General features: G+C 66.6%; 55 protein-coding genes, 1 tRNA gene and 1 other RNA gene (1 of these 57 cut by a window edge). 37 read left to right on the top strand and 20 right to left on the bottom strand.

Going from position 1 to position 56,722, the window contains the following annotated elements; genetic code table 11:
- From UU9_RS07940 to UU9_RS07890, 11 genes are all read left to right on the top strand, one after another.
- On the top strand, positions 1-228 hold the final stretch of the coding sequence (locus UU9_RS07940; protein WP_007081223.1) for a dipeptide epimerase. 870 nt of this gene lie to the left of the window's left edge; 228 of the gene's 1,098 nt are visible here — the last part of the coding sequence; the start codon falls outside the window, past its left edge; it ends in the stop codon at positions 226-228.
- Positions 228-1,085, top strand: coding sequence for a MurR/RpiR family transcriptional regulator (locus UU9_RS07935; RefSeq protein ID WP_007081222.1), 858 nt, complete (start codon positions 228-230; stop codon positions 1,083-1,085). The genes UU9_RS07940 and UU9_RS07935 overlap by 1 nt, the downstream gene beginning before the upstream one ends.
- Before the next feature lie 169 nt (positions 1,086-1,254).
- A complete protein-coding gene (locus tag UU9_RS07930) occupies positions 1,255-2,022 on the top strand; it encodes a L,D-transpeptidase family protein (protein WP_007081221.1) in 768 nt (255 codons plus the stop codon).
- Positions 2,019-3,275 (top strand): dicarboxylate/amino acid:cation symporter, encoded by a 1,257-nt coding sequence (locus UU9_RS07925; RefSeq protein WP_007081220.1) that lies wholly within the window; start codon positions 2,019-2,021, stop codon positions 3,273-3,275. Before UU9_RS07930 ends, UU9_RS07925 begins: the two co-directional genes overlap by 4 nt.
- A 272-nt stretch (positions 3,276-3,547) precedes the next feature.
- Positions 3,548-4,822: a M20 family metallopeptidase gene (locus tag UU9_RS07920; RefSeq protein WP_007081219.1), complete on the top strand. Its 1,275-nt coding sequence runs from the start codon at positions 3,548-3,550 to the stop codon at positions 4,820-4,822.
- Between the two features lie 36 nt (positions 4,823-4,858).
- Positions 4,859-5,515, top strand: coding sequence for a trimeric intracellular cation channel family protein (locus UU9_RS07915; RefSeq protein ID WP_202799813.1), 657 nt, complete (start codon positions 4,859-4,861; stop codon positions 5,513-5,515).
- 188 nt (positions 5,516-5,703) lie between these two features.
- The gene (locus tag UU9_RS07910) at positions 5,704-7,113 is read left to right on the top strand and encodes a mercuric reductase (protein WP_007081217.1); all 1,410 of its coding nucleotides are present in this window, start codon (positions 5,704-5,706) and stop codon (positions 7,111-7,113) included.
- A gap of 177 nt (positions 7,114-7,290) precedes the next feature.
- The gene (locus tag UU9_RS07905; protein WP_007081216.1) at positions 7,291-7,887 is read left to right on the top strand and encodes an anthranilate synthase component II; all 597 of its coding nucleotides are present in this window, start codon (positions 7,291-7,293) and stop codon (positions 7,885-7,887) included.
- A gap of 17 nt (positions 7,888-7,904) precedes the next feature.
- Complete coding sequence (trpD, locus tag UU9_RS07900; RefSeq protein WP_007081215.1) at positions 7,905-8,948, top strand: anthranilate phosphoribosyltransferase; 1,044 nt, start codon at positions 7,905-7,907, stop codon at positions 8,946-8,948.
- A gap of 193 nt (positions 8,949-9,141) precedes the next feature.
- On the top strand, positions 9,142-9,936 hold the full coding sequence (trpC, locus tag UU9_RS07895) for an indole-3-glycerol phosphate synthase TrpC (protein ID WP_007081214.1): 795 nt from the start codon (positions 9,142-9,144) through the stop codon (positions 9,934-9,936).
- 5 nt (positions 9,937-9,941) lie between these two features.
- The gene (locus UU9_RS07890; RefSeq protein ID WP_040670548.1) at positions 9,942-10,637 is read left to right on the top strand and encodes an HAD family hydrolase; all 696 of its coding nucleotides are present in this window, start codon (positions 9,942-9,944) and stop codon (positions 10,635-10,637) included.
- A gap of 78 nt (positions 10,638-10,715) precedes the next feature.
- Here UU9_RS07890 and crp read toward each other — a convergent pair whose 3' ends face one another.
- On the bottom strand, positions 10,716-11,411 hold the full coding sequence (crp, locus tag UU9_RS07885; RefSeq protein ID WP_007081212.1) for a cAMP-activated global transcriptional regulator CRP: 696 nt from the start codon (positions 11,409-11,411) through the stop codon (positions 10,716-10,718).
- A 248-nt stretch (positions 11,412-11,659) separates the two neighbouring features.
- Between crp and speD the strand changes: the two genes are divergently transcribed.
- Positions 11,660-12,475, top strand: coding sequence for an adenosylmethionine decarboxylase (gene speD, locus UU9_RS07880; RefSeq protein ID WP_050982416.1), 816 nt, complete (start codon positions 11,660-11,662; stop codon positions 12,473-12,475).
- Positions 12,476-12,537: 62 nt separating this feature from the next.
- On the opposite strand, the gene UU9_RS07875 is transcribed toward speD, so the two are convergent.
- Positions 12,538-14,265 carry an IlvD/Edd family dehydratase gene (locus UU9_RS07875; RefSeq protein WP_007081210.1) on the bottom strand — a complete coding sequence of 576 codons (1,728 nt, stop codon included), beginning with the start codon at positions 14,263-14,265 and terminating at the stop codon, positions 12,538-12,540.
- A gap of 167 nt (positions 14,266-14,432) precedes the next feature.
- Between UU9_RS07875 and UU9_RS07870 the strand changes: the two genes are divergently transcribed.
- Positions 14,433-15,242: an SDR family NAD(P)-dependent oxidoreductase gene (locus UU9_RS07870; protein ID WP_007081209.1), complete on the top strand. Its 810-nt coding sequence runs from the start codon at positions 14,433-14,435 to the stop codon at positions 15,240-15,242.
- Between the two features lie 12 nt (positions 15,243-15,254).
- On the opposite strand, the gene UU9_RS07865 is transcribed toward UU9_RS07870, so the two are convergent.
- Positions 15,255-16,211, bottom strand: coding sequence for a LysR family transcriptional regulator (locus UU9_RS07865; protein WP_007081208.1), 957 nt, complete (start codon positions 16,209-16,211; stop codon positions 15,255-15,257).
- 175 nt (positions 16,212-16,386) lie between these two features.
- On the opposite strand from UU9_RS07865, the gene araD1 reads away from it, so the two are divergent.
- The 3 genes from araD1 (at position 16,387) to UU9_RS07850 (ending at position 20,268) form a co-directional block, all read left to right on the top strand.
- On the top strand, positions 16,387-17,394 hold the full coding sequence (araD1, locus tag UU9_RS07860; protein WP_007081207.1) for an AraD1 family protein: 1,008 nt from the start codon (positions 16,387-16,389) through the stop codon (positions 17,392-17,394).
- Positions 17,395-17,643: 249 nt separating this feature from the next.
- The gene (locus tag UU9_RS07855) at positions 17,644-19,044 is read left to right on the top strand and encodes a sugar porter family MFS transporter (protein ID WP_040670565.1); all 1,401 of its coding nucleotides are present in this window, start codon (positions 17,644-17,646) and stop codon (positions 19,042-19,044) included.
- A gap of 75 nt (positions 19,045-19,119) precedes the next feature.
- On the top strand, positions 19,120-20,268 hold the full coding sequence (locus tag UU9_RS07850) for an aldose epimerase family protein (RefSeq protein WP_007081205.1): 1,149 nt from the start codon (positions 19,120-19,122) through the stop codon (positions 20,266-20,268).
- Between the two features lie 54 nt (positions 20,269-20,322).
- Here the strand turns inward: UU9_RS07850 and UU9_RS07845 are convergent, their stop codons facing one another.
- On the bottom strand, positions 20,323-21,201 hold the full coding sequence (locus UU9_RS07845) for a LysR family transcriptional regulator (RefSeq protein ID WP_202799812.1): 879 nt from the start codon (positions 21,199-21,201) through the stop codon (positions 20,323-20,325).
- 139 nt (positions 21,202-21,340) lie between these two features.
- On the opposite strand from UU9_RS07845, the gene UU9_RS07840 reads away from it, so the two are divergent.
- Both UU9_RS07840 and UU9_RS07835 read left to right on the top strand, forming a co-directional pair.
- Entirely contained in the window at positions 21,341-22,213 is an 873-nt protein-coding gene (locus tag UU9_RS07840) for an aldo/keto reductase family oxidoreductase (RefSeq protein ID WP_007081203.1), read from the top strand.
- A gap of 54 nt (positions 22,214-22,267) precedes the next feature.
- Positions 22,268-22,981, top strand: coding sequence for an extensin-like domain-containing protein (locus tag UU9_RS07835; RefSeq protein ID WP_007081202.1), 714 nt, complete (start codon positions 22,268-22,270; stop codon positions 22,979-22,981).
- On the opposite strand, the gene coq7 is transcribed toward UU9_RS07835, so the two are convergent.
- On the bottom strand, positions 22,969-23,622 hold the full coding sequence (gene coq7, locus UU9_RS07830) for a 2-polyprenyl-3-methyl-6-methoxy-1,4-benzoquinone monooxygenase (RefSeq protein ID WP_425476839.1): 654 nt from the start codon (positions 23,620-23,622) through the stop codon (positions 22,969-22,971). The genes UU9_RS07835 and coq7 overlap by 13 nt on opposite strands.
- Positions 23,570-24,844, bottom strand: coding sequence for a (Fe-S)-binding protein (locus UU9_RS07825; protein ID WP_237710246.1), 1,275 nt, complete (start codon positions 24,842-24,844; stop codon positions 23,570-23,572). Before UU9_RS07825 ends, coq7 begins: the two co-directional genes overlap by 53 nt.
- 139 nt (positions 24,845-24,983) lie before the next feature.
- Between UU9_RS07825 and rplM the strand changes: the two genes are divergently transcribed.
- The 4 genes from rplM (at position 24,984) to UU9_RS07805 (ending at position 28,473) form a co-directional block, all read left to right on the top strand.
- Entirely contained in the window at positions 24,984-25,412 is a 429-nt protein-coding gene (gene rplM / locus UU9_RS07820) for a 50S ribosomal protein L13 (protein ID WP_007081199.1), read from the top strand.
- A gap of 9 nt (positions 25,413-25,421) precedes the next feature.
- A complete protein-coding gene (rpsI, locus tag UU9_RS07815; RefSeq protein ID WP_007081198.1) occupies positions 25,422-25,814 on the top strand; it encodes a 30S ribosomal protein S9 in 393 nt (130 codons plus the stop codon).
- Between the two features lie 63 nt (positions 25,815-25,877).
- A tRNA-Gln gene (locus UU9_RS07810) sits at positions 25,878-25,951 on the top strand.
- Positions 25,952-26,547: 596 nt separating this feature from the next.
- Entirely contained in the window at positions 26,548-28,473 is a 1,926-nt protein-coding gene (locus UU9_RS07805; RefSeq protein ID WP_007081197.1) for a chloride channel protein, read from the top strand.
- A 53-nt stretch (positions 28,474-28,526) separates the two neighbouring features.
- Here UU9_RS07805 and rpiA read toward each other — a convergent pair whose 3' ends face one another.
- The 6 genes from rpiA to UU9_RS07780 form a co-directional block, all read right to left on the bottom strand.
- Positions 28,527-29,168 carry a ribose-5-phosphate isomerase RpiA gene (gene rpiA, locus UU9_RS07800; RefSeq protein WP_007081196.1) on the bottom strand — a complete coding sequence of 214 codons (642 nt, stop codon included), beginning with the start codon at positions 29,166-29,168 and terminating at the stop codon, positions 28,527-28,529.
- A gap of 78 nt (positions 29,169-29,246) precedes the next feature.
- Positions 29,247-29,699, bottom strand: a complete 453-nt coding sequence (locus tag UU9_RS07795; RefSeq protein ID WP_007081195.1) for an EVE domain-containing protein — start codon at positions 29,697-29,699, stop codon at positions 29,247-29,249.
- The gene (locus UU9_RS07790) at positions 29,696-30,313 is read right to left on the bottom strand and encodes a 5-formyltetrahydrofolate cyclo-ligase (protein WP_007081194.1); all 618 of its coding nucleotides are present in this window, start codon (positions 30,311-30,313) and stop codon (positions 29,696-29,698) included. The genes UU9_RS07795 and UU9_RS07790 overlap by 4 nt, the downstream gene beginning before the upstream one ends.
- A gap of 66 nt (positions 30,314-30,379) precedes the next feature.
- Positions 30,380-30,565, bottom strand: a non-coding RNA gene (gene ssrS / locus UU9_RS17515) — 6S RNA.
- Between the two features lie 58 nt (positions 30,566-30,623).
- The gene (locus UU9_RS07785) at positions 30,624-30,938 is read right to left on the bottom strand and encodes a cell division protein ZapA (RefSeq protein ID WP_007081193.1); all 315 of its coding nucleotides are present in this window, start codon (positions 30,936-30,938) and stop codon (positions 30,624-30,626) included.
- Positions 30,938-31,162 (bottom strand): TIGR02449 family protein, encoded by a 225-nt coding sequence (locus UU9_RS07780; RefSeq protein ID WP_007081192.1) that lies wholly within the window; start codon positions 31,160-31,162, stop codon positions 30,938-30,940. Before UU9_RS07780 ends, UU9_RS07785 begins: the two co-directional genes overlap by 1 nt.
- A 109-nt stretch (positions 31,163-31,271) precedes the next feature.
- On the opposite strand from UU9_RS07780, the gene UU9_RS07775 reads away from it, so the two are divergent.
- The 4 genes from UU9_RS07775 to cydB all read left to right on the top strand — a co-directional run bounded on the left by UU9_RS07775 (position 31,272) and on the right by cydB (position 35,851).
- Positions 31,272-31,835: a UPF0149 family protein gene (locus tag UU9_RS07775; RefSeq protein ID WP_007081191.1), complete on the top strand. Its 564-nt coding sequence runs from the start codon at positions 31,272-31,274 to the stop codon at positions 31,833-31,835.
- Positions 31,836-31,852: 17 nt separating this feature from the next.
- Entirely contained in the window at positions 31,853-33,190 is a 1,338-nt protein-coding gene (locus UU9_RS07770) for an aminopeptidase P N-terminal domain-containing protein (protein ID WP_040670560.1), read from the top strand.
- Between the two features lie 268 nt (positions 33,191-33,458).
- A complete protein-coding gene (locus tag UU9_RS07765) occupies positions 33,459-34,838 on the top strand; it encodes a cytochrome ubiquinol oxidase subunit I (RefSeq protein WP_007081189.1) in 1,380 nt (459 codons plus the stop codon).
- A 2-nt stretch (positions 34,839-34,840) separates the two neighbouring features.
- Positions 34,841-35,851 carry a cytochrome d ubiquinol oxidase subunit II gene (cydB, locus tag UU9_RS07760; protein ID WP_007081188.1) on the top strand — a complete coding sequence of 337 codons (1,011 nt, stop codon included), beginning with the start codon at positions 34,841-34,843 and terminating at the stop codon, positions 35,849-35,851.
- A 93-nt stretch (positions 35,852-35,944) separates the two neighbouring features.
- Here cydB and pepQ read toward each other — a convergent pair whose 3' ends face one another.
- The 7 genes from pepQ to rph form a co-directional block, all read right to left on the bottom strand.
- Positions 35,945-37,255, bottom strand: coding sequence for a Xaa-Pro dipeptidase (pepQ, locus tag UU9_RS07755; RefSeq protein ID WP_007081187.1), 1,311 nt, complete (start codon positions 37,253-37,255; stop codon positions 35,945-35,947).
- 133 nt (positions 37,256-37,388) lie between these two features.
- Positions 37,389-37,745: a PilZ domain-containing protein gene (locus UU9_RS07750; RefSeq protein ID WP_007081186.1), complete on the bottom strand. Its 357-nt coding sequence runs from the start codon at positions 37,743-37,745 to the stop codon at positions 37,389-37,391.
- Positions 37,742-39,940, bottom strand: coding sequence for a DUF1631 family protein (locus UU9_RS07745; RefSeq protein ID WP_040670559.1), 2,199 nt, complete (start codon positions 39,938-39,940; stop codon positions 37,742-37,744). Before UU9_RS07745 ends, UU9_RS07750 begins: the two co-directional genes overlap by 4 nt.
- Positions 39,941-40,083: 143 nt before the next feature.
- The gene (locus tag UU9_RS07740) at positions 40,084-42,228 is read right to left on the bottom strand and encodes a DUF1631 family protein (RefSeq protein WP_007081184.1); all 2,145 of its coding nucleotides are present in this window, start codon (positions 42,226-42,228) and stop codon (positions 40,084-40,086) included.
- Positions 42,229-42,305: 77 nt separating this feature from the next.
- Positions 42,306-43,472, bottom strand: coding sequence for a radical SAM family heme chaperone HemW (gene hemW / locus UU9_RS07735; protein WP_007081183.1), 1,167 nt, complete (start codon positions 43,470-43,472; stop codon positions 42,306-42,308).
- Entirely contained in the window at positions 43,469-44,065 is a 597-nt protein-coding gene (rdgB, locus tag UU9_RS07730) for an RdgB/HAM1 family non-canonical purine NTP pyrophosphatase (RefSeq protein ID WP_007081182.1), read from the bottom strand. Before rdgB ends, hemW begins: the two co-directional genes overlap by 4 nt.
- 170 nt (positions 44,066-44,235) lie before the next feature.
- Entirely contained in the window at positions 44,236-44,982 is a 747-nt protein-coding gene (gene rph, locus UU9_RS07725; protein ID WP_007081181.1) for a ribonuclease PH, read from the bottom strand.
- 90 nt (positions 44,983-45,072) lie between these two features.
- On the opposite strand from rph, the gene UU9_RS07720 reads away from it, so the two are divergent.
- The 7 genes from UU9_RS07720 to UU9_RS07690 all read left to right on the top strand — a co-directional run bounded on the left by UU9_RS07720 (position 45,073) and on the right by UU9_RS07690 (position 50,275).
- Complete coding sequence (locus UU9_RS07720) at positions 45,073-45,936, top strand: YicC/YloC family endoribonuclease (RefSeq protein ID WP_007081180.1); 864 nt, start codon at positions 45,073-45,075, stop codon at positions 45,934-45,936.
- A 116-nt stretch (positions 45,937-46,052) separates the two neighbouring features.
- Complete coding sequence (gene gmk, locus UU9_RS07715; RefSeq protein WP_007081179.1) at positions 46,053-46,676, top strand: guanylate kinase; 624 nt, start codon at positions 46,053-46,055, stop codon at positions 46,674-46,676.
- 95 nt (positions 46,677-46,771) lie between these two features.
- Positions 46,772-47,608: an ABC transporter ATP-binding protein gene (locus tag UU9_RS07710; RefSeq protein ID WP_040670546.1), complete on the top strand. Its 837-nt coding sequence runs from the start codon at positions 46,772-46,774 to the stop codon at positions 47,606-47,608.
- Positions 47,605-48,381: a lipid asymmetry maintenance ABC transporter permease subunit MlaE gene (mlaE, locus tag UU9_RS07705; RefSeq protein ID WP_007081177.1), complete on the top strand. Its 777-nt coding sequence runs from the start codon at positions 47,605-47,607 to the stop codon at positions 48,379-48,381. The genes UU9_RS07710 and mlaE overlap by 4 nt, the downstream gene beginning before the upstream one ends.
- 34 nt (positions 48,382-48,415) lie before the next feature.
- Positions 48,416-49,258 carry an outer membrane lipid asymmetry maintenance protein MlaD gene (gene mlaD, locus UU9_RS07700; protein WP_007081176.1) on the top strand — a complete coding sequence of 281 codons (843 nt, stop codon included), beginning with the start codon at positions 48,416-48,418 and terminating at the stop codon, positions 49,256-49,258.
- Between the two features lie 49 nt (positions 49,259-49,307).
- Positions 49,308-49,979 (top strand): MlaC/ttg2D family ABC transporter substrate-binding protein, encoded by a 672-nt coding sequence (locus UU9_RS07695; RefSeq protein WP_007081175.1) that lies wholly within the window; start codon positions 49,308-49,310, stop codon positions 49,977-49,979.
- The gene (locus UU9_RS07690) at positions 49,976-50,275 is read left to right on the top strand and encodes an STAS domain-containing protein (protein ID WP_007081174.1); all 300 of its coding nucleotides are present in this window, start codon (positions 49,976-49,978) and stop codon (positions 50,273-50,275) included. Before UU9_RS07695 ends, UU9_RS07690 begins: the two co-directional genes overlap by 4 nt.
- A gap of 70 nt (positions 50,276-50,345) precedes the next feature.
- Here the strand turns inward: UU9_RS07690 and UU9_RS07685 are convergent, their stop codons facing one another.
- Positions 50,346-51,173 carry an MlaA family lipoprotein gene (locus tag UU9_RS07685; protein ID WP_040670545.1) on the bottom strand — a complete coding sequence of 276 codons (828 nt, stop codon included), beginning with the start codon at positions 51,171-51,173 and terminating at the stop codon, positions 50,346-50,348.
- 205 nt (positions 51,174-51,378) lie between these two features.
- Between UU9_RS07685 and rpoZ the strand changes: the two genes are divergently transcribed.
- From rpoZ to recG, 4 genes are all read left to right on the top strand, one after another.
- Positions 51,379-51,669 carry a DNA-directed RNA polymerase subunit omega gene (gene rpoZ, locus UU9_RS07680; protein WP_007081172.1) on the top strand — a complete coding sequence of 97 codons (291 nt, stop codon included), beginning with the start codon at positions 51,379-51,381 and terminating at the stop codon, positions 51,667-51,669.
- A gap of 135 nt (positions 51,670-51,804) precedes the next feature.
- On the top strand, positions 51,805-53,973 hold the full coding sequence (locus UU9_RS07675; protein ID WP_007081171.1) for a RelA/SpoT family protein: 2,169 nt from the start codon (positions 51,805-51,807) through the stop codon (positions 53,971-53,973).
- Positions 53,974-54,074: 101 nt separating this feature from the next.
- On the top strand, positions 54,075-54,455 hold the full coding sequence (locus UU9_RS07670) for a RidA family protein (RefSeq protein WP_007081170.1): 381 nt from the start codon (positions 54,075-54,077) through the stop codon (positions 54,453-54,455).
- A gap of 80 nt (positions 54,456-54,535) precedes the next feature.
- Positions 54,536-56,656, top strand: a complete 2,121-nt coding sequence (gene recG / locus UU9_RS07665; RefSeq protein WP_040670542.1) for an ATP-dependent DNA helicase RecG — start codon at positions 54,536-54,538, stop codon at positions 56,654-56,656.
- Positions 56,657-56,722 lie beyond the last annotated feature (66 nt).

Below are 56,722 nucleotides of genomic sequence, written 5' to 3'. Positions count from 1 at the left end.
TGCATGATCGGCTGCATGCTGGAAAGCAGCATCAGCGTGGCCGCCGCCGTGCACGTGGCGGTAGCCAAGTCCAGCGTGATCACCAAGATCGACCTGGACGGGCCATCGCTGTCGCAGTTCAACCCGGTCGACGGTGGGGTAATCTTCAACGAATCGGAGATCTCGGTGACGGACGCGCCCGGCCTGGGTATCCGCGAGATCAGGGGATTGGAGGAGATCGAAGCCTGATGTCGCCGCTGGTGAAAATCCGCTCCGAACGCGACCGGATGTCGGCGGTGGAGCGGCGCATTGCCGACTTCATCCTGGAGAACGCGCAGCTGCTGCGCGATTACTCCTCGCAGCAACTGGCCAATGCCCTGGGCATCAGCCAGTCCAGCGTGGTGAAGTTCACCCAGAAGCTGGGCTTCAAGGGCTATCCCGACCTGAAGTATTCCGTGGGCGAGGCCAACGCCCGCGCCGACAATGGCGATGCACCGGAACATGCTGCATCGCCCGATGGCGGGTCGCCCGGCGCCTTCGCCGGCAACCTGTGGCGGCGCAAGTCGGAAGCCGAGGAGGCCACCCGGCTGATCAATCCGGCCGAGACCATCGAGGCCGTCGCCGCCGCCATCGGCCAGGCCGGCCAGAGCGGCAAGGTGTTCATCATCGGTCTGGGCGAGGACGACATCTACGCGCGCGGCTTCGCGCTGAAATTGTCGCTGCTGGGCATCCTCACCGTGCACAACTTCGACACCGCGCGTATGACCGCCAACATTTCGGCTGCCACCGCGGGCGACGTGCTGCTGGTGTTCTCCGAGCACGGCAACCATCCGGCACTGTGCAAGATCGCGCGCTACTTCCGTGAGCGCCGCGGTCAGGTAATCACGGTGACGCGGCACACCGCCAACCCGCTGCGCACGCTGGCCGACATCGCGCTGGTGGTGTCGGCGCATGACGAGCTGCCGTACATCCAGCCGCTGCTGTACCAGTCGGCGCTGCAGCATCTGCTCGATGGCTTGTTCGTCTTGCTGTGCGAAGGCCACGATGACCGCCACGCGCAATTGCTGGCCAACCTGGATCGCATCCAGTTGATGCTGGAGCCTTGATTTGGCCGTCCATATATCCCCGCGAACCCTCCGCTTGAGCCCCTCTCCCTCCGGGAGAGGGGTTGGGGAGAGGGTTCGGGCGGAGCCGAATGCGCGGAATCACCGAACCCTCACCCCTGCCCCTCTCCCAGAGGGAGAGGGGTTCCTTCGTGCGAGGTCCCCGTAGCCCATGCGCCACTTTTCCCTGCCGGTCGTTCTTGCGTTCGCCCTCATCGGTGCGGGTCATGCCGACACGTCGCGCGTTCCCTGGCATGACGCCCGCCAGATGATCGTGGTGACCACCGCCGACTGGAACGCCGACCACGGCACGCTGCGCACCTTCGAACGCAAGGGCAGCCAGTGGCAACCGGTGAATACCGGCGTACCGGTGACCATCGGCAAGGCTGGCGCGGGCTGGGGCATCGGCCTGCATCCGGAACAAACAGCCGGCCCATCCAAGCGCGAGGGCGACAACCGCAGCCCGGCCGGTGTGTTCCGCATCGGAGAGGTCTTCGGCTACACGGCCCACGCCGACACCGCCATGCCGTACCGCGCGCTGACCGCCAGCGATTGGTGCGTCGATGTCAGCAGTTCGCCCCAATACAACCGCATCGTCGACGCGAAGGTGGTGGGCGTCGCGGCGGTGAAAGGCGCCAGCGAACCGATGCGCCGCGACCTCCATTTCAAGGGCGACCAGCGCTACCGCCTCGGCTTCGTGATTGAACACAACCCCGATGCCATACCGCAGGCCGGCAGCTGCATCTTCGCCCACCTGTGGAAATCGCCCACGTCGTCCACCGCCGGCTGCACCGCGATGACGCCGGCGGTAATGCAATCGTTGCTGGCCTGGTTGAAGCCGCGCGACATGCCGGTCTTCGTGTTGCTGCCACAGGCCGAGTATCAGCGTCTGCGTTCAAGCTGGCGCTTGCCGGCGCTTGCCGCCGGGGAGGCGCGGTGAATGCCACTGCCCGCGTGCTGACCGGCCTCGCCGCCGGCGCGGTGATCGGCCTGGGGCTGGCGGCTTGGCATCCTGCATTGGCCATCCAGGTGGCCCATGTGGTGCAGCCGATCGGCAAGCTGTGGTTGAACGCATTGCAGATGACGGTGGTGCCGCTGGTGCTGGCGCTGGTGGTGCTGGGCGTCAACACCGCCAGCGATGCGGCGGCATCAGGCCGCATCGCGCGACGCGCCATCGTGGTGTTCATCGTGGTGCTGACCGGCGGCGCGCTGTTCGCCGCGTTCGCCGCGCCGTTCGTGTTCTCGCTGTTTGCGCACGATCCGGCCTTGACCGCCGCGCTGGGCCACGCCGCGTTGCCCGCGGCGGCGCAAGCCGCGCCGGTCGACTGGGTGGATGCGCTCACCGCCATCGTTCCGCACAACGCGATCATGGCCGCGGCGCAAAGCGCGATGCTGCCGCTGGTGGTGTTCGCGTTGTTCCTGGGTTTTGCGCTCACCCATCTGCCGGTGGAGCGCCGCGCGCTGTTGCTGGATTTCTTCCAGGCGATCGCCGACGCGATGATCGTGATCGTGCGCTGGGTGTTGTGGGCGGCGCCGCTGGGTGTGTTCGCGCTGATTCTGTCGGTGTGCGCGCGGTCGGGCCTGGGCATGCTCAGCGCGCTGGGCGTGTACGTGCTGGTCGAGTGCCTACTGTACCTGTCGGTTACCGTGATGATGCTGCCGCTGGCGGTGGGTTTTGGTGGCGAGCGCTGGCGCCGTTTCGCGCTGGCGCTGGTACCCGCGCAGGTGGTGGCGATCAGCACGCAGTCGTCGCTGGCCTCGCTGCCGGCGATGCTGGAAAGCGCCGATCGCCGGCTGGGGTATCCGAAGGCGGTAGCCGGCCTGGTGCTGCCGATGGCAGTCACCTTGTTCCGCCTCACCAGCCCGGTGCAATACATGACCTCCGCCGCGTTCATCGCCTGGGCCTACGGCGTGGATCTGTCCACCGCCCAACTTATCGCTGGTGCGCTGCTGGCGGTGGTGGTGAGCCTGGGTTCGGTGGGCCTGCCGGGCCAGGTCACGTTCATCGCCACCAACCTTCCGGTGGCGCAGGCAATGGGCCTGCCACTGAGTCCGCTGGGCCTGATGCTGGCCGTCGACACCATCCCCGATGCGCTGGCCACGCTGGGCAACGTCACCGGCGACCTCACCGCCACCAGCGTGGTGGCACGGCAGTCGCGCAACGACACCGCGCCAGCGCCCGATCTGTTGTAGGGCGTTTCAGCGGCGGCGCATTCGTCGACGATGGATGGCGATCCGCGATCCGCGGCCCCCGGCGCTTGCAAACGCGTACCGCCTGCCCAGCGGCGCGAAGGCGGATGTTCACCCATCCGAAACGCGGGCTGGGCGCATCATCCGGAAGGCGTCCATGCCAGGTTTATGTGCTGGGCTACTCGCCCACCGATCATCACCACTATCGGCAGGCGCCGCGCCGTCGCCCGCCGCATGATGCTTCTTCACGTTTTCGAGCCTGGAATGCCCATCGCATGAATGACAAACCCACCCCTTCCGACGAAACGCTGCAAGACCACCTCCGCGCGCTGCTGCCGCGGCTGGAGGCGCTGTACACCGACATCCACGCGCATCCGGAACTGTCGATGCAGGAAACCCGCACCGCGGGCCTGGCCGCCGAGCACCTGCGCGCGGCCGGCTATGAAGTCAGCACCGGCGTCGGCAAGACCGGCGTGGTTGGCCTGTTGCGCAATGGCGACGGGCCGGTGGTGATGCTGCGCGCGGACATGGATGCACTGCCGGTGCAGGAAGCGACGGGCGCGGCGTATGCCAGCAAGGTCACGGCGGTCGACCACGAAGGCAACACCGTGCCGGTGATGCACGCCTGCGGCCACGACATGCATGTTGCCTGGCTGGTCGGCGCCACCACGCTGATGGCGCAGCATCGGGACAGCTGGAAGGGCACGCTGATGGCGGTGTTCCAGCCGGCGGAGGAAACCGCGCAAGGCGCGCAGGCAATGATCGACGACGGCCTGTTCCAGCGCTTTCCGAAACCCGACGTGGTACTGGGCCAGCACGTGATGGTGGGCCCGGCCGGCGCCATCGGCGGGCGCAAGGGCGTGATCACCTCCGCCGCCGACAGCCTGCAGATTCGGTTGTTCGGGCGCGGCGCGCACGGCTCGATGCCGCAGGCCAGCATCGACCCGGTGGTGATGGCGGCGTCGACGGTGCTGCGGCTGCAGACCATCGTCTCCCGCGAGCTGGCGCCGACCGAGGCGGCCGTGCTCACCATCGGTTCGCTGCAGGCCGGTACCAAGGAGAACGTGATCCCCGACGAGGCCGTCATCAAGCTCAACGTGCGCACCTTCGACGAGGGCGTGCGCAAGCGCGTACTGGCCGCCATCACCCGCATCGTCAACGCCGAGGCCGCGGCCTCGGGTGCGACGAAACCGCCGGAAATCACGCCGCTGGACAACTATTCGCTGGTGACCAACGACGACGACGCCACCACCAGGGTGGTCGATGCGTTCCGCAAGCACTTCCCTGCCGGGCGCATCCGCGAGACCGGGCCCACCTCGGCCAGCGAGGATTTCGGCTCGTTCGGCGCCGAGTGGAAGGTGCCGTCGGTATTCTGGTTCGTCGGCGGCACCGACCCGGACGCCTACGCGAAGGCGAAGGTCGAGAACCGGCTCAATGAAATCCCGACCAACCACAACCCGCGTTTCCTGCCGGTACTTCACCCCACCCTGGAGGTCGGCGTGGAAACGCTGATGGTGGCCGCGCGGGCGTGGCTGTCGGCAGCACGCTGAACGATGGCGCACGCGACCTTCGCCACCCAGGCCATGCTGCCGATCCTGCTGCAGGTGTTGGATCTGGGCGGCACCTTCGTCTTCGCCATCAGCGGTGCGATGGTCGCGGTCAGGCACCGGCTCGACATCTTCGGCGTGCTGGTGCTGGCGTTCGCGGCGGGCAATGCGGGCGGCATCACGCGCGACCTGATGATCGGCGCGGTGCCGCCGGCGGCGATTGCCGGCCTGACGTATGCGGGCGTGTCCGCGCTGGCCGGGTTGATCACCTTCCTCTGGTACCCGATGACCAACCGCCTGCGCAATGACGTGCGGTGGCTGGATGCGGTCGGGCTGGCGTTCTTTGCCGTAGCCGGCGCGCAGAAGGCGCTGGCCCACGGCATCGATCCGGTGATGGCGGCCCTGCTGGGCATGGTGACAGGTATCGGCGGCGGCATGCTGCGCGACGTGCTGGTATCCGACATCCCCACCGTGCTGCGCGCCGACCTGTACGCGCTGGCGGCGCTGGCCGGTGCCGGTGTGGTGGTGAGCGCACACCTGCTGCACCTCTCGCCGATGCTGGCTGCCGTGGCCGGCGGCGGCGTCTGCTTCGCGCTGCGTTTCATGGCGATCCGGCATGGCTGGCATTTGCCGACCTCACGGTCGATGCCTGCATCGGATGCGCCGCACCGCCGGCACCGCGACGAGGGGCGCTGAAGGTTGTGGTGCGCCTCGGCTTGCGCCTTCGCGCTACCTCCGTGTGCATGAAATACGAAATCCGCCAGCGGCGGATGCGACGTCTTCGACCGACCCGCTGCAGCGTCCTTCTGCCCGTGCAAACTGACGTTCAGTGAACACCGTATGGCGCAAGCTCTTTCGAATGTGATCCCGCCGGGAGCGACACCGTGTCCAAGCCGCAGCACTACGATTTCCTCATCCTCGGCAGCGGCGAATCCGGCAAGTATCTGGCATGGACCATGGCCAAGGCCGGCCATCGTGTGGCGGTGGTCGAGCGCCGCTGGGTCGGCGGCTCCTGCCCGAACATCGCCTGCCTGCCGAGCAAGAACGTCATCTACAGTGGGCACGTGGCGTCGCTGTTTCGTCGCGGCCAGGAGTTTGGCCTTGCCGCGGGGCCGGTCAGTGTCGACATGGCGGCGGTCCGCGCGCGCAAGCGCAAGATGGTCGACGAGCTGATCGCGGTCCACCGCAAGAACTACGCCGACAGCGGTGCGGAGCTGATCATGGGCGAGGGCCGCTTTGTCGCCCCGCGGACGATCGAGGTGCAACTGCAGCAAGGCGGCACCCGCCTGCTGAGCGGGGAGCGCGTGTATCTGAATCTCGGTACGCGGGCGGCGATCCCTGATGTACCCGGCCTGCGCCAGTCCTCCCCGCTCACGCATGTCGAAGCACTCGAACTCGATCACGTGCCGGAGCACCTCATCGTGCTGGGCGGCGGTTATGTCGGCCTCGAGTTCGCCCAACCGATGCGGCGCTTCGGCAGTCGCGTCACGGTGGTGGAACACGGCCCGCAACTGGCCGGCCGCGAGGACCCCGATGTGGCCCGGTTGCTGCTGCGACGCTTTGCCGACGAGGGCATTGATGTCGTGCTGAATGCCAGGCCGGTCAAGGTCGAGGGGCGCTCGGGTGACAGCGTCCGCTTTCAGGTGCATACCGCAACGGGCGAGCGGATCATCGAGGGCAGCGACATCCTGGTGGCGGCCGGACGCACACCAAATACGCAGGCGATCGGCCTCGACGCGGCAGGTGTGAACCTGGATGAGCGGGGCTACGTGCAGGTCAACGAACGGCTGGAGACGAGTGCGCCCGGAGTGTGGGCGATGGGCGACTGCGCAGGCAGCCCGCAGTTCACCCACGTTGCGTTCGACGATTTCCGGGTGGTCAGGGACAACCTCGCCGGTGGCGATCGCACGACACGGGACCGACTGGTGCCGTATGGCATGTTCACCGACCCGGAACTCGGACGGGTCGGTCTGAACGAGGTGGCGGCGCAGCGTGCCGGCATCGCCTATCGGGTCGCCCGAACGCCGATGGCGGCGGTGCTGCGCACCCGCACATTGTCCGAGACGGGCGGATTTCTCAAGGCGCTGGTGGCCGTCGACAGCGATCGCCTGCTCGGCTTCACCGCGCTGGGGGCGTCCGGCGGTGAAGTGATCGCGGTGGTGCAGACCGCGATGCTGGCCGGTCTCCCTTATACCGCGTTGCGCGACACCATCTTCGCGCATCCGACGATCGCCGAAGGTCTCACGGTGCTGTTTGCAAACGCCCCCGTCGCACCCACAGCGGCGGTGCAGTGAAACCAGGCACCGCTGCCGCGCGGTTCGGCGGCGGCAGATGCCTGCAAGGCCGATGCATGCGAAAATGGCCGCCTTGCACGGATTTGGCAATCAGCAGGCGTGCCGGCCCCGGCTGGATCGGCGGCTGAGGCGAGACCGTGGTAAAGATAAACCGGCAATCACTGGGACGCGCGCGAAATGCTGCTGATGATCGACAACTACGACAGCTTTACCTACAACCTCGTGCAGTACCTGGGCGAGCTGGGGCAGGAGGTGAAGGTGGTGCGCAACGATGCGCTGGACGTGGCCGGCATCCGGGCGTTGCGGCCCGAGCACATCATGATCTCGCCGGGGCCCGGCACGCCGGACGATGCCGGGGTGACGCTGGATCTGCTGCGCGGTCTGGCCGGCGAGATTCCGGTGTTCGGCGTATGCCTGGGGCATCAGGCGATCGGGCAGGCGTTCGGCGGCAAGGTGATTCGCGCCAAGCAGATCATGCACGGCAAGATTTCGCCGGTGCGCCATCGCGGGCAGGGTGTGTTCGCGGGCTTGCCTGATCCGTTCGAAGCCACGCGCTACCACTCGCTGGTGGTGGAGCAGTCGTCGTTGCCCGATTGCCTGGACGTCACCGCGTGGACGGAAAATGCGGACGGCTCGATCGACGAGATCATGGGCCTGCGCCACAAGGCGCTGCCGATCGAAGGCGTGCAGTTCCACCCCGAGTCGATCCTGACCCAGCACGGTCACGACCTGTTGCGCAATTTCCTCGGCCTGCCGCTGAAGCTGGCGGCATGAGCATGCCGGCCGAGGACATGGCGATCACGCCACGCGAAGCGCTGCAACGCACGATCGAACACCGCGAGATTTTCCACGACGAGATGATCTCGCTGATGCGCCAGATCATGCGCGGCGAGGTGAGCGACCTGATGACGGCGGCGATCATCACCGGCCTGCGGGTGAAAAAGGAAACCATCGGCGAGATCACCGGCGCGGCGCGGGTGATGCGCGAACTGTCGCTGAAAGTGCCGCTGGCGGGCACGAATGATCGCCACCTGCTGGACATCGTGGGCACCGGCGGCGACGGCGCGTCCAGCTTCAACATCTCCACCGCTTCGATGTTCGTGGCCGCGGCGGCCGGCGCTCGCGTGGCCAAGCACGGCGGACGCAGCGTGTCGTCGAAATCCGGCAGCGCCGATGTGCTGGAGGCGCTGGGTGCGGTGATCGACCTGAATCCCGCGCAGGTTGCCCAGTGCATGGCCGAGACCGGCATCGGCTTCATGTTCGCGCCCAACCATCATCCGGCCATGAAAATCGTGGCGCCGGTGCGCAAGGAAATGGGTGTGCGCACGCTGTTCAACATCCTGGGCCCGCTGACCAACCCGGCCGGCGCGCCCAACATCCTGATGGGCGTGTTCCATCCCGACCTGGTCGGTATCCAGATTCGCGTGCTGCAGGCGCTGGGCGCGCAGCGGGCGCTGGTGGTGTGGGGCCGCGACGGCATGGACGAGATCTCGCTGGGCGCCTGCACGCTGGTGGGCGAACTGCGCGATGGCGTGGTGCGCGAGTACGAAGTGGAGCCGGAGGATTTCGGCCTGGCCATGGCCTCCAGCCGCAACCTCAAGGTGGAGGACGCGCGGGAATCGAAGGCGATGCTGTTGCAGGCGCTCACCGGCGAGCCGGGCGTGCCGCACGACATCGTCTGCCTCAATGCCGGTGCGGCGCTGTACGCCGCCGGTGTGACCGACGGCATCGACGCCGGCATCGAACGGGCCAGGGCCGCGATTGCCAGCGGCGCCGCCCATGCGAAAATGGACGCGTTCATCGCCACGACCCGCCGCCTTGCCGGTTTGTCCTAGGAGTCTGTCGGACTTTGGTTGGCCGGTCTGCGAATCCGTCTGTGTGGTCCATATTCCCGCCGATCCTTGGTCCATAGCACCACTATGGACCGGCGAATCGGCGAAAATCTGTCCTCACACAGCCGAATTCTCGACGTGACCACCAAAGCCCGACAGACTCCTAGCTACGCCTTACCCCAATAGCGAGCACGCCATGACCGACATCCTCAACCGGATCCTTGCCCGCAAGCAGGAGGAAATCGCCGAGCGCAGCGCCCAGCTGTCGGTGGCGGAGTTGACGGCGCGCATCGCGGACCTGCCTGCCACCCGCGGTTTCGCCGCGGCGATGGAGGCCAAGATCGACGCCGGACTGCCGGCGGTGATCGCCGAGGTGAAAAAGGCCAGCCCCAGCAAGGGCGTGATCCGCGCCAACTTCGATCCGGCTGCCATCGCGCGCAGCTATGAAGCCGCCGGCGCCGCCTGCCTGTCCGTGCTGACCGACAAGGATTTCTTCCAGGGCAGCGAGGCCTTCCTGCAGCAGGCGCGCGCCAACTGTTCGCTGCCGCTGCTGCGCAAGGATTTCATCATCGATCCGTACCAGGTGCACGAAGCCCGCGCGATCGGCGCCGACTGCATCCTGCTGATCGTGTCCGCGCTGGATGACGACGTGTTGCTGGAGCTTTCCCTGCTGGCGTCCGAACTGGATTTGGACGTGTTGTGCGAAGTGCACGACGAGGACGAGCTGGAGCGCGCGCTGGCCTTGCCGGTGCCGCTGATCGGCGTCAACAACCGCAACCTGCGCACCTTCGAGACCTCGCTGGAAACCACGCTGTCGCTGCAGGCGTTGATGGAGTACGACCGCATCATGGTGGCCGAGTCGGGCATCCACACGCCGGAGGACGTGGCGCGTTTGCGCGAGGGCGGCGTGCAGGCCTTCCTGGTCGGCGAGGCGTTCATGCGGGCGGAAAACCCCGGCAACGAACTGCAGCGGCTGTTCGCCACCGCCTGATCGCCATGTCTCCCGATGAAACCTCATCTCCGGTGACGCCGCCGGACGCCGCCCTCGCGCGCGTGGTGCTGTTCGATTTCGACGGCGTATTGATGCATGGCGATGCCTTCGCCCTGTTTGCCCGCGAGCGCTATGCGCGTTCGCTGGGCTGCAAGCTGATGGCGCTGCTGTGCGCGCCGGGACTGATCCTGCTGCTGCCGTTTTCGCGGAACTGGCCGTTGCGCCTGCTGGCGCGCATTGCATTGCTGGGCATGAGCGAGCGCACCTACCAGCGCAAGGCGGAGGCGTTCGCCAGCGTGCTGGTGCGTCGCCCGCGCCAGTTCTGCCGCGACGGCGTGCGTGCGTTGCGGCAGCACCAGGCGGCCGGCGATCGGGTGATCGTGGTCACCGGCTGCGAGCACCATCTGGTCAGCAGCATGCTCTCGCAACTGGGTTTGACCGGTATCGAAATCGTGGCCTCGCAGTTGCGCCCCAGCGCGATCGGCATGCGCCTGCTGCGCCACAACGTGGGCGCGCGCAAGGTGAAGTCGCTGGCGCAATACGGGGTCAGCGAATGGCAGCTGGCCTACAGCGATTCGCTGCAGGATGCGCCGATGCTGAAGCCCGCCGCCGAAGCCGTGCTGGTCAATGGCACGCCGCGGCTGTGCAAGAAAATGGAGAAGGCGCTGGGCCGGGCGGTGACGCGGGTGGCCTGGTATTGAGTGGGGGCGGCTGAAGCCGCTCCCACAAAAGTGCTGCTGCCGACGAGGCGCTTCGGTGAGCCATTGCGCCTGGCACGCTCAGCGCGTGCCGCGCACCACGATGGTCTTGCCGGACACGTCGATCATCCGCTGCTCTTCCAGCTGCTTCAGCACGCGCCCGACCATCTCGCGCGAACAACCCACGATGCGGCTCACTTCCTGGCGCGAAATGCGGATCTGGGTGCCGTCGGGGTGGGTCATCGCATCGGGCTCCTGGCACAGGTCCAGCAGCGTGCGCGAGATGCGGTTGTTGACGTCCATGAATGCCATGCGGCTGACCTGGCGCGAGGTGCGCAGCAGCCGGTGGGTGAGCTGCGAGCCGATCGCGCAGAGGATCTTGGGGCATTCCTCGCGCAGCGGCCCTTCCATCAACTGGTACAGCCGCTCGTAGCTGACCTCGGCCATCTCGCAGGGCGTGCGTGTTCGCACCACCGATTCCCGTGCCGCCTGCGCCACGAACAACCCCATCTCGCCGATGAACTGGCCACGGTTGATGTAGGCCAGGATCAGTTCGCGCCCCTGCTCATCCTCGGTGCAGACGGCTAGCGAACCCTCGATCACGTAATACAGCGTGTTGGCCGGGTCGCCGGGGCGGATGATCGCGGTCTTGCCCGGGTAGCGGCGGCGATGGCACAGCGCCAGGAAGCGCTCCATCGAGGCCGGATCGGGTGCGAAACCTAGTGGCGCCTGCGAGCTTTCGAAAGCTTGCTGAAGTTGATATTTGAGCTGGGCCAATTCAGTTTTCCCCTACTGGTAAATTCACGCGTCTGTCGCGGTGCCGTTTCCGTCCCCTGCCGCCAGCTAAACATTATGGCAAACAAGAACGTCTTGCGGAGGTTCTGTTTTACCGCCTTTTGCCCCATACTTCGCGGTCTTTCGGCGGCGCCGAGCCTGCGCCTGCCGATTGCGAGGGTCGCGTCAGGTTTCAGCCTGCGCTTCAATACGATTCAGCGGGGACCCTTGTCGCTAACCCGCCTCTACAGCTGACCGAGCCTTTCGGTCATGGAGAGCCGCTTGTGAAACCACTTCCCCGCCTACGCCTGCAGGGTTTCAACAACCTGACCAAGGCGTTGAGCTTCAACATCTACGACATCTGCTACGCGGTGTCCGAGGATCAGCGCCGTCGCTACATCGAGTACATCGATGAGCAGTACGACGCCGACCGCCTGACCCAGATACTCACCGACGTGGCCGAGATCATCGGCGCCAACATCCTCAATATCGCACGCCAGGATTACGATCCGCAGGGCGCTTCGGTGACGATGCTGATTTCCGAAGAGCCGGTGGTGGAGAAGCTGGGCCGCGACTCGATCGCGGGCGCCGTGGTGGCGCACATGGACAAGAGCCACATCACCGTCCACACCTATCCGGAAACGCACCCGCACAACGGTATCGCCACCTTCCGCGCCGATATCGACGTGGCCACCTGCGGCGTGATCTCGCCGCTGAAGGCGTTGAACTACCTGATCGACAGCTTCGAGTCGGACATCGTGGTGTGCGACTACCGCGTGCGTGGCTTCACCCGCGACGTGAAGGGCAAGAAGCACTTCATCGACCACAAGATCAACTCGGTGCAGGACTATCTGGCCAAGCACATCCGCCAGAAGTACGAGATGTTCGACGTCAACGTGTACCAGGAAAACATGTTCCACACGAAGATGCACATCAAGGACTTCGACCTGGACACCTACCTGTTCGAGTCGCATGCCGACGACCTCTCGTTCAAGGAGCGCCAGCGGATTGAATCGCTGGTCAGTCGCGAGATCGAGGAACTGTTCCACGGCCGCAACCTGATGTGACAAAAAACCCGCCGAAAGGCGGGTTTTTTTTGCGGCGTGGTCGCGCTCGGCGTCAGGCCGGCTCAGTGCGAATCGCGCGGCACCTCGCTGCCGCTGCCGCCGACCAGGATGTCCAGGTCCGCACCGAGGTTGGCCTGCTGCACGTGGTCCACGTAGAGCTTGTACCAGCCGCGCTTGGGAACCTCGGGCGCCTTCCACAGCGCGCGCCGCCGTGCCAGTTCCTCGTCGGTGACATCCAGATGGATGCGTCGGCCGGCCACGTCGAGTTCGATCATGTCGCCGTTCTGCACCAGTGCCAGCGGTCCGCCGGCAGCCGCTTCGGGCGAGGTGTGCAGCACCACGGTGCCGTAGGCGGTGCCGCTCATGCGGCCATCGGAGATGCGCACCATGTCGGTGATGCCGCGCTTGAGCAGCTTGGGCGGCAGCGGCATGTTGCCCACTTCGGCCATGCCCGGATAACCGCGCGGGCCGCAGTTCTTCAGCACCATCACGCAATGCTCGTCGATGTCCAGCGCGTCGTCGTCGATGCGCGCATTCAGGTCCTCGATGTTCTCGAACACCACGGCACGGCCGCGATGCTGCAGCAGGTGCGTGGACGCCGCCGACGGCTTGATCACCGCGCCATCCGGCGCCAGGTTGCCGCGCAGCACGGCGATGCCGGCTTCGGGCTTGAACGGTTCGCTGGTGGTCATGATGACGTCGCGATTCCAGCACGGCGCCGAGGCTACGTTTTCACCCAGCGTCTTGCCGTTCACGGTCAGCGCGCCCAGGTGCAGGTGCGCGGAAATTTCGCGCAGCACCGCGGGCAGGCCGCCAGCGTAGTAGTAGTCCTCCATCAGGTGCTCGCCGGACGGTTGCAGGTTGACCAGGCAGGGGAGTTTGGAGCCCAGGTCGTCCCAGTCCTGCAGCGTCAGCGGCACGCCCAGGCGACCGGCCATGGCCAGCAGGTGGATGACCGCGTTGGTCGAACCGCCGATGGCGGCATTGGCGCAGATGGCATTCTCGAAGGCGTTGCGCGTCATGATCTTCGACATGCGCAGATCCTCGTGCACCATCTGCACGATGCGCCGTCCGCTCAGTTGCGCCAGCCGGTAGCGGCGCGAATCCACGGCGGGGATGGCGGCGTTCTCGGGCAGCGACATGCCCAGCGCCTCGACCATGTTGGCCATGGTGGAGGCGGTGCCCATGGTCATGCAGCTGCCGCCCTTGGAGCGGTGCATGCACGACTCGGCCTCGACGAAATCGTCCTGGCTCATTTCCCCGGCGCGGACCATTTCCGACATCTTCCACACGCCGGTACCCGAGCCGATCTTCTGCCCGCGCCAGCGGCCGGTGAGCATCGGGCCGCCGGACACGCCGATGGTGGGCAGGTCGCAGCTGGCCGCGCCCATCATCAGTGACGGTGTGGTCTTGTCGCAGCCCATCAACAGCACCACGCCATCGATCGGATTGGCGCGGATGGATTCCTCGACATCCATGCTGGCGAGGTTGCGGAACAGCATGGCGGTGGGGCGCATCTGGGTCTCGCCCAGCGACATCACCGGAAACTCCAGCGGAAAGCCGCCCGCTTCGTAGATGCCGCGCTTCACGTATTCGGCCAGCTCGCGGAAATGCCCGTTGCACGGCGTCAGTTCCGACCAGGTATTGCAGATGCCGATCACCGGCCGACCATCGAAAAGGTCGCTGGGATAGCCCTGGTTTTTCAGCCAGCTTCGGTAGAGGAAGCCGCTCTTGCCTTCGTGGCCGAACCAGGATTGGCTGCGTCTTTTCGTGTCTTTGGGAGAAGTCATGGGGTTAGCGATGTCCTTTGCTGGGGGATCCGTGGATCCGCTGGCGCGCCTGTGAAAACCGGCTTTACAGGCGGCAGACTACAGGGCATATTGATACAAATAAAATAATATTTATAGCGTTATCGATACATATAAATGTATCGAAAGAACGGTGGAGATCGTTACCCATGCAGGCATCATCCGCTCGGCAGCAGGGCAGTGGCGCGACCCTTGGCGACACGCTTTATCCGGACCTGCGCTCGCGGCGGGTGTTCATCACCGGCGGCGGCAGCGGCATCGGTGAAGCATTGGTGGAAGCGTTCGTGCGCCAGGGTGCGCAGGTGGCGTTTGTCGATATCAATGCCACGGTGAGCGAGGCCCTGGTCGAGCGGCTGCGCGCGCAGGGTCTTGGCCCCGCGCCATGGTGGCGGCGCTGCGACGTGACCGATGTGCCGTCGTTGCAGCAGGCGATCGCCGACGCGGCGCAGGCGTTGGGCACGTTCGACGTGCTGGTGAACAACGTGGGCAGCGACGATCGCCATGCGCTTGAGGACGTCACGCCGGACTATTGGGACCAGCGCATCGGCGTCAACCAGCGCGCGGCGTTTTTTGCGATCCAGTCGGTGGTGCCGGGCATGCGCGAGCAGGGGCGCGGCTCCATCATCAACCTGGGTTCGACCGGATGGCAGACCAAGAACGCGGGCTACCCCTGCTATGCCACCGCCAAATCGTCGATGAACGGCATGATGCGCGGCATGGCCAAGGCGCTGGGCGAGCATCGCATCCGCATCAACGTGCTCAGCCCCGGCTGGGTGATGACGGAGCGCCAGATCACGCAGTGGCTGGATGCCGAGAGCGAGCAGGAGCTGATGAAGAACCAGTGCCTTCCCGACAAGGTGATGCCCGAGGACATCGCGTCGATGGCGCTGTTTCTCGCCTCGGACGCCTCGCGCGCCTGCACCGCGCAGGAATTCGTGGTCGACGCGGGCTGGACCTGACCGCCGCGTTGATCAATCGAGCCGCGGCAACCCGTAGACGTCGCTGGCGGCCTGCTTCAGCGCCGTCAGCATGCATCGGGCCGCCGGTGACAGCAGCCAGTCCTTGCGCGTGATGATGCCGAAATCGTCCATCTTGCAGGCCAGTTCCACCGGCACCTGCGCTATGACGCCGTGCGCCACGTAGTACTCGGCCGCATCGGTGGGGATCACGCTGATGTAATCCGTGCGCCGCAACATGTTGAGCACGAACACCAGCGCCGTCGATTCGATCAGCCGCTCGGGCAAGGCCAGCCCGGTATTGTGGAACAGCAGCTCGAACCGGTGCCGCAGCACGCTGCCGGGTGGCGGCACGATCCAGCCGTATCGCGCCATGTCGGCCAGGGAGGGTTTCTTCAGGGCCAGGATCGGGTGGTCGGGGCTGACGATGGCGCAGATCTTTTCCTCGGCCAGCGCCTGGTAGTGCAGCTGGCTCTTGTCGTGGCGGGCAAAGAGCCGGGCAACGAGGATGTCCAGCTTGCGTTGCGCCAGGCGTTCCATCAGCACGTCGCTGCTCTCCACCAGCATCGAGACGCGCAGCAGGGGGCGCTCCTGCAAGGCGCGCTTGATGGCTTCGGGAATCAGCGTGACCGCCGGCCCCTGGATGGCGCCCACGCGCACAGTGCCGGCGTAGCCTTCCTTCAGCGATTCGATCTCGTCGCCGGCTTCCCCGAGGCTGGCCAGCGCGATGCGCGCATGGCGGATCATCACCTCGCCGTACAAGGTGGCGCGCATGCCGCGCGGCATGCGTTCGAACAGCGGCACCTCCATCAGGTCTTCGAGGTCCTTGAGCAGTTTCGATGCCGCCGGTTGCGACACGTCCAGCGACTCCGCCGCCCGGTGGATATTGCCCTGCTCATCGATGGCGACCAGCAGCAGCAACTGCCGCGTCTTCAGTCGCGCGCGCAGAAACCACGGTTTTTCCTGGGACACAACGGACACTCCTGCACGAAAAACAACATACGCGTTTAGGTATCACTTGACCTAAAAGCCATATTTGTTGTGTATACATGGCCCCGGCAGAATGGGCAATGATCCGCAGCCAGGCCTGGCTTGCTCCCGCCGCCCGACCTTGGCCAGGCGCGTTCCCCAGCTTCAGGATGTTTGTATGCGATTGATCCAGTTCGTCGACGATGCCCGGACGCCCCGGGTGGGCGAGGTCGATGCCAGCGGCGCCACCGTGAAGGCGTTGGCCGGCGCGCAGACCCTGTACGCCCTGGCGCAGGAGGCGCTGGCTTCGGGCCAGTCACTGGCCGCGCTGATCGGCGCCCGACCGCGCGACGAATCGTTCGACTACGCCGAGCTGCTTGCCAACGGCCGCGTGCTGCCGCCGCTGCAGCACCCCGACCCCGCCCATTGCCTGGTGACCGGCACCGGCCTGACCCATACCGGCAGCGCCGCCACCCGCGATGCCATGCATCAGGAAGCCAGGCCGAAGGTCGAAGAGGAAACGCTGACCGATTCGATGCGCATGTTCCGCTGGGGCCTGGAGGGCGGCCGCCCGACCGACGGTCGTCCCGGCGTGCAGCCGGAGTGGTTCTACAAGGGCAATGGCCACATCGTCGTGGGCACGGGCGCGGCGCTGTCGTCGCCCGGCTTCGCGCTGGATGGGGGCGAGGAACCGGAGTTGGTCGGCATCTATCTGGTCGACGACACGGGTACGCCGCGGCGCCTGGGCTTCGCGCTGGGCAACGAGTTCTCCGACCACGTGACCGAGCGGCAGAACTACCTCTATCTCGCCCACTCGAAACTGCGCCAGTGCGCGGTGGGGCCGGAATTGTGGACCGGCGAGCTGCCGGACGACCTGCGCGGGCAGAGCCGCATCCGCCGCCAGGGCAAGGTGATCTGGGAAAAGCCCTTCGTCACCGGCGAGGCGAACATGTGCCACACGCTGGACAATCTTGAATACCACCACTTCAAGTACGCCGCCCACCGCCGTCCGGGCGACGTCCACCTGCACTTCATGGGCACGGCAACGCTGAGCTTCGCCGACGGCATCCGGGTGGAGCCGGGCGACGAGTTCGAGATCGAGCTGCCGGCGATGGGCGCGCCGCTGCGCAATACGTTGCAGGTCGCCGAGGACGATTTTTCGATCGGTGGCGTGCAGCCGCTGTAGGTTGGACGCCCTGAAGACATGCCGGCACTTCATCGCTGGCAAGGGATCGATTTACGGCGCAAGGGAACACGGACGGTACGCGGCGGAGTTCTACACGGCGGTGAAGGCGGCCTGCACGGTGGCCTGATACCGCAGATCGGAGTTGCGTGTGCATCCCGCGGGGAGCGGGGCGGCACCTGTATCGACAGCACCACATAACCGGTTTCGAAGGGGAAGAACATGTATCAGTCCGACAGTGAGGCAACCGCCGTGACGCCTCTCGATGTACCCACGGGGCAGCGCAGGAAACCCCTGCCCATCATCTACATCGTGGGGCCCATCGCCGCCCTTGCCGGCTTGCTGTTCGGCATGGACATCGGCGTGATCTCGGGTGCATTGCCGCTGATCGCCGAAGCGTTTCACGCCTCCGACCTCGTCCAGGAAATGATCGTCGCCGCGATGATGGCCGGCGCGGCGGTGGGTGCGATCGGCGGCGGCTGGCTGTCGCATCGCTTCGGGCGCCGGGTGACCCTGCTGATCAGCGGCGTGATCTTCGTGGTGGGCGCGGTTGGTTGCGCCGTGGCGATGTCGGCGAACACGCTGATCGTCATGCGCGGCCTGCTGGGTATCGCGGTGGGCATCTCGTCCTACATCGCACCGATCTACCTGTCGGAGATGTCGCCCGAGCGCAATCGCGGCGCGCTGATCGCCAGTTACCAGTTGTCGATCATGATCGGCATCCTGCTGGCCTATCTGATCGGTGCGGGACTCAGCTATTCCGGCAACTGGCGCCTGATGCTGGGCTCGATGGCGCCGCTGGCGGCGATCCTGGTGGTCACGATGTTCTTCCTGCCCACCAGCCCGCGCTGGTTGATGTCCAAGAAGCGGGATGACGAAGCGCGTGCCGTCCTGCTGAAACTGAGGGAAAACGATGTCGGCGTGGCGGAGGCGGAGATGGCGGCCATCAGCGTGAGCCTGCAGGTGGAGGGCAACGGCTTCAAGTTGTTCCGCACGAATCCGAATTTCCGCCGCTCCACCTTCCTTGGCATGCTGCTGCAGTTCATGCAGCAGTTCACCGGCGCCAACGTGATCCTGTATTACGCGCCGAAGATCCTGGGCCTGGCCGGCATCGCCACCGGGGCCAACCGCATGTGGGGCACGGTCGCCATCGGCGCGCTGATGGTGCTGGCCACCTTCATCGCCATCAACCAGGTCGATCGCCTGGGCCGCAAGCCGTTGCTGTACATCGGCTACTCGGTCATGGGGCTGTGCATGCTGGGCATGGCGGCGCTGTTCCATGTGGGGCTGGGGTCCGGGCATTCCGCCGCCATCGCCATCGCGCTGCTGGTCGCGTTCGTGATCGCCTATGCGATGTCCGCCGCACCGGTGGTGTGGATCCTGTGTTCGGAGATCCAGCCGCTGAACGGTCGCGACTTCGGCGTGTCCTGCTCGACGGTGACCAACTGGGTCAGCAACTTTGTCGTCGGCGCCACCTTCCTGTCGCTGCTGACGGCGCTGGGTACCGGGCCCACGTTCGCCCTCTATGCGGTGCTCAACTTCCTGTTCATCGGCCTGGTCTGGCAGCTGTTGCCGGAGACCAAGGGCGTGACCCTGGAGAACATCGAACGCAAGCTGATGTCCGGTGTACGCCTGCGCGATATCGGCATCTGACGGCGTGCGCCTCGCGGCCGGCTGGCTCGCGAGGCGCGCACGATGCCGTTCCATTCCACTGCGAGGAGCCTGTCCGTGAAGAATCCCCATCGCCATCTGATGCTGAGCCTCGCCTGCGCGCTGTTGCTGCCGAGTGCCGCGCTGGCCACGTCCGCCACGCGTTCCAGTTTTGGTTCGATGCCCGACGGCAGCAAGGTCGAGGCGGTCAATCTGCAGAACGAGCACGGCACCAGCGTCACGGTGATCGCCTACGGCGCGCGGGTGCAGTCGCTCATCACGCCTGACCGCAACGGGAAACTGGCGGATGTGGCGCTGGGCTACAACACGATGGACGGCTATCTGTCCAAACGCCAGTTCTTCGGTGCCACCGTCGGCCGCTTCGCCAACCGCATCGACAAGGGCCAGTTCACGCTTGATGGCGTGCACTACCAGCTCACCCTCAACGACGGCCCCAACTCGCTGCACGGGGGAACCGGCGGTCTCGACACGCGGCTGTGGAAGGTCACCTCCGTGAAGCAGGGCCCCACGGCCAGCGTCACGCTGAGCGACGTCAGCCCCGACGGCGACCAGGGCTATCCCGGCCGCCTGACGGTCACGGTCACGTACTCGCTGAGCGAGGACAATCAGCTGACCATCGACCACCGCGCCACCACGGACAAGACGACCATCGTCAACCTGTCCAACCACACCTACTGGAACCTCGACGGCGAGGGCTCGGGTACGGCGATGGATCAACGGCTGATGATCCCGGCGGACGAAATCACGCCGGTGAACGACACGTTGATCCCGACCGGTGCTTTCCTTGCCGTGGCCGGCACGCCTTACGATTTCCGCCGGGCCAAGGCGATCGGCAAGGACGTCCGCGATGGCCGCTCGCAGCAGTTGATGACGGGCAAGGGCTATGACATGAACTGGGTGATCAGCCACGCGAAGAGCGCCAAGCCGCGGCTGGTGGCGCAGGTGGAATCGCCCGACAGCGGCCGCGTGCTGCGCCTGTATTCGGATCAGCCGGGCTTGCAGTTCTATTCCGGCAACTTCCTCGACGGCACCACGGTGGGCAAATCCGGGCACACGTATCGCCAGGGCGATGCCTTCGTGCTGGAGCCGCAGCTGTTCCCCGATACGCCGAACCACCCCGAGTTCGGTTCCGCCGTGTTGAAGCCGGGGCAGGTGTACGAAAACCGCATGGTCTATCGCTTCTCGACCGACAAGGGCGGCAAGTGATCCGCACTGTCCGCACGTTGTGACGAAAACCCCGCGAAAGCGGGGTTTTTCATGTCAACCGTTCGCCTTGATGAAGTCGATGAAGGCGCGCAGCGGTGCCGGCACCAGTCGCCGTCCGGGGTAATAAAGAAAGGGGCCGGGGAAGGACAGCCACCACGGCTCCAGCACCGCCTCCAGCACGCCGCTGTCCAACTGCGGACGGATCCAGTCCTCGAACATGGCCACGATGCCACAGCCGGCGACCGCCGCGTCGACGGCCAGGTCGGAGGCGCCGCCCATGCGCACCACCAGCGGCCCGGTCGGTTCCACCAGCACGGTTTCGCCGTCCTTCTCGAACTCCCAGGCGGGCATGTTGCCGCTGGCGAAACGGCCGCGCAGGCAGGCGTGGGCGAGCAGGTCGCGCGGATGCTGCGGACGGCCGTGGCGGTCCAGGTAGGCCGGCGATGCCGCCGTGGCGAAGCGCTGCACGCGAGGCCCGATCGGCACCGCGATCATGTCCTGCTCCAGCCGCTCGTCGTAGCGGATGCCCGCGTCGCAGCCGGCGGCCAGCACGTCGATGAAGCTCTCATCGGTGAGCACCTCCAGGCGGATCTCGGGATAGGCCGCCAGGAACGGTGGCACGATGGCGGGCAACACCAGCCGCGAGGCGCTCATCGGCACGTTGAGTCGCAAGGTGCCCGCGGGACGCTCGCGAAAACGGTTGACCACGTCCAGCGCGCCGTCCACCTCGGCCAGCGCGGGGCGCAGACGCTCCAGCAAGCCCTTGCCGGCTTCGGTCGGCGCCACGCTGCGCGTGGTGCGGTGGAGCAGGCGCACGCCGAGCTGCGTTTCGAGCCGGCGCACCGCCTCGCTGAGCATGGACGCACTGCCACCGCTGAGACGCGCGCCTTCACGGAAACCGCCGGCGGTCGCCACGGTCACGAACGCGTTCAGATCGGCCAGGTTGGGTTTCATCGTCTTCTCCGCCGGATCTTCATTGTGCGGAAAACAGCACAAGTCGTGCGGATTGTCCCCGCTTATCGCCGTATTCGACAGGTCCTAGGCTTTGGTTTCCCTCGACAGGAGACAGCTCATGCCCCACATCACGAAGTCAGGCACCTTCCAGCTCGGCGATCGCCGCGTCCACCGCATGGGCTACGGCGCGATGCAACTGGCCGGCCCCGGCGTGTTCGGTCCGCCGCGCGATCGCGACGCCGCACTGGCCGTGTTGCGTGCCGCGGTCGAAAGCGGTGTCGACCATATCGACACCAGCGATTTCTACGGTCCGCACGTCACCAACCGGCTGATCCGCGACGCGCTGCATCCGTATCGCGACGATCTGGTCATCGTCACCAAGATCGGTGCGCGGCGCGACGACAAGGGAGGCTGGCTGCCCGCGTTTTCGCGCCAGGAGCTGACCGCCGCCGTGCACGACAACCTGCGCAACCTGGGTCTGGAGGCGCTCGACGTGGTCAACCTGCGCATCATGTTCGACGCGCATGGGCCGGCCGAAGGCTCGATCGCGGAGCCCCTCTCGGTGCTCGCCGACCTGCAACGGCAAGGCCTGGTGCGCCATGTCGGCCTCAGCAACGTCACGCCCACGCAAGTCACGGAGGGCCGCGGCATCTGCGAGATCGTCTGCGTGCAGAACCTCTACAACCTCGTGCACCGCGACGACGACGCCCTGATCGACGACCTGGCCCGCGCCGGCATCGCCTATGTGTCGTTTTTCCCGCTGGGCGGGTTCAACCCGCTGCAATCCGCGACGCTGTCCGCCGTGGCTGCCCGCCTCGGCGCCACACCGACGCAGGTGGCGCTGGCGTGGCTGCTGGCCCGCGCGCCGAACATCCTGGCGATCCCCGGCACGTCGTCGGTCGACCACCTGCGCGAGAACCTGGCGGCGGCCGATCTGGTGTTGAGCGCCGAAGTGCGAAGCGAGCTGGATGCCGTGGCGAAGGCGGGTTGACGTTGTCGGGGTGGGCGACCGGTACCTTCACGCAGGCCGCCCTAGGCTTTCGCCATGCGTGCGTGGCTGCTCCTGATGCTTCTCGGTTCGCTGGTCGCCCTGGTCTGGATTCGCGGCTGGCGTCCGCCGGATCGCTACAACCCCTGGGCGCCGCTGGACCTGCGCGCCGAACCGGACCGCTTCCTGCGTTACAAGATGCACCGCCTCGCGGCCGATCCACCGCGTTGCCTGGCCGCGTTGCGCCAGGCCGGCGCGCGATTCGCGCCGGTGGCCGATCGCGCGGGTCAGGGAGGCTGCGGCTGGCACGACGCGGTGCGCTTGCGCGGTACCGGCGTGACCATGCTGTCGAGCCCGGCGGTGATGTCGTGCCCGCTGGCCGCCACGCTGGTGCTGTTCGACCGCGATGCCTTGCAGCCGGCGGCACGCGCGTCGTTTCATCAACCGGTGGTGCGCATCGACCACGTGGGCAGCTATGCCTGCCGCAATGTCTATCACCGCAACGAGGCGCCGCTCAGCCAGCATGCCCGCGCGCAGGCTGTCGATATCACCGGGTTTCGGCTGGCCGATGGCCGGCGTGTCGAGATCGGCAAAGGCTGGAACGATTCAGGGGCCGCGGGCCGATTTCTGCACCAGCTGCATGATCGAGGCTGCGCGGTCACCGGCATGCTGCTGGGGCCGGATTACAACGTCGCCCACCGCACGCATTTCCACATCGAGGCCTCGGGCTGGGGCTTTTGCCCTGGAGGCGGCGCCGCTCAGATGCGGTAGGCCACGGTTTTCATCACCATCGAGCTGGCATGCATCAGTTGCGGCAGCGGGAAGGGCAAGGCGATGCCGCCACGTTCCTGCGCGGCATCGGCATGGCGGATTTCGTCGGCCTGCATCCGGGTCAGCACGGCGCGCGAGCGTTCGTCCGCGGCGGGCAGTTTTTCCAGGTGCTCGGCCAGGTGGGCTTCCACCTGATGCTCGGTTTCCACCACGAAGCCCAGGCTGACCGGATCGCCGACCAGGGCCGCCGCCGCGCCGATCGCGTAGCTGCCCGCATACCACAGCGGATTGAGCAGGCTGGGGCGGCTGTCCAGTTGTTGCAGCCGCTGCGCGCACCAAGCCAGGTGATCGGTTTCCTCCGCCGCCGCGTGCAGCAGATGGGCGCGGTTGTCGGCGTCGCGGGCCAGCGCGGCCTGGCCGAAATACAGCGCCTGCGCGCAGACCTCGCCGGTATGGTTGACGCGCATCAACCCCGCGCTGTGACGGCGCTCGGCGTCATCGAGATCGGCCTCGGCGATGCCGCTGGCCGGTGAGGCGCGCTCGGCCATCGGCATGCCGGCGATCGCTTCCAGCGCGCGCTCGCAACGGTCAAGCAGGCGATCGAAGGGGCTCAGGGTGCGAACGTTCATGAGGTTGATTATCCGGGGTATTGGTAGCGGGATGGCCGGTATCGAGCTGCTGCGCCAGCAGGGTGAGCGGATGCTGCATCGGCCACCGCCCCTCGGCCCCGGTGGCCAGGTGCAGGCGGCAGCCGATATTGGATGACAGCAAGACCTGTGGCTCCAGCAGGGCGACTTGTTGCAGCGTGTCGTCGCGCAATTCGGCGGCGCGGGCGGGGAACTCCAGCATGTGGCTACCGGCCGCGCCGCAGCAATACGGCGGGCGCGGCAACGGCTGCACGTCGAGCAACGGAACCTGTCGCAGCAGGGCCAGCATCGCCGACTCGCTGCGCGCCACGTTGACCTGCGTGCACGCCAGATGCACCGCGAGCCGCCGCGCCAGCGGGCGAAACCGCAGCGTGTCGGCGCGCGCAGCCAGCAGCTCGAATGGATCGGCCACGTGTATGCCGGGCAACGCGCGGCGCAAGCTGCCGAGACAGCCGGGCGTCACCGAAACCAGCCCGCTGGCGCCGCTGGATTGCCATGCCTCGCGCACGCGCTGTGCCGCTTTTTCCGCGGCTGGCGCTTCGCCGCCGTGCAGATCCATCGCGCCACAGCAGAACGCCGGCAGCACGCTCACCTGAAAGCCGGCCGCTCGCAACAGCACGACGGCGGCGGCCTGCGCGTCGGCGTCCTCGACGCTGGCCACGCAGCCGGGGAACAGCGCCAGCGTCGGCTTTCCCGCACGGGCTTCGCCCGTTTTCGCAACCATCGGCGCAGCGACCGCGCCGGTCGGCAAGGTGAGCAGGGCGGCGCGCGTGGTCGAGTCGCGCGGCAGGCGTCGCGCCAGCCAGCCTTTCCAGCGATCCATCGCCAGTACGTGGCCGAGGCGACGCAGTGCGCGCATCCATGCCGGGCGCTGGAGCAGCTTCAGCAACCAGCGCGGCCGCCGCGTGGAAGGGCCCAGCAGGGCGCGGGCTTCGATCAGCAACTCGTCGTACTGCACGTGGGCCGGGCAAACCTTTTCGCAATCGAGGCAGCCCAGGCAGTGATCCAGGTGCAGGCGCAACGCCGCCGTGGGCTCGACCTCGCCACGCGCCAGCGCGGCGGCGATCGCGATGCGGCCGCGCGGCGATTCGGCCTCGTTGCGATCCATCTGGTAGGTGGGGCAAACCGGCAGACAAAGTCCGCACTGCACGCATTGGTCGGCCAGTTCGACGATGCGTCTGGCGGAACCGAGAGTGGGGGACTTTTCAAGCGGCATGCCCATCATGCTATCATTGCCAGCTCACAGCCCGCCGGTCGGTGGGCTTGCGCCACGAGTGATGGCTCCGCTATCATCTCGCGCCTTTGATCCACCGATGACGCGTACCGCCTCCATGGCGGCATACCAGGTATTTGAAATGAAAACGTTTAGCGCCAATGCAGACAACGTCAAGCGCGACTGGTTCGTGGTTGATGCCGCGGGCAAGACGCTCGGTCGCCTGTCGACTGAAATCGCTCGTCGTCTGCGCGGCAAGCACAAGCCGGAATACACCCCGCATTGCGACACCGGCGATTATATCGTGGTGATCAACGCGCAGAAGGTGCACGTCACCGGTGCCAAGCTGGACGACAAGAAGTACCACCGCTTCACCGGTTACGTCGGCAACCTGAAGACCACCAGCCTGAAAGACCTGCTGGCGACCTACCCGGAGCGCGTGATCGAAATCGCCGTCAAGGGCATGCTGCCGAAGAACCCGCTGGGCCGCGAGATGTACCGCAAGCTCAAGGTCTATGGCGGCGCCGAGCATCCGCATACCGCACAGCAGCCGCAGGCGCTGGAAATCTAAGGAATCACTATGGCAATCCAGCAGAATTACGGCACCGGCCGCCGCAAGACCTCCGCCGCCCGCGTGTTCCTGCGCAAGGGCAAGGGCGACATCGTCGTCAACGGCAAGGCGCTTGAGCAGTTCTTCGGTCGTGAAACCTCGTGCATGATCGTGCGCCAGCCGCTCGAACTGACCGAGAACACCGGCAAGTTTGACATCACGGTCACCGTCGCTGGTGGCGGCATCACCGGCCAGGCCGGCGCGATCCGCCTGGGCATCGCCCGCGCCCTGATCGAGTACGATGAGAGCCTGAAGTCGCCGCTGCGCAAAGCCGGTTTCGTGACCCGCGATGCCCGCGAAGTTGAACGCAAGAAGGTCGGCCTGCACAAAGCCCGCCGCGCTACCCAGTTCTCGAAGCGCTAAGCCGAAAGGCCCACGCTTCACGGTCCGGTGCCACCAGTCAGAGCCCACCGAACCGCGTGTCATTGGGAGATCGTCTAACGGTAGGACAACAGCCTCTGACGCTGTCTATCTAGGTTCGAATCCTAGTCTCCCAGCCAAAACAAAAAACCCCGCCCATGGCGGGGTTTTTTGTTTTGGTCTGCGGAAACAGGAGGCGAACCACGTTACTCGGCACGTTCCGTGCCTCGCCCTTCGGGCCATCGGCTGCGCCGATGTTCGCTTCGGCATCCTGCCTTCGCAGTCGACGAATTTGTCTGGAACAAATTCGGACAGCCGAAGGCTGGCCCCGCGAAGCGGGGTTGGTCCCACGGATGGGACCAACAATCCTAGGCCGCCACGCCAACCAGGATTTCTTTCCGTGGCGAGTTTTTGGCTGGGACACGCGGAGCGAACACTTCCCTCGGCTCCCGTGCCTCGCCCTGCGGGCCATCGGCTGCACCGATGTTCGCTTCGGCATCCTGCCTCCGCAGTCGACAAATTTGTCTGGAATTTACTAGACAGCCGCAGCTGGCACCGCGCAGCAAGATTGCTCCATAGGATGGCCCGACGGCCGCTCCCAATAAAGCCATCTCCACCTTCATCCAATCCATTTTTCGTACGTGTCATCCCTCCCGCGCCCGGCTCTGAAAACCATTTCACCTTTGCTCCCCTCCCGTAACAAAGTAACATTCACTCCTTTGCCTCGCCGAAAACCATGACCAACCCAGATACAAGCAAGCCACCGGGTCAAGCCGATGTACGTACCGTTGGCAGCACCGACGCACTGCCGGTGGCGCCGGCGCTGGGTTTGTCGCTGGATGCGGCGCAGATGCCACGCAAGTCCACCCTGGTCACGCACCGCATCCTGTTGATCAGCGTGCTCGCCATCGCCCTCGGCGCCCTGGCGGCCTGGGCGGCGCAGCTGCTGATGTTCATGATCAACGTGATCACCGATCTGGCGTTTTACGGACGCGTGTCCGACGTGATCGGCCCCACGGCGCGCGAGGGTTCGTTCGTGCTGTCGCCGGCGGGCAACCAGTTGGGTGCCTGGGTGATCCTGATTCCGGCGATCGGCGGTCTGCTGGCGGGCATCATGGCGCGCTGGGGCTCGCGCGCGATCCAGGGCCATGGCATTCCCGAGGCGATGGAGCAGATCCTCACCAATGAGTCGAACATTCCCGCGCGGATGACCTGGCTGAAGCCGGTGTCGTCGGCATTCGCGATTGGCACGGGTGGCCCGTTCGGTGCGGAGGGTCCGATCATTTCCACCGGTGGCGCGCTGGGTTCGCTGCTGGGTCAGCTGCTGCATGTGACCGCCAACGAGCGCAAGGTGTTGCTGGCCGCGGGTGCGGCCGCAGGCATGGCAGCGGTGTTTGGCGCGCCGGTGGCCTCGCTGGTGCTGGCGGTCGAGTTGCTGTTGTTCGAGCTGCGTCCGCGCTCGCTGATCCCGGTGGCGCTGGCCACGGTTACCGCGGTCGGCATCCGCTACGCCACCTACGGCGCCGCTCCGGTGTTCCCGATGCCGAACGTGGCCGAGCCGGGCGGCATGGCGCTGATCAGTTTCGTGCTGATCGGTGCCGTGGTGGGTTTTGCCTCCGTGTGGGTCACCAAGGCCGTCTATGGTGTCGAGGATCTGTTCGCCAAGCTGCCCATCCACTGGATGTGGTGGCCGGCGATCGGCGCGCTGATCGCCGGTTTCATCGGCTGGATCGAGCCGCGCACGCTCGGCGTGGGTTACGACAACATCGATGCGCTGGTGCAGGGGCATTTCGGCCTCACCGTGCTGCTCAGCTTTGGCGCATTGAAATTCATCTCGTGGGTGATCGCGCTGGGCAGTGGTACGTCGGGCGGCACGCTGGCGCCACTGTTCATGATCGGCGGCTCGCTCGGCGCCGTGGTCGGCATCGGCATCAATCACTGGTTGCCGGGGATCCACGTGAACATGGGCATCGCCGCGCTGGTGGGCATGGCGGCGATCTTTGCCGGCTCGTCGCGGGCGCTGCTGACCGCCGTGGTGTTCGCCTTCGAAACCACGCGCCAGCCCGCGGCGCTGCTGCCGCTGCTGGGCGGCTGCACGGCGGCTTACCTGATTTCGGCGGTGATGATGCGCAACACCATCATGACCGAGAAGATCGCCCGTCGCGGCGTGCGCGTGCCGTCGGAATACGCGGCCGATTATCTGGACCAGGTGACGGTCGGCACGGCTTGCGCCCGCGACGTGTTCTCGCTGCGCGCGGACCAGACCCTGGCCGAAGTGCGGCGCTGGCTGAGCGAGGGCGCACCCGAGGCGCAGCACCAGGGTTTCCCGGTGGTGGATGCCGGCGGCAAGGTGTGTGGCGTGCTCACGCGCCGCTCGCTGCTCGACCCGCAGTGGCACTACACGTTGACCGTGGGCGAGCTGGTCACACGCCCGCCGGTAATGGTGAAGGAGAGCCACTCCCTGCGCGAAGCGGCCGACCACATGGTGGCCGAACAGGTGGGTCGTCTGGTCGTGGTGAGCCAGACGGCGCCGCACCGGCTGGTGGGCATCCTCACCCGCGGTGACATCCTGTCCGCGCACGCGCGGCGCCTGCGCGAGGCACGCCTGAAGGATCGCCACATCAAGCTCGGCAAACATCGTCACCCGGCGTCGCCGGCCTGAGAGGTGACCACCGGCGTGCCACGGCGCGCCGGTGGTGACAGGTGGGCGTCGCCTCAGATTTCCCGGTCGCCCACCAGCACCACGTCCGCCGGACGTCGCGCGAACAGCCCTACCGTAACCACGCCGGCCAGCTGGTTGAGCTTGCCTTCCAGCTCGACCGGATCGGTGATGCGCCAGCCGTGCACGTCGATGATCCAGTTGCCGTTGTCGGTGACCACGCCATCGCGCCACACCGGCTGGCCGTCCAGCTTCACGATCTCGCGGCCGACCAGGCTGCGCGCCATCGGGATCACCTCGATCGGCAGCGGAAACCGGCCCAGCAGATCCACCTGCTTGCTGGAATCGATGATGCAGACGAACTTCTGCGCCGCCGCCGCGATGATCTTCTCGCGCGTCAACGCGGCCCCGCCGCCCTTGATCAACCGCTTGTGCGGGTCGCATTCGTCGGCGCCGTCGATGTACAGCGACAACGGCCCGGCGGCGTTGAGGTCGAGTACGGGGATGCCCAGCTTCTTCAGGTGCGCCGTGGATTGTTCCGAACTGGAGACGGCGCCCTGGATGCGGTCGCGCAGATCGGCCAGCGCGTCGATGAAAAACGCCACGGTCGAACCGGTGCCGACGCCCACGATGGCGCCATCCTCCACATAGCGGATGGCAGCCTCACCGGCCTGGCGCTTTTCGTTGGCGTTGCTCATGGGCATGTCGTCTCGGTGAAAGCCCCATTATGACGACGGGTCGGCGGCGCGGCGAGTATCACCGCATTCGCAGGCCTCTCATTCCATCGCGAGGATGTATTTCCAGTCGGCCGCTTCCACCGGCATCACCGACAGCCGGTTGCCTTTGCGCACCAGCGGCATGCCTTCCAGTGCGGGATCGCTTTTCAGCTCGTACAGGCTGATCGTGCGCTTGAGCTTCTTCACGAACTTCACCTCGACCAGCATCCAGCGCGGTTTGTCGCGGGTGCTGGCGGGGTCGAAGTAGTGGCTTTTCGGATCGAACTGGCTGGGGTCGGGGTAGGCGTCGGTGGCTACCTCGGCGATGCCCACGATGCCGGGCACGGCGCAGTTGGAGTGGTAGAAGAACACGCGGTCGCCCGGGCGCATGCCGTCGCGCATGAAGTTGCGCGCCTGGTAGTTGCGCACGCCGTCCCAGGCTTCCTGTTTCTTGCGTTTCAGGTCGTCGATGGAAAAGGCATCGGGCTCGGATTTCATCAACCAGTAATTCATGCGCTCACCTTGCTGTCGGGTTCGCCATTGCAGTCGATCAGCTCGCGCTCGGTGGCGATGAAATCCAGCGCCACGTCCCACGGCTCGGCGTCGATCGCGTCCAGCTCCTGGAACGCGTAGCCGATGCCGACCAGCAACGGTTCGGTGGGCCGGATCTGGTCCTTGAGGAAGGCGAAGCTGCGGTCGTAGTAGCCGCCGCCGTAGCCGAGTCGATGGCCGCGACGGTCGAAGCCCAGCAGCGGTACCAGCACCAGGTCGAGCTGGAACGGCGCGAACCAGGTCGACGGCGCCACCGGCTCGGGGATGCCGTGGCGGTTGGGTTGCACCGCGTCGCCAGCCTGCCACGGCGCAAATCGCAACTGCCGGTCGGCGCCGATCACCGGCAACAGGAATTGCTGCTCTCGCGCGGCCAGCGGCGGGATCACCACGTTCAGCGGCAACTCGCCGTTGCTGGCCCAGTAGCCGGCCACGCGGGCATCGGTGAAGTATTCGGGCAGTTGTTCCAGCGTGCGCCGCAGGCCTTGCGCGGCGGTGATGCGTTCCAGCGGTGTGAGTGCGCGGCGGCGCTCGGCCAGTTGCTGGCGAAGTTCGCGGCGTTGGGCGGGGGCGTCCACGGGTCGCGTGTCTCCGATCGAAATGCGCCCCGTTCGTCGGCTGACGAACGGGGCGCGAAAGGGGTGGCGTCAACCGCGATGCCGCTGCCCACCAAACGACCTTGATCCACGAGGATCAGGTGGGAGGGCTACATGGTCTCAAGGCTTTCCGCACGTGGCGGACATGCACAACAACCGATGTGGAGCCGACCCGGGGCCGTATTTAGGAACAAGGCAAATGTAAGAGTGTGCTGGCGCACATCACAGAAAACGCCGAGGTCGATTCTAGAAGGCTGGCCGCCGGAAAGCGAGCGGTCGGCGCGCCTGCGGTTCAGCGCTTGACCAGATTTTCCTCGAACGCGGCATCCAGCTTGTGGCGCAGCGTGGCCAGCCCTTCGCTGAGGCGCTGCTCCTGCGTCTCATGCTGTTTGCGCAGGGCCATCAGCTCGTGGGTGACGCTGATGGCGGCCAGCACGGCCAGGCGCTCGAAGCTGGGCGCGCGTGCGTTGGCGCGCAATTCGCGCATCTTGCGGTCGAGGAATGTCGCCGCTTCCAGCAGCCCTTCGCGCTCCTCCGGCGAACAGGCGATCAGGAATTCCCGATCGATCAGCCGCAGCGCGACCGGATCACTGACAGATGTGTTCATCAACCGTTGCTCTCGAGGGATTTCAGCCGCTGGATCATCGCCTCGACGCGGCTGCGGGCCAGTTCGTTGCGTGCCATCAGGCCCGCGCGCTCGCCGGTGAGCTGCTCCTGGCTATGGCGCAGGCTGCGGTTTTCCTCGGTCAGGCGCCGCACGGTTTCCAGCAGGCGATCGAGCTGCTGGGCCAGGGCGGCAATCTCCTGTTGAACGGCATCAGGCGTATTCATGCGCGAAACTATAGCAGTACGCCGTGCGAAATCAGCGGCCCGCGGGCGCGAATGAAGCGGCCGCGGCGCCCTGCACTAAACTGGCCGGCAATCTTTCGAGGAGTACGCCATGGCAGACACCGAACTGGTCAGTCATGACCAACTGGACGCAGTGATCATGCGCCTGCAACTGGGCACCGACGCCAGCGAATTGCACGGCTCGCTGTGCGGTTACCTGGCCGGTGGCGGTTCGCTGCGCGGCACCTCGGTGCTGGCTGCGCTGCACCTGGATGCCGAGGTGGAGACGCCCGAAGCGGCCGATGTGGCTTTGCTGCGGCAACTGGCGCGGCAAAGCGAAACCGAACTGGCCGATCCCGAGCTGGGCTTCGAGCCGCTGCTGCCGGAGGACGACCGCCCGCTGGTCGAGCGCGCCGAGGCGCTGGTGGAATGGTGTCGCGGATTCCTGGGCGGCTTCGGCCTGGTCGGTGCGCCGGCCCACGCCACGCTGTCGGACGAGGCGCAGGAAATCCTGCGTGATCTGGGCACGATTGCCGGGTCGGCGTTCGATTTCCAGAACGAGGAAGAAGACGAGGATGCGCTGATCGAAGTGCAGGAATTCGTGCGCGTGGGCGCCATGCTGCTGCACACCGAATGCACCGCCGGCAGCGATCCGGCCAGCGGCACGCTGCATTGAACCTGGCGCCCACGGGCATGGCCGCGAGCGGGCGCGACGCGTCGCTGGCGCTGAGCCCTGCCGAGTTCGCCGGCCGCCGCCGGCAGCTGATGGACATGGCCGGCGACGACGCGGTGCTGCTGCTGGCGGCCGCGCCCGAACGCATGCGCAACGCCGATGCCGCCTGGCCGTACCGGCAGGATTCCGATTTCCATTATCTGTGCGGCTGGCCCGAACCCGCTGCGGTGCTGGCCTTGTTGCCCGGTCGCCAGCATGGCGAAGCGGTGATGTTCTGCCGTGAACGCGATCCCGAACACGAGCGCTGGCACGGCGAATCGGTGGGCACCGAACGCGCCGTCGCCGATTACGGCATGGACGACGCGTTCCCGATCGAGGACATCGACGACATCCTGCCCGGCATGATGGAAGGGCGTGCCCGCGTGTATTGCCACTTCGGCCGCGAGCCGGAATTCGACGCCCAACTGCTGGGCTGGATGCGCCGCCTGCGTCAGCTGCGCGGTGGTGGCGTGGTGCCCAAGGAATTCGCCGCGCTGGGCCATCTGCTGCACGACCTGCGCCTGTACAAGTCGCGCGGCGAACTGAAATTGATGCGCACCGCCGCCGCCATCGCGGTCGAGGCGCACCGCGCGGCGTGGCAGGTGGCCCGCGGCGGCGCGCACGAATACGAGGTGGAGGCCGAGCTGCTGCGGACGATCCGCCACCACGGTGCGGTCGCCTCGTTCGCTCCCACCGTGGCCGCCGGCGTCAACGCCTGCGTGATGCACTACCGCGCCAACCGCGCGCCGTTGTGCAATGGCGATTTATTGCTGATCGATGCCGGCGCCGAAATGGACGGCTATGCGTCCGACATCAGCCGCACGTTTCCGCTGGATGGCCGCTACAGCACCGAGCAGCGCGCGCTGTACGACGTGGTGCTGGCGGCGCAGCACGCGGCCATCGCCACCGTGCGGCCAGGCCAGCCGTTCAATGCGGCGCACGCGGCGGCGGTGCAGGTGCTGACCGAAGGCTTGTGCCGGCTGGGCCTGCTGAAAGGCGACGCCGAGGCAGCGGTGGCCAGCGGCAGCTACCGGCGTTTTTTCCCGGCAAAAACCGGTCATTGGCTGGGGCTGGACGTGCACGACGTGGGCGACTACCGCGTGGGCGGCGACTCGCGCCTGCTGGAACCGGGCATGGTGCTGACGGTGGAGCCGGGCCTGTACGTGGCACCGGACGATCTCTCGGTGGCGGAGCGTTGGCGCGGCATCGGCATCCGCATCGAGGACGACGTGGCGGTGACGCGCGAGGGCCACGAAGTACTCAGTGCCGCGCTGCCGCGCGAGGCCGAGGAGATCGAGGCGCTGTTGGCCGCGCGCTGAGCATCAGCGGGCTTGGGGAATCTGTGTTTTCGGATGACCTTCCATTGCGGTCGGGCTTGGAAGCCCCTCTCCCGACGGGAGAGGGGTTGGGGAGAGGGTTCGGCCAGAGCGAGGCATTCCGCTGCGGCCGAACCCTCATCCGGCCCTGCGGGCCACCTTCTCCCAGAGGGAGAAGGGAGCAGATCACGAGCGTGGCGAATCGTCGCGATGGTGAGCCTTTCACATCGCCAAGCCTATAGTCCGCGGATTCGTCCTGCGGGAGATCGCCGTGCCGACCGCCGAATTCCTGTCGCGAATCCAGTTTGGTTTCGTGATGTCGTTCCACATCCTGTTTCCCGCATTCACCATCGGCCTGGCGAGCTGGCTGGTGTTTCTTGAGGCGCTCTGGCTGCGCCAGCGCAGCGCGATGTTGCGCGACCTGTATTTCTTCTGGATGAAGGTGTTCGCCGGCTCGTTTGGCCTGGGTGTGGTCTCCGGCATCGTGATGAGTTTCCAGTTCGGCACCAACTGGGCCGGGCTGTCGACGGTGGCCGGCAACGTGCTGGGGCCGCTGCTCAACTACGAGGTGATGACCGCGTTCTTCCTCGAGGCCACCTTCCTCGGGGTGATGCTGTTCGGCTGGAACCGGGTCAGTCATCGCACCCATTTCATCGCCACCTGCATGGTGGCGCTGGGCACGCTGATCTCCAGCTTCTGGATCCTTTCGGCGAACAGCTGGATGCAGACGCCGCAGGGTTACACGATGGTCGACGGGGTGATCCAGGCCACCGACTGGTGGGCGGCGATCTTCAATCCGTCCTTCCCGACCCGGCTGGTGCACATGGTGCTGGCCTGCTTCCTGAGTACCGGCCTGGTGGTCGGCGGCGTGTCGGCGTGGTACCTGCTGCGCGGGGTGTGGCAGGACAAGGCGCAGCTGATGCTGCGCTGTGCGCTCGCCTTCGTGGCCATCGTGATACCGCTGCAGATCCTGGTTGGCGACATGTCGGGGCTGGTGGTGCGCGAGTACCAGCCGGCCAAGCTGGCGGCGATAGAGGCGCGCTGGACCACCGAGAAAAGCGTGCCGCTGACCTTGTTTGCATGGCCGGACGAAAAGGCCGAGCGCAACGATTACGCCGTCGACGTGCCGCACCTGGGCAGCCTGATCCTCACCCACAGCTGGGATGGCGAAGTGCAGGGGCTGAAGGACTTCGCGCCAGAAGATCGGCCACCGGTGGCGGCGCCCTTTTTCAGCTTCCGCATCATGGTGGGCCTCGGCCTGCTGATGCTGGCGCTGGCGGTGGTCGGCCTGCTGCTGTGGTGGCGGCGACGGTTGTTTGACAGCCGCTGGTACCTGCGTTGCTGGATGGCGATGATGCCGGCCGGTTTCATCGCCCTGCTTACCGGCTGGTATACCGCGGAGATCGGGCGCCAGCCCTGGGTGGTTTACGGCGTGCTGCGCACGGTCGATGCGGCCAGCCCGGTGCATGCGTCCAGCGTGCTGAGCTCGCTGATCGTCTACTTCGTGACCTACATGATTCTTTTCGGCTTCGGCAGCTGGTACCTGTTCAAGGTATTGCGTACCGGCCCGGAGACCGCGCCGCCGCGGTTCGGCTTCGAGGCCACCGCGTCGCGGCCGCTGGCCGTGGTCGACGATCGCAGGGAGGATTGAGCATGGATCTTGCCACGACATTGCCGGTGGTCTGGTTCCTCATCATCGGTTTCGCGATCATGATGTACGTGCTGCTGGACGGCTTCGTGCTCGGCATCGGCATCCTCACGCCGTTCGCCGACGACGAGGCGCAGCAGGAGCTGATGATGAACACTGCCGCGCCGATCTGGGACGGCAACGAGACCTGGCTGGTGATGGGCGGCGCCGGCTTGATGGCCGCGTTTCCGCGCGCCTATGCGGTGATCCTGTCCAGCCTGTACCTGCCGGTGCTGGCGATGCTGATTGCGCTGATCTTCCGCGGCGTGGCGTTCGAGTTTCGCTTTCGCGCGCATCGTTCGCGGCGCATCTGGGGCGTGGGGTTCCACCTGGGCTCGGTCGTCGCCGCGTTCGCGCAGGGCCTGATGCTGGGCGCGATCGTCGAGGGCATGCCGCTGGAAGGCGGCAAGTACCTGCACGGCGCGTTCGCCTGGTTCAGCCCGTTCTCGGTGCTCACCGGCATGGCGCTGGTGTTCGGCTACGGCCTGCTCGGCGCGACCTGGCTGGTGCTGAAGACGGAAGGTCGCCCGCAACGCATCGCGCGCGACCTGACCCGGCCGCTGATGCTGGCGGTGATCGCGTTCATGGTCATGGTCAGCGCGTGGCTGCCGTTCCTGGATTCACGGCTGATGGACCGCTGGTTCGCCTGGCCCAACTTCCTGTACCTGTCGCCGCTGCCGATCCTCACCGTGGTGGTGGCCGCATGGCTGTGGCGTGCCGTGCTGGCCAATCGCGAGGTGGCGCCGTTCGTGCTGGCGCTGGGCTTCTTCGCGCTGGGTTTCCTGGGCCTGGTGGTCGGCATGTGGCCCAACATCGTGCCGCCGACCATGAGCATCTGGAACGCCGCATCGCCGCCGTCCAGCCAGGGTTTTGTGCTGGTCGGTGCGGCGATCATGATCCCGGTGGTGCTGTTCTACACCGCGTACTCGTACCGCGTGTTTCGCGGCAAGGTAAGGGCGGAGGAGGGGTATCACTGACTGGAGCCGGGATTTGGGATTCGGGATTCGGGATTCGTAAGAGCGCCGTCCGTCGGCGGCTTTTGCGAATCCCGAATCCCGAATGCGGAATCTCTAATCCCGAACCCACGCATCGCGGGTGAGGTTTTCCGGGGCGTCGTCGGTGCAGGCGACATCATCCTCGATGCGGATGCCGCCGTAGGGTTTGAAGGTTTCGACCTTGTTCCAATCGATATCCTTCGCCACCGGTTTGTCGCGCAGTTCGGCCAGAAGCATGTCGATGAAGTACAGGCCCGGTTCGATCGTCACCACCATGCCCGGTTCCAGTACGCGGGTCATGCGCAGGAAGGGATGGCCGTCTGGACGGCTGATCGTGCCGCCGCGTTCGCCCTGCTGGAAGCCGGCCACGTCGTGTACCTGCAGGCCGATCGAGTGGCCCAGGCCGTGCGGGAAAAACGCGCTGCTGACGCCGGACTCCACCGCGCTTTCCGCGCTCATGCGGATGATGCCGTGCTCGCGCAGCACGCCGGCCAGCACGTGATGGGCGTGGACGTGCAGGTCGGGGTAGCTCTGGCCGGCGCGCACCATCGACACGAAGCCCTGCTGGGCCACGTCGACGCTGTCGATCAGGGCCTGGAACTCCCCCGCGTCCGCCGCGGCGTAGGTGCGCGTGATGTCGCTGGCATAACCCGCGGCGCTGGCGCCGGCGTCGATCAGCAGCGAGCGGCTGGACGACGGCGGCGTGCGGTCGAACTTGCTGTAATGCAAAACGGCGCCGTGTTCGTTGAGGCCCACGATGCTGGCGTAGGGAAGCTCCGCGTCGATCTGGCGCGCGGCGTCGAGATACGCCATGTGGATGTCGAACTCGCTGGCGCCGGCGCGGAACGCCTCGGCGGCGGCGCGATGGGCGCGCGTGCCGATGCGGCTGGCTTCGCGCATCAGCGCCAGCTCATACGGCGTCTTGAAGCTGCGATGCCAGTGCAGGTAGTCGAGCACCGCCGCGGGGTTGTTCACCTCGACGCCATCCACCGCCGCCGGCGCGATCACCGCGCGGTTGCCGGCGGGCAGGGCGGCCAGCGCTTCGGCCGCATTGCGCACGATCACGATCTCGAAATGCTCGACCCAATAGCCCTGCGGCGCCTGCGGCACCACATGCCAGTAATCGCGCGGCTGCAGGAACACCAGCTTCGGTTTGCGGCCGGGCGAGTGGACGATCCAGCTGCCCGGCGCGTCGGTCAGCGGCAGCCAATGCTTGAAATGCGGATTGACGGCGAACGGGAAATCCTGGTCATCCAGGAATTTCTCGGTGGGCATGCCGGCGGCGATCAGCAGGTGGTCGAAACCGCCCGGCGCCAGCGCCTTGTCGGCGCGTTCGCGCAGCGTGGCCAGGTGTTGGGGATACAGGGTGGCGAGCTGATCGTGCATGGTTTGTCCCTTCGTCGAGGCGGCCGCTGCAGAGGCGGCGCGAAGGGTTTCATCACGGCGTCGCGCGGGTACGGCCGCGATAAGCGGTTTACCGATGATGCGACGGTGGCGGGTGGCCGGCCAGTGAAGAAGGTCAGGCTTGCGCCAGCCAGCGGTCCAGGTGGCCGGCGTCGGCATCGCTGATCGCCACGATGCGATAGCCGGCCCAGATCTGTCCCGGGCTGGCGGCGGGGGCCTGCCATTGTTCCTGGATGCCCACTTCGATCGGCTGCGACGGTTGCAGGCCGGGCTGCGCCGGCAGGGTCAGGCTGACCTGGTACAGCGCCTCGTTGCGTGGCGCCTTGGAGCTGATCAGCATCATGCCGCCCACCGACAGGTTGCCCAGATGGCCCAGCGGCTGGCCGCTGATCACGTCGGTCACCACGGCGGTGAAGTTGATCGGTTTGCGCTCGCTGCGGCGCTGGTTGGCGGGGTTGTCCGGTGAATTCATGGGCGACGGTATCCCTGCGCCACGGCGCTCGGGGTGGGGGATTGGCGCAAGGCGCCGGTCAGGCCGTGCCAGGCGCGATCGAGCAGGCTTTCGCGCGGCGTGGGCATTTCGCGCGCGTGGCCGCGTGCGATGTCATGAGCCAGTTGGGCCAGGGTCATTTCCTCGCCGCGCTGGCCGCGCCGGGTCACCATCAGGCAGCGGCCGGACATGGGCGAGTACCAGCTGAGCTTGCGCCGGACGATCTGGCCGGTGGCGGGGTCATCGAACTCGAACCAGCTGCCGAACGGCATCTGCCGCAGCCGCAGCTGGATTTCGCGCTCGCGCGCGTCGACGGGTGGCTGGACCTGTGCCGTTGGTTCGGCGTGATCGGACTGCTCGCCGAGGCGCTGGTGATGCTTCAGGCGCAGGGCGAGGTCGGTGGCGCTGGGCAGGTCCACCGCCGGGTCGACGCTGTCGATGCCCAGCAGGCGTTGGGCGACCTGCTCGGCCTCCTCCGCATGCATGCCGATCTGCTGCAGGCCGGTTTCCACATCCTGGCGCAGCTGTTGCCGGTCGGTGGTCGGCACCCGGCCCAGCAACTGGTCGGTGACCTGCAGCTGCGCCGTGAACGCCTCGCTGTCCTCGCCATGGCGAAGCAGGGTCAGCGCCAGCACGTCGGACCAGGCGCGATCCAGCAGCGCGCGCAGCAGGCCGCGCGGTGGCGACTGCGCGAAGCGTTCGGCCATCAGTTCGGTGGCGCGCTGGCGGGCCTGGTCGAGCCGCTCGCGACCTTGCGCAGCTTCCAGATGACGATGTTCGGCGGCCTGCGCCTTGCGGCTGAGTACTTCGACGTGGCGCTTGATGTCGGCCAGCAGGCTGGCATACAAGTCCGCGCTGGGCGGCTCCTGCCGGGCACGCGACACCAGTTGTTCCAGTTTGGCCGCCAGCGGCCGGTTGCTTTCTTCGTCGCCGCCGTCGAACCAGTCGTTGGCGGTGGTGGTGACGGTATCCAGCAACTGCCGCGCCGGGTGTTCGGGTCGTTCGAAGAAGTCGTGGTCGGTCATCGCCATGCGCAGCAGCGGCAGCTGCAGGCCACCGAGCAGCGCCTTGGCATTGCCGTTGCGCTGCAACTGCTCGCCCAGCTGCTCGAACAACATGGCCACCAGCTCCACCGTGTCGCCCTGTTCGCCGCTCAGTTCGGTGCGCGGCGCGTCGGCGGGCTTGCCGCTGTTGAGGTGGACCAGAAGCTCGTCGCGCAGCCGCTGCGCGCTGCGCAACTCGCGGCTGGCGTGGTCGGTGACGGCGACCAGGTGCGCCTGCAACGCGGCGAGCGCGGTTTGAAGTTCTTCCGGGCTGGCGGCGCGACCGACGGGCTGGCCGCCACCGGCGCCGTCGATGCCACGCTGTTGCGCCAGCAGGTCGCGCAGCGATTCGAGCACGGCGATCGGCTCGTGCGCCGCCGGGGTGTTTCGCGCGGCAGCCGCTGGCGTGGTGTCGGCGTCGGGCGTGGGCACGGCATGCGGCCGGCTGGCGACGTGGCGCGGCAGCTGCGTGCCGCGCAAGCGCGGCAGGATGCCGTCGTCCAGCAGCCGCGTGTTCACCGCAGCCAGCAGTGGCCCCAGCGTGCGCAGCACGGACTGGTCGAAACAATGCAGCAAGGTCTGCTGCTGCGGCAGCGACAGGGCGAGCGAACTGCTGACGTGGTGGAACGCGTGGATGAGCGCACGCGGGCCGTTCGGCAGCGCCTCGCCCTCCAGCGGCGAGGCGGCGACCAGCACGCCGAGACGGTAGCCAAGCTCATGCAGCACGGTGCCGTGGCGCGCCTCGGCGCGGGCCGACAATTGCTCCAGCGTCATGCTCAGCTCGTGTTCGACCGGGTCGAGCAATTCGAGCTGGCCCCAGGTGCCCAGGCGATTTGTCGGCGCCGGCGTGTGATGGCCGATGCGGTCGAACGACACCACCAGCCGGTTCGCGAAGCGCTGGCCCAGGGCCGCGCGATCCTGCTGCACCTGTTGGCGGGTGGCGAAGTATTCCTGTTGCTCGCTGGCCTGATGCGCTTTTTCGGCGCGCATGAAGATGTGCTGGTCGAACGCGGCAAGGCTTCGTTGCAGGGGCTGGTGCAGCTCGGCCACGCAGCGGGCGCAGATGTCTTCCAGCAAACGCTGGGCCCGGGCCGGCCAGCGGCCGCGACTGGTATCTGGCGCTGGGTCGGACACAAGTGAACCGCGTCGAAGCTGCTCCGCGTCCATGGCAGATCCCGTCGTTTTCCGGAACGACGAGTTTATGCCGGTTGTCGTCGGCGTGTCATGCTGTTTCAGCGGCTGTGGGGCGCGCGCGACGGGCACCGTGGTACCAGCCATCACGGTTGCTGCAGGGCGTCGGTCATGGCGCGCCAGGCGGACGGTAGCGTCGGCGGTTTCCGGGCGGCGCAGGGCCGTGCCTCGCCGGTGACCAGTTTTTGCGCCAGTTGCGGCAAGGTGATGTTTTCCCACGGCTGGCCGCGCCGGTTGAGCAGCAGGCAACGCGCGCCATGCGGGGCGTACCAGGCGAGCTTGCGTGCGCGGACGGGCGCGCTTTGCGTGGCGGCGAATTCGAACCAGTCGCCCGCGGGTTTCTGCCGCAATTGCTGCAGCGCCTCGCGCACGCGCGGGTCGGTTTCGCCATCGCCACGATCGCTTGCCGCGTCCGCCGCCGGCGCTTCACCGAGGCGATGTTTCAGCCGCATCGCCAGGCTGGTGGTGCTGGGGCCGCGCGAGGCCGGATCAGCGTCGCTGGCGAACAGCCACTGGGCCAGTTCCGCGCTTTCTTCCACCGGCATGCCGATCTGTTGCAGGCCGGTTTCCAACCCATGGCGCAGGGCGTGCTGGTTGCTGACGGGGCGCTTGCCGCAGAGCTGGTCGGTGATGATCAGCCGGCTGGAAAACGCCTCGCTCTGTTCACCGTGGCGCAACAGGGTGAGCGCCAGCACGTCGGTCCAGGCGCGGTCGATCAGCCCGCGCAGGCCACCGTCCGGGCGGGCCGGGTCCTTGCGCTCGGCCATCAGCTGCGCCGCGCGCTGGCGCGCCTGCTCCAGCCGGTCGTGCCCTTGCATGGCTTCCACATGACGCCGCTCGGCCAGCTGCGATTTGCGTTCCAGTTGCGCCAGATAGGCCTCGAGCTGGCCCTGCAACGCGGTGTAGAGCGCGGCGGCGGGTGGCTCCCAGATGGCGCGGTCCACCAACTGGTGCAGTGCGCCGATGACGCCGCGATCGGCCTCGCTGTCGCTGTCCTCGATCCAGTCGCGCGCCGCGTCGGCAAACGTGCCCAGCAGCGACTGGGCCGGGTGCCCCGCCTCGAAGAAACCCGGGTCGGCGAGCGCCAGGCGCAGCAGCGGCAGTTGCAGATCACCGAGCAGGGCGCGGGCCTTGCCGACCGGGCGCATGGCGCCGGCCAGCGACTGCAGCAGCCGCGCCACCAGCTCCAGGATGTCGTCCTGCTCGTCGCCAAGACGCACGTTGGCGGCATCGGCAATGCCGGCACCGGCCACGTTGAGGCAATCAAGCAGCGCACGCCGCAGTTGCGTCGCGCTGGCGGGTGCGCCGCCGACGTGGCCGGGGATCAGGCTGGGGCGCTGTTGCAGCGCGGTCAGCGCGGCGCGCCATTCCTCTTCCGTGGCCACCAGGCCGGCATCGTTGTGAGCCGGGCCGGCACGCCGGCGACGGATCAATGGCTCGCGCAGCAGATCCAGTGCGCTGGACGCGGTGGTTTTGCCCGGTGGCGCGGCCGGCGCCGGCGGCATCGCGGTTTCCAGCGACAAGGGCGGTTGCTTGCGCACCGGCGTGCGCGCCATGGGAAACGCGCGCAGGCGCGGCAGCAGGCCTTCGGCGAGCAGGTGGCGGTTGATGATTTCATACAGCCCGGCCAGCCCGGGCACCAGGGTGCTTTCCAGGCTTTGCAACAGCAGCACGTCGTGTTCGCTGGGCAGGTTGAGCGCGGCGCTGGCGTCGCGGAATGCGGCCGCCATGGCTTGCGGCCCCAGCGGCAGCCGTTCGCCCTCCAGCGGCGGCGCCGCCACCAATACGGCGAGGCGATAGCTCAGTTCCACCAGCAACGGGCCGTTGCGCGCCTCATTGCGCGCCACCAGCTGGTCGAGTGCGGCGGTCAGTTCGTGCTCGACCGCATCGAGCAGGCTCAGCGTGAGTCCCGGTTTCTTCGCGGTGGGCGGCGTGGCGGTGCCGATCTGCGCAAACGCACGGTCGATGCTGGCCACGAAGCGCTCTTCGAAAACCTGTCGCCCCTGCAGCAGGGTTTGCCGCGTGGCCAGGTAGCGCTGCTGGTCCACGTGGCTGCGTGTGCGATCGGATTTGTCGTGCAGGCGGCGGTCGAAATCGCCCAGGCACGCGCGCAGCGGCTCGTGCAGCCAGGTGGCGCACAGGCCGCGCACTTCATCCACCAGTCGTTGTGTGCGCGCCGGCCAGCCAGGCTTTTCAGGGGACGGCGCGTCTTCGGTGAGCTCGATCTTCAAAGTGATCCCGGACAACGCGATAGGCCGAGTCTAGGCCCGATGTGGTGATGTAACCATGAGCGTTTTGTCACTGCCACTCAAGCCAGGAAGCTGGCGATCACGTCGTTGAGAAAGCGCTGGCCCAACGCGGTGGTGCGCAACCGCTGCGTGTCGCGGTGCAGCCAGCCGCGCTGTTGCGCGTCCTGCAGTTGCGGTGCGATCACGCTCAGCGGCAGGCCGGTGCGCTCGCTGAAATCCTGCAGCGGCACGCCATCGATCAGCCGCAGCGCGTTCAACATGTACTCGAACGGCAGCTCGCCGGCCGTGACGATCTGGTCGCCGCCGATACGCGCGGGCGTACCCGCGGTATCCATGTAGGGGCGCGGATTGCGCGATTTCCAGCGCCGCCGCACCTGCCCGCTGGCCGCGTCGCTGAGCTTGCCGTGGGCGCCGGCGCCGATGCCCAGGTAGTCGCCGAAGCGCCAGTAATTGAGGTTGTGCGCGCAGCGGCGGCCGGGCTGGGCATAGGCGGAGATTTCGTACTGGCCGTAACCCGCGGCGGCCAGGCGCGCCTCGCAGGCCTCCTGCATGGCCCAGGCGTGGTCGTCATCGGGCAGCGGCGGGGGATTGGCGGCGAATACGGTGTTCGGCTCCAGCGTCAGCTGGTAGTGCGAAATATGCGTGGGCTGCAACGCCACGGCGCGATCCACGTCGGCCAGCGCGCCCTCCAGCATCTGCTGCGGCAGGGCGTACATCAGGTCGAGGTTGATGTTGGCGTAGCCGGCGTCCTGTGCCGATTTCACCGCGCGCTCGGCCTCCGCGGCCGAATGGATGCGGCCCAGCCGGCGCAGCTTGTCATCGTCGAAGCTCTGCACGCCGAACGAGATGCGGTTGACGCCGGCCTTCAGGTAGCCGTCGAAACGGCCGTGCTCGACCGTGCCGGGATTGGTCTCCAGCGTGATCTCGGCATCCGCCGCCAGCGGCAGCCGTTCGCGTACGCCGTCGAGCAGGCGTTCGATCAGTTCGGGCGAAAACAAGCTGGGTGTGCCGCCACCAAAGAAGATACTGACCACCGGCCGTCCGGCCAGCGCCGCGCCGAAATCCGCGCGGTCGGCGCCCAGATCGGCCAGCAGGTGATCGATGTACTCGGCGTACGGCGGCGGCGTGTTGCGCAGGCCGTGCGAGTTGAAGTCGCAGTACGGGCACTTCTTCACGCACCACGGCATGTGGATGTACAGCGACAGCGGCGGCGCCAGCAGGCTCATGTCAGCTCTTTCAACCGCGACTGCAGTTGGGCCATCGCCTGGCCGCGGTGGCTGAGGCGGTTTTTCAGTGCGGGGTCGAGTTCGGCAGCACTTTGGGTCTGGCCATCGGGCAGGAACAGCGGGTCGTAGCCGAAGCCGCCCGGGCCGCGTGCCGCTTCCAGCACGCGACCGTGCCAGCGACCCTCGACGATCAGCGGCGTGGGGTCGGCCGCGTGGCGCAGCAACACCAGCGCGCACATGAAGAAGGCGCGGCGTTGATCGGACGGCATGCCATCCAGCGTCTGCAGCAGTTTCGCGTTGTTGGCGGCGCTGTCGCCGTGGCCGCCGGCGTAGCGGGCCGAGTACAGGCCGGGCGCGCCGTTGAGTGCTTCCACGCACAGGCCCGAGTCGTCGGCCAGCGCGGGCAGGCCGCTGAGCTGTGCCGCGTGGCGCGCCTTGAGCAAGGCGTTCTCCACGAAGGTGAGGCCGGTTTCCTCGACATCGTCGATGCCCAGGCTGGCCTGGGTGACCACCTCGCAACCGCTGTCGGCGAACAGCGCGTTGAACTCGCGCAGTTTGCCGGGGTTGCTGCTGGCCAGAACGATGCGGTGCATGGGTGGGTTCCTGAGCTGGTTGATCCTCCCGTGCTCGGGGAGTAGACCATGGTGTTAGCGCGTCGCGGGGCGTTACCCTCTCCCCTTGCCCTCTCCCGCAAGCGGGAGAGGGGGAGTGACCGTCGCGCTTTGCGCGACCACGGTATTTGATTGAAGCGAGAGTTGTTGCGTCAGCGCGCGACCGCGTTATCGGATTGCAGCGCAGCGCGTTGCGCGGCGACCAGTTCGGCGATGCCTTTTTCGGCCAGCGCCAGCATCGCGTCCATTTCGTCGCGGCGGAAGGCATGGCCTTCGGCGGTGCCCTGGATTTCGATAAAACCGCCGCCGTCGTTCATCACCACGTTCATGTCGGTGTCGCAGTTGGAATCCTCGGCGTAGTCCAGGTCCAGCACCGGCGTGCCTTTGTAGATGCCGACGGAAACGGCGGCGATCGCGCCCACGATCGGGTTGCGTTTCAGGTTTTCGCGCTTCATCAGCACGGCGACCGCATCGACCAGCGCCACGTAGGCGCCGGTGATGGCGGCGGTGCGGGTGCCGCCGTCGGCCTGCAGCACATCGCAGTCCAGCGTGATCACGCGCTCGCCCAGGGCCTGCCGGTTGACGCAGGCGCGCAGGCTGCGGCCGATCAGGCGCTGGATTTCCATGGTGCGGCCGCCCTGGCCGCCGCGCGCGGCTTCGCGCTGCATGCGGGTGTTGGTGGCGCGCGGCAGCATGCCGTATTCGGCGGTGATCCAGCCCTCGCCCTTGCCGCGCAACCATGCCGGCGCGCGGTCCTCGATGCTGGCAGTGCACAGCACGCGGGTGTCGCCGAAGCTCACCAGCACCGAGCCTTCGGCGTGGCGGGTGTAGTGGCGTTCAATGGTGACCGTGCGCAGCTGGTCGCTGGCGCGGCCGCTGGGGCGGGTGAGGGCATTCATGGGGATTCCTTCGCGTCGCTTGGCCGGATTGGGCAAGGCGGGACCGGAGAGTTTACCATTGCGTCCTTTACCCACGCCCGGAAAAACCGAATGATCCGCAGCATGACGGCCTACGCCAGTGCCGAAACCACCGGCCCCGCGGGCACGCTCAGCTGTGAGCTGCGCACGGTCAACCACCGTTACCTGGAATTGAGCCCGCGCCTGCCGGACGACCTGCGCAGCTTTGAATCGCAACTGCGCGAGCGGGTGGCGGCGAAGCTGTCGCGCGGCAAGCTGGATCTCACCGTGCGCCGCACCGGCAGCGATGCACGCAGTGAATCGTTGCAGATCAACCATGTGCTGCTGACTCGCTTGTCCGAACTGAATCTGGACATGGCCGCGCTGTTCCCCGGTTTGCAGGTGCAGTTCACCGAGCTGCTGCGTTTCCCCGGCGTGATGCAGCAGGCCGAGGTGGACCCGGCCGCGCAGCAGGCGGCGCTGTTCGACGTGCTCGATCGCGCGCTGGATGCGCTCACCGCCACCCGCGAGCGCGAGGGCGCGAAGCTGGGCGAGATCCTTGGCGAAAAACTCGATGCCATCGAACGTGTGGTGGCCGATGTGCGCGGATGGATGCCGCAGATCCGCGCCGGCCTGCGCACCCGGCTGGAAACGCGGCTGGCCGACCTGAAGCAACCGGTCGAGCCGGGCCGGCTGGAGCAGGAGCTGGTGCTGCAGATCACCCGCACCGACGTGGACGAGGAGCTGGACCGCCTCAGTACGCATATCGTCGAGACGCGCCGCGTGCTGGGCTTGAAGGAGCCGGTGGGGCGCCGGCTGGATTTCCTGATGCAGGAGTTCAACCGCGAGGCGAACACGCTGGGCTCCAAGTCGGTCGATGCGCGCAGCACCAATGCGGCGGTGGAGCTGAAGGTGCTGATCGAGCAGATGCGCGAGCAGGTGCAGAACATTGAATGAGCAAGGCTTGCCGGTTTCTGCCGTGCCGACGCGGTTGATGGTTCGCCGCGAGCACCGGGCCCTCTCCCCAACCCTCTCCCCGCAGGGAAGAGGGTGCCAAGGAGCTTCGCATCTTTATGTCGATTGAAGCGGGCACCCTGTTTGTCGTTGCTGCGCCTTCGGGTGCGGGCAAGTCCAGCCTGGTCAATGCGCTGCTGGAGCGCGAGCCGACGATTTCGTTGTCGATATCGCACACCACGCGGCCGCCGCGCGTCGGCGAGTTGTACGGGCGGCACTACTATTTTGTCGACCGTGACGCGTTCGAGAAGCAGGTCGCAGAGGGCATTTTCCTTGAGCACGCCGAGGTGCACGGCAACCTTTACGGCACGTCGGGCACCACGGTGCAGGCGTTGCTGGCACAGGGGCGCGACGTGTTGCTGGAGATCGACTGGCAGGGCGCGCAGCAGATCCGTCGCAGCAAGCCCGATTGCGTCAGCGTGTTCATCCTGCCGCCGTCGCGGGCGGAACTTGAGCGGCGCCTGCGCGGTCGTGGTTCGGACAGCGCCGCGGTGATCGAGCGGCGGCTGCGCAATTCGCGCGAGGAAATCGGGCATGCGCACGAGTTCGATTTCATCCTGATCAACGACGTCTTCAGTGACGCGCTGGACGACCTGCAGGCCATCGTGCGCGCGGTGCGCCAGCGCAGTGCGCTGCAGTGGCGCCGCCATGAAACGCTGATCGCGGAGTTGGTTGCTCCGTAGAGGTTCGCCGCAACGAAGCGGGATCCAGCGCCGTCGTTGCATGGCGTTGTGGATGTGCTTCCATTACCTTGTTCTCTTTTCCGGCCGATGCATCCATGACCCAACCTGCTCGCCCGCCAGCTGACGACGGCACCCTGGTCAGGATCCGCGGGCTGACCACGGTGCTCAACGGCAAGTCCATCTTCGACGCGCTGGACATGGACATCCCGCGCGGCAAGGTCACCGCGATCATGGGCCCCAGCGGCACCGGCAAAACCACTCTGCTCAAGCACATCACCGGGCAGATGCACGCCGACGCCGGCAGCATCCATGTCGACGGCCGCAACGTGGCCGGCTTGTCGCGAGAAGAGCTGTACAAGCTGCGCGAGGGCGTGGGTTACCTGTTCCAGAATTCCGCCTTGCTGACCGACTTCGATGTGTTCGAGAACGTGGCGTTCCCGCTGCGCCAGCACACGAAATTGCCGGAGGTGCTGATCCGCAATCTGGTGCTGATGAAACTGCAGGCGGTGGGCCTGCGTGGCGCAGCGCGACTGATGCCGAACGAGCTGTCCGGCGGCATGGCGCGACGGGTGGCGCTGGCGCGGGCGATCGTGTTCGACCCGCAGCTGATCCTGTACGACGAGCCGTTCGTGGGCCTCGATCCGGTGGCGCTGAACCAGGTATTGAAATTGATCCGCACGTTGAACAAGACCCTCGGCATCACCAGCGTGCTGGTGTCGCACGAACTGGCCGCGGTGCAGCAGATCGCCGATCACGTGATGCTGCTGTCCAACGGCAAGGTGGTGGCGCAGGGTGATCCAAAGACCATCGCCGACGACGGCTCGCCGTGGACGCGGCAGTTCTTCGGCGGCGAGGCGGACGGACCGATCCCGTTCCGCTACCCGGCCGGCGACTACGCGACCGAGCTCGGTTTTGTCGGAGCACCGAAATGAGCGCGCGCGAGCCGCTACGCACCAACGTGGTAACCCAGTCGCTGGCGCAGATCGGTCTTTGCGGCCTATTCCTGCTGACCCTGCTGGCGGCGATCCCGCGCAGTTTCCGCTACCTGCGCGAGACCACGCGCCAGTTGTGGTTCGTCGGCGCGATGAGCCTGACCATCATCATGGTCTGCGGTCTGTTTGTCGGCATGGTGCTGATGCTGCAGCTGTATCACGTGCTGTCGATCTTCGGCGGCACCTCGGCCAGCGGCATGGTGGTGGCGCTTTCCGTTTACCGTGAACTCGGTCCGGTGGTCACCGCGCTGCTGTTTGCCGGTCGCGCCGGCACCGCGATCACCGCCGAGATCGGCCTGATGCGCGCCACCGACCAGATCTCCGCGATGGAGATGATGGCGGTGGACCCGATCGCCTACGTCGCCACGCCGCGCTTCCTGGCCGGGCTGATCGCGATGCCGCTGCTGTGCTGCGTGTTCTGCGCGATGGCGGTGTTTGGCGGTCACCTGGTCGGCGTGACCTGGCTGGGCATCGACAACGGCACGTTCTGGTCCAACATGACCGCGGTGGTCGACGTGCGCACCGACATCGTCAATGGCGTGCTGCTGAAGAGCCTGGCGTTCGGCGCGGTGGTGTCGCTGATCGCGGTGTTCCAGGGCTTCACCACGCCACCGACCAGCGAGGGCGTGGCGTATGCCACCACGCGCACCGTGGTCGCTTCGTCCATCGCGATTCTGGCGCTGGATTTCGTGCTTACCGCCTTCCTGATGTGACTGCCATGACTTATCGTTTTCCGAGGATTCTGCCGTGAGCCAACCGAGAAGTTCCTATGCCGTCGGCACCGGCCTGTTCATCGTGCTCGGCTTTGCGGCGCTGGCCTACCTGGCCACCCAAACCAGCTCGGTGGCCAATGTCCGCCAGGGCGACAGCTACACGCTGCAGGCGCAGTTCACCAACATCGGCCAGCTGAAGGAGCGCGCCCCGGTGAAGATCGCCGGCGTGCGGGTCGGCCAAGTGCAGTCGATCACCCTGAAACCCGACCACGACGTGGCCGATGTGACGCTTTCGATCGACAAGCACTACGACCACATCCCGCAGGATTCGGTGGCCACCATCTTCACCAGCGGCCTGCTCGGCGACCAGTACGTCGGCATTGAATACGGCAGCGCCAAACAGATCGTGGCCGACGGCGGCTCGCTGGCGCGAACCAAGTCCACCCAGCCGCTGGAAGAGATGCTGGGCAAGTTCTTCGGCGCCGGCGGCGTGGTCGACAACGTGGGCGGCAGCTATACGGTGAAGGCGAACTTCACCAACGTCGGCACGCTGTCCGCCGGCGCACCGGTGAAGATGGCCGGTGTGGTGATCGGCAGCGTGCAATCGGTGAACGCCGACCCGGTGCAGTTGAACGCCCGCGTGGTGCTGGCGATCGACAAGCGCTACAACGCGATTCCGGACGATTCGGCCGCCGCGGTATTCACCAGCGGTTTGATCGGCACACAGTATGTTGCGATCCAGCCCGGCGGCTCGCCCGACACGCTCAAGGATGGGGACGAGATGATCCTGACCCAGTCCGCGATGCAACTGGAGGATCTGATCGGGAAGTTCCTGGTGAACGGCTCCAGCGACAAGAAGCCAGCCAGCGAAAAGTGATCCCGTCTCCCCGCCTGCCGATCCGGCCGGCCCCCAACAAGGAAACCCCATGTTGCGCAAACTGGCTCTAGCCACTGCCATCACCTTCGGTGTCGTCGTCACCGCGCCGGCCTTTGCCCAGGACGCCCCGGCGGCGGCCGCCACCCAGCAGACCCCGGTGCAGGTCGTGCAGACGATCGCCGATCAGTTGGCCAGCGCCATCGAAGGCCACCGCGACGAGCTGAAGCAGAACCAGGAAAAACTCATCAGCGTCATCGATGAAGTCTTCCTGCCGCACTTCGACCTGGACTACGCATCGATCCTGGTGCTGGGCCGGCACGCGCGGGAGGCGACGCCGCAGCAGCGCGAGCGCTTCGCCAAGGCGTTCTACAACTCGATCACCCATCGCTACGCCGAAGGCCTGCTGAACTACACCCGCGGCCGGGTCAAGGTGCTGCCGTTCAACGGCTCGCTCAACGACAAGCGCACCGTGGTGCGCACGCAGGTGGTGCTGGACGACGGCAAGCTGGTGTCGATCGACTACGCCTTCCGCAAGGGCCGCAGTGGCGACTGGAAAGCGTACGACGTGATCATCGAAGGCATTTCCTATGTCACCAATTACCGCAACCAGGTCGATGCGGAAATCCGCAAGGTCGGCATCGAGCAGTTGATCAGCAACCTGGAAAGCCAGGGCGAGAAAGCGCTGGACACGATGGCCAAGGACAACAAGGACGCCTCGTGACCGAGCCCGCTGCGCCAGCGTTTCAAGTCGCCACGACGGAGCCGGGCACGCTGGGCGTGAGCGGCGTGCTGAGCTTCAGCACCGCCGCGGCGGCAATGCAGGCCATCAAGGCGGCTTTGGCCGCCGGCAGCTTCGACCGGCTCGATCTGGGTGAGGTGCAGCACAGCGACAGCGCGGGCCTGGCTTGCGTGCTGGCGGTTGCGGCCTTGCCCGGTAAAACGCTGCGCGTCGTGCGCATGCCGCCGGGCATGCAGGCGCTGGCAACGGTGTGCGAAGTGGATCAGTTGATCGCCTGATTGGCGATGCGCAAAGACTGAAACGACGAAGGGGCCGCAGGGCCCCTTCGTCGTTCTGCGGTGACGCACGCTACTGCTGCGTGGCCTGCTTCGGGTGTGCTTTTTCCCACTGATGCTGCTGGTCGAGCAATTCCTCGGGGTCGAAATTGTCGTCGTCCAGGCCCTGCATCTGCTGGATGACCGCGGCGGGCGGGCTGCCGTCGTAGATCCGGTACAAGCGCTGCTGGCGGTAGGCGTCGCGCATGAAAACGTAGGGGTCGTAGGCCGACTTCAGGAAATTTTCCGCGTCGATCGCCCGCGAGCGCAGCGTGATCAGGTAAATCGCCTGCGGCAGGTACTGCAGTCCGTTGTAATGGTGGTTGTCGGCGTACAGGCTCAGTGGATCGAAGAAATAGCTGTCCACCGGCATGCGCCACATGTCACGCACCGTCGACGGCCCCAGCAACGGCAGCACCAGGTAATCGCCATCGGGCAAGCCCCAGCGCGCCAGCGTCACGCCAAAATCGTTGTCTTCCAGCGGAATGCCGAACTTGCTGGCCGGGTCCAGGAAGCCGCCCATGCCCAGGGTCAGGTTGACCAGGAACCGGCCGGTGCTCTGCAGCGCCTGCTTCGGACGCGCCTGCAACAAGTCGTTGGCCACCGTGATCGGCATGCGGATATTGGTGAAGAAATCGCTGACCGAGCGGCGGACGGGCGGGTTGGTGATCTTGCGGTAGCCCGCGGCAACCGGGCGGATCACGGCCTGGTCCACCGCATCGTTGAACTGGTAGGCCTTGCGGTTGTACTTTTCCAGCGGATCGTCGGTACGTGGCTTGGCAATCGTGCAGCCGGTCAGCAACGCCACGGCAATCAGCGTCGCGAACCAGCGCAATCGAGGGGATTGAAGCAGGGAAGGCATGAGGGAGCCCGGGCTCACGGGGTAGGAGAGCGCATAAGTGTACTGCAGAGTCTTGTATTTTGCGCGGTTTTCCGGGCGGCGGTGCGTAGGGTCGCGCGCGGCGATAGCGCCCGACAGGATACATGGTGCGCGCATTGCCAGTCACGCCCGTGCTGCCCTACACTGCTCGGTCAGATAAGTCATTTTTTTCTCTAAGGATTTAGCAATGGCACGCATTACCGTGGAAGACTGCCTTGAGGTAGTCGACAACCGATTCGAGCTGGTGTTGATGGCGACCAAGCGCGCCCGTCAGCTGGAAAAGGGCGCCGAACCGGCGGTCAACCCCGGTCACGACAAGCCGACCGTGCTGGCGCTGCGCGAGATCGCCGACCGCCGCATCGACCAGGCCACGATCGACGAGATCGACAAGAGCGAGCGCGAGCGCGCCGAGCGCGAAGCGCTGGAGTGGGCCGCGGCCGAGGTGGACGACGACCTTTCCAAGGGCGGGGAAGACTGATGATCCTCGATGGCCATCACGCGAAGGCAGCCTGCCGGACCAGCATCGCTGGTTCGTTGAAGGCCGCGCGTGGCATGGCCACCGACATGGCCTCGCGCCCGTGCGAGGCTGGCGCCTGATCCGGCGCCACAGGCAATGACCGCGCTGGGCGATCGCGACAATGTGGATGTGTCCACGTTGCCGCCTTACGTACTGGCGCTGAAGGAGCGCATTGCCTACCTGCCAGAGGCGCAAGTCGAGCGTGTGCTGCAGGCGTTCCGCATCGGCGCCAAGGCGCACGAGGGCCAGTCACGCAAGAGCGGCGAGCCCTATATCACCCATCCGGTGGCGGTAGCCGGCATCCTGGCCGAGCTGGGGCTGGACACCGAAACCATCATCGCGGCGATCCTGCACGACACGCTGGAGGACACCGAGCTCAGCCGCGAAGCGCTGGCCGGTGAATTCGGCGAGGAAGTGGCCGAGCTGGTCGACGGCGTCACCAAGCTCGACAAGATGCGTTTCGGCAGCCGCCAGGAAGCCGATGCGGAAAGCTTCCGCAAGATGCTGCTGGCGATGGCGCGAGACCTGCGCGTGATCCTGATCAAGCTGGCCGACCGCCTGCACAACATGCGCACGCTGGGCGCCAAGGACTCCGCTTCGCGCCGCCGCATCGCGCGCGAAACGCTGGAGATCTACGCGCCCATTGCCCAACGGCTGGGCATGAACAAGTTCAAGGCCGAACTGCAGGACCTGGGTTTCCGCACGCTGTATCCCGACCGCTACCGGGTGATCCGCGAGCGCATCCGCGCCGCGCTGGGCAACCGCCGCGAAGCGATGGGCAAGATCGAATCGGCACTGGCCGCGCGGCTGGCTTCCGATCACCTCACCGTGCGCGTGGTGGGGCGGATCAAGTCGCCTTGGAGCATCTATTCGAAGATGCGCAACGAGCACAAGAGCTTCGCGCAGCTGATGGACGTCTACGGCTTCCGCGTCATCACCGACAGCGTGATGAGCTGTTACATGGCGCTGGGCGTGGTGCACGCGCTGTACAAGCCGGTCGACCGGCGCTTCAAGGATTTCATCGCGATCCCCAAGGCCAACGGCTACCAGTCGCTGCACACCGTGCTGTTGGGACCGTTCGGTGCGCCGATCGAAGTGCAGTTGCGCACCGCCGAGATGGACTCGTTCGCCGAAAGCGGCGTGGCCGCGCACTGGGCCTACAAGACCGAAAGCAGCCCCGCCAACAGTGCGCAGGCGCGGGCGCGCGAGTGGCTTTCGTCGCTGGCCGACAGCCAGATGAACACCACCTCGTCGTCGGAGTTCATCGAGAACGTCAAGATCGACCTGTTCCCCGACGAGGTGTATCTGTTCACGCCGCGCGGCGACATCCTGTCGCTGCCGCGCAACGCCACCGCGCTGGATTTCGCCTACGCCGTACATACCGATGTGGGCGATCACGCCGTGGCCGCGCGGGTGGACAAGAAACTGCTGCCGCTGCGCGCGCGGCTGGAGTCCGGCCAGCTGGTGGAAATCATCACCGCGCCATCGGCCTTGCCCAATCCGGCCTGGCTGGAGTCGGTGGTGACCGGCAAGGCGCGCACCGCGATCCGCCAGTACCTGAAGCACCTGCAGCACGAGGACGCGGTGGATTTCGGCCACCGCATGCTCGACCGTGCGCTCGATGCGCGCGGCAGCAGCCTGGACGACATCACCGCCACCGTGCTCGACCGCTTCCTGGAAACGTCCAAGCTGAAGCGCTTGGAGGAGTTGCTGTCGGATATCGCGCTGGGCAACCGCATGCCCGACGTGGTGGCCGGCCAGCTGCTGAAGTTGCGCGGCAAGCGCAAGGGCGAGGCACTGCCCACGGTGCTGCACGCGCACGAGAACATCCGCATCACCGGCGCCGAACGTGGCGTGCTGAGCTTCGCCAATTGCTGCCACCCGCTGCCTGGCGATGACATCATCGGTTACCTCTCCTCCGGCAAGGGCATCGTGGTGCATCGCGAGGAATGCCCGAACGTGGTCGAGTTGCGCAAGTCGCCCGAGCGTTGCGTGGCGATCGAGTGGGACCGCGACGTGCAGGGGGATTACCGCGCCGAACTTCGCATCGAGGTGATCAACCGCACCGGCGTGCTGGCCACCATCGCGGCAGCCATCGCTGCGGCCGATTCCAATATCGAAAACGTGGAATACGTCGAGCGCGATGCCGCCGCCGCCACCCTGGTGTTCGCGATCGAAGTGAGAAGCCGCAAGCATCTGGCCGACGTGATCCGTCGCGTGCGTCGCACCGGCGTGGTCAGCGGCGTTTACCGGTATCCCCTGTAGCAGCGCACCTTGTGCGCGAAAACCCGCGGGCGATCACGTCCGGCCTTTTCGCGCACAGGGTGCGCTCCTACAATCAAGCGTTTCCCCCTTCGAGGTTTCTCATGCCCAACGTCATCGCCACCACCGACGCGCCCGCCGCCATCGGCCCGTATTCGCAGGCCGTGCGTGCCGGCAGCACCGTGTATTTTTCCGGCCAGATTCCGCTCGATCCGGCTACCGGCGCGCTGGTCGAGGGCGACATTACCGCGCAGACGCGACGCGTGTTCGACAACCTGGTCGCGGTGGCGAAGGCCGCTGGCGGTTCCCTGTCGCAGATCGTGCGGGTGGGCATCTACGTCACCGACCTGGCGAATTTCGCTGCCGTCAACGCGGTGATGGCCGAGTATTTCCAGCAGCCGTATCCGGCACGTTCCACCATCGAGGTTTCGGCGCTGCCCAAGGCGGCGCAGGTGGAAGTCGACGCGGTGATGGTGCTGGGCTGATCGCCGGCCAGGGCCTGCGCTGACGCGTGGCACCGGCAGGCCGCCCACGCGCGATGTGCCGCCTCGGCTAGGCTTGCCAGATGGCTCCCCGTCAACGTACCGCCCCCGCCGAACCTGGTCTTGCGCCGGTATCGACCGTGCCCGGTGTTGGCCCCGCGCTGGTGAAAGTGCTGGCGCGGTTGGGGCTGGAGCGGGTGCAGGATCTCTGGTTCCACCTGCCACTGCGCTATGAAGACAAGACCCGCGTCACCGCGATGGCCGACCTGCGTGCCGGCGAGCGGGCGCAGGTCGAAGGGGTGGTGGAGGCGGTCGAGCGTGGCTTCCGCTATCGCCCGCAGCTGAAGGTGGCGATCGGCGACGACAGCGGACACACGCTGTTGCTGCGGTTTTTCCATTTCAATCGTGCCCAGGCCGAGCAAATGGTGCCGGGCACGCGGCTGCTTTGCTATGGCGAGATACGTCACGGCGCCCACGCGCTGGAAATGGTGCATCCGCAATATCGCCGGCTGGACGGCAACGACGCGGTTGCCGTCGACGACGTACTCAGTCCGATCTATCCCACCACCGAAGGGCTCGGTCAGAAGCGCCTGGCGGGCGTGATCGGCAAGGCGCTGGCGCTGCTGCCGCCGGCATCGCAACTGGAACTGATCCCGCCCGCACTGTGCGCCGAGCATGGCCTCACTTCGCTGCGTGAAGCGCTGCTCTACGTGCATCGACCGCCGCCGGATGCGCCGCTGGCGCAGCTCATGTTGGGTCGGCATCCGGCGCAGCAGCGGTTGGCGTTCGAGGAATTGCTGACTCAGCATCTGAGCCTGCGTCGCATGCGCGAAGCGGTGCGCCTGCGGCATGCGCCGGCGCTGGTCGTGGACCGCTCGCTGCAGCGCCGCTTTCTGGCCACGCTGGCGTTCAAGCTGACACGGGCGCAGCAACGCGTCAGTGCCGAGGTGGCGCAGGATCTAGCGCAGACCAGGCCGATGCTGCGACTGGTCCAGGGTGACGTCGGCAGCGGCAAGACGGTGGTGGCGGCGCTGGCGGCGCTGGCCGCGGTGGCGTCGGGTCACCAGGTGGCCTTGATGGCGCCGACCGAACTGCTGGCCGAACAGCATCTGCGCAATTTCCGGCAATGGCTGCAGCCGCTGGGCATCGAGGTGGAATGGCTGGCCGGCAAGGTTGCCGGCAAGGCGCGGCGGCAAGCATTGGAACGCGTGGCGCAGGGCGCCCCGGTACTGGTCGGTACGCACGCGCTGATGCAGGAGGGCGTGAGTTTTGCGCGGCTCGGTCTGGTCATCGTCGACGAGCAGCACCGCTTCGGCGTACAGCAGCGGCTGGCGTTGCGCGACAAGGGCATGACCGACGCGGGCGATCCCGGGACCGAGCAGGTGCCGCACCAGCTCGTGCTCACCGCCACGCCGATACCGCGCACTTTGGCGATGAGCGCCTACGCCGATCTCGACGTATCGTCGATCGACGAACTGCCGCCCGGACGCACGCCGGTGCAAACCATCGCCATCTCCAACGCGAGACGTTTCGACGTGATCGAGCGGGTCCAGGCCGCCTGCGCCGAAGGTCGGCAGGTGTACTGGGTTTGCACCCTGATCGAGGAATCCGAACAACTGCGCGCGCAGGCGGCGGAAGTAGCGCACGCGGAGCTCTCCGCGGCTATCGGTGAAACCCGCGTTGGCCTGATCCACGGCCGCATGAAGCCGGCGGAAAAACAGCAGGTGATGGACGCGTTCAAGACCGGCCGGCTCGCCGTGCTGGTCGCCACCACCGTGATCGAAGTGGGTGTGGACGTGCCCAACGCCAGCGTCATGGTGATCGAGAACAGCGAGCGCCTGGGCCTGGCGCAACTGCACCAGTTGCGCGGACGCGTGGGTCGCGGCGCCGTCGCCTCCAACTGCGTGCTGCTTTATCAACCGCCGCTGGGGCAACTGGCGCGCGAGCGCCTGCAGGTGATGCGCGACAGCAACGACGGCTTCCGCATCGCCGAGAAGGATCTGGAATTGCGCGGCCCCGGTGAAGTGCTGGGCACCCGCCAAACCGGCCAGCTCAGTTTTCGCATTGCCGACCTGGCGCGCGATGCCCACCTGCTGCCTGCCGTGCAGCAGGTCGGCCAGAACATGCTGACCGACCATCCCCGCCAGGCCAGCCAGCTGATCGAACGCTGGATCGGCGGCGCGGCGCGGTATGCGCATGCGTGAGCGGGGAACGGGCGGTGGAGAAGTGGATGCCATGGCGAAAAGCGTCCCCCCATCCGCCTTCGGCAC

It is taken from the genome of Rhodanobacter fulvus Jip2, from assembly GCF_000264315.1.
In the GTDB taxonomy this organism is placed as follows: Bacteria; Pseudomonadota; Gammaproteobacteria; order Xanthomonadales; family Rhodanobacteraceae; genus Rhodanobacter; species Rhodanobacter fulvus.
The sequence above is the reverse complement of the archived record's forward strand: the minus strand, read 5'-3'. Positions and strand labels throughout refer to the sequence as shown.

Bases quoted from the DNA above. Each gene is read 5' to 3' on its own strand.
- UU9_RS07935 (WP_007081222.1), top strand. From the start codon at position 228: ATGTCGCCGCTGGTGAAAATCCGCTCCGAACGCGACCGGATGTCGGCG.
- UU9_RS07930 (WP_007081221.1), top strand. From the start codon at position 1,255: ATGCGCCACTTTTCCCTGCCGGTCGTTCTTGCGTTCGCCCTCATCGGT.
- UU9_RS07920 (WP_007081219.1), top strand. From the start codon at position 3,548: ATGAATGACAAACCCACCCCTTCCGACGAAACGCTGCAAGACCACCTC.
- UU9_RS07905 (WP_007081216.1), top strand. From the start codon at position 7,291: ATGCTGCTGATGATCGACAACTACGACAGCTTTACCTACAACCTCGTG.
- trpD (WP_007081215.1), top strand. From the start codon at position 7,905: ATGGCGATCACGCCACGCGAAGCGCTGCAACGCACGATCGAACACCGC.
- trpC (WP_007081214.1), top strand. From the start codon at position 9,142: ATGACCGACATCCTCAACCGGATCCTTGCCCGCAAGCAGGAGGAAATC.
- UU9_RS07890 (WP_040670548.1), top strand. From the start codon at position 9,942: ATGTCTCCCGATGAAACCTCATCTCCGGTGACGCCGCCGGACGCCGCC.
- UU9_RS07875 (WP_007081210.1), bottom strand. From the start codon at position 14,265: ATGACTTCTCCCAAAGACACGAAAAGACGCAGCCAATCCTGGTTCGGC.
- UU9_RS07870 (WP_007081209.1), top strand. From the start codon at position 14,433: ATGCAGGCATCATCCGCTCGGCAGCAGGGCAGTGGCGCGACCCTTGGC.
- araD1 (WP_007081207.1), top strand. From the start codon at position 16,387: ATGCGATTGATCCAGTTCGTCGACGATGCCCGGACGCCCCGGGTGGGC.
- UU9_RS07840 (WP_007081203.1), top strand. From the start codon at position 21,341: ATGCCCCACATCACGAAGTCAGGCACCTTCCAGCTCGGCGATCGCCGC.
- UU9_RS07835 (WP_007081202.1), top strand. From the start codon at position 22,268: ATGCGTGCGTGGCTGCTCCTGATGCTTCTCGGTTCGCTGGTCGCCCTG.
- UU9_RS07825 (WP_237710246.1), bottom strand. From the start codon at position 24,844: ATGCCGCTTGAAAAGTCCCCCACTCTCGGTTCCGCCAGACGCATCGTC.
- rplM (WP_007081199.1), top strand. From the start codon at position 24,984: ATGAAAACGTTTAGCGCCAATGCAGACAACGTCAAGCGCGACTGGTTC.
- rpsI (WP_007081198.1), top strand. From the start codon at position 25,422: ATGGCAATCCAGCAGAATTACGGCACCGGCCGCCGCAAGACCTCCGCC.
- UU9_RS07805 (WP_007081197.1), top strand. From the start codon at position 26,548: ATGACCAACCCAGATACAAGCAAGCCACCGGGTCAAGCCGATGTACGT.
- rpiA (WP_007081196.1), bottom strand. From the start codon at position 29,168: ATGAGCAACGCCAACGAAAAGCGCCAGGCCGGTGAGGCTGCCATCCGC.
- UU9_RS07795 (WP_007081195.1), bottom strand. From the start codon at position 29,699: ATGAATTACTGGTTGATGAAATCCGAGCCCGATGCCTTTTCCATCGAC.
- UU9_RS07785 (WP_007081193.1), bottom strand. From the start codon at position 30,938: ATGAACACATCTGTCAGTGATCCGGTCGCGCTGCGGCTGATCGATCGG.
- UU9_RS07780 (WP_007081192.1), bottom strand. From the start codon at position 31,162: ATGAATACGCCTGATGCCGTTCAACAGGAGATTGCCGCCCTGGCCCAG.
- UU9_RS07775 (WP_007081191.1), top strand. From the start codon at position 31,272: ATGGCAGACACCGAACTGGTCAGTCATGACCAACTGGACGCAGTGATC.
- UU9_RS07770 (WP_040670560.1), top strand. From the start codon at position 31,853: ATGGCCGCGAGCGGGCGCGACGCGTCGCTGGCGCTGAGCCCTGCCGAG.
- cydB (WP_007081188.1), top strand. From the start codon at position 34,841: ATGGATCTTGCCACGACATTGCCGGTGGTCTGGTTCCTCATCATCGGT.
- pepQ (WP_007081187.1), bottom strand. From the start codon at position 37,255: ATGCACGATCAGCTCGCCACCCTGTATCCCCAACACCTGGCCACGCTG.
- UU9_RS07750 (WP_007081186.1), bottom strand. From the start codon at position 37,745: ATGAATTCACCGGACAACCCCGCCAACCAGCGCCGCAGCGAGCGCAAA.
- hemW (WP_007081183.1), bottom strand. From the start codon at position 43,472: ATGAGCCTGCTGGCGCCGCCGCTGTCGCTGTACATCCACATGCCGTGG.
- rdgB (WP_007081182.1), bottom strand. From the start codon at position 44,065: ATGCACCGCATCGTTCTGGCCAGCAGCAACCCCGGCAAACTGCGCGAG.
- rph (WP_007081181.1), bottom strand. From the start codon at position 44,982: ATGAATGCCCTCACCCGCCCCAGCGGCCGCGCCAGCGACCAGCTGCGC.
- UU9_RS07720 (WP_007081180.1), top strand. From the start codon at position 45,073: ATGATCCGCAGCATGACGGCCTACGCCAGTGCCGAAACCACCGGCCCC.
- gmk (WP_007081179.1), top strand. From the start codon at position 46,053: ATGTCGATTGAAGCGGGCACCCTGTTTGTCGTTGCTGCGCCTTCGGGT.
- UU9_RS07710 (WP_040670546.1), top strand. From the start codon at position 46,772: ATGACCCAACCTGCTCGCCCGCCAGCTGACGACGGCACCCTGGTCAGG.
- mlaE (WP_007081177.1), top strand. From the start codon at position 47,605: ATGAGCGCGCGCGAGCCGCTACGCACCAACGTGGTAACCCAGTCGCTG.
- UU9_RS07695 (WP_007081175.1), top strand. From the start codon at position 49,308: ATGTTGCGCAAACTGGCTCTAGCCACTGCCATCACCTTCGGTGTCGTC.
- UU9_RS07685 (WP_040670545.1), bottom strand. From the start codon at position 51,173: ATGCCTTCCCTGCTTCAATCCCCTCGATTGCGCTGGTTCGCGACGCTG.
- rpoZ (WP_007081172.1), top strand. From the start codon at position 51,379: ATGGCACGCATTACCGTGGAAGACTGCCTTGAGGTAGTCGACAACCGA.
- UU9_RS07675 (WP_007081171.1), top strand. From the start codon at position 51,805: ATGACCGCGCTGGGCGATCGCGACAATGTGGATGTGTCCACGTTGCCG.
- UU9_RS07670 (WP_007081170.1), top strand. From the start codon at position 54,075: ATGCCCAACGTCATCGCCACCACCGACGCGCCCGCCGCCATCGGCCCG.
- recG (WP_040670542.1), top strand. From the start codon at position 54,536: ATGGCTCCCCGTCAACGTACCGCCCCCGCCGAACCTGGTCTTGCGCCG.